The organism is Listeria immobilis (assembly GCF_014322765.1).
In the GTDB taxonomy this organism is placed as follows: domain Bacteria; phylum Bacillota; class Bacilli; order Lactobacillales; family Listeriaceae; genus Listeria; species Listeria immobilis.
The window spans coordinates 1-57,671 of record NZ_JAASTZ010000003.1; the positions used below are offsets into that span (position 1 = coordinate 1).

Here is a 57,671-nt window from a genome sequence, read left to right on the forward strand (position 1 = left end):
GCATCGGCGTCAGCATCGGCATCCGCATCAGCGTCAGCATCCGCATCGGCATCGGCATCCGCATCAGCATCAGCGTCCGCATCAGCGTCAGCATCCGCATCAGCGTCTGCATCGGCATCAGCGTCTGCATCGGCATCAGCGTCCGCATCCGCATCAGCGTCCGCATCCGCATCAGCGTCGGCATCCGCATCCGCATCAGCGTCCCCAACTTCCGTCACAATGGATCCCTTTGCCGCATTACTATTCAATAAATCCACATCTAAAAGTCCATCACCAGTTCTTGCAGCAAAATCCAGTTTTCCATCATCTGCACTTGGAAGAACCGTAACGCCAAGCGCCAGTAAATCAATGGTTAAAGTGAATGTTGAAATGCTACTAATACCTACACCAAGCAAATGATTTACTTTCGCTCCAACTGCATTTCTACTAGAATCGATAAAGAAATTACTATTACTACCATTTACAGTTCCTTGATTGAATAATCCGATATTCCCGATTCCTAAGTAAGCAATTTTATAATCAATTTTTGTATTTGCTCTTATATTTGGATTACTTAGAATAGAAGACAATTCGCTAGGCAACTCAAAATAAGGATAATAAGTAGATACTGCGCTAGCACTAACTAATTGGTTCCCAGAAAGTGTTATGACTAATTTCCCATTGGCATATTGGGTATTCAAACTAGAGTTACCAAGCAAATCAATGGTTGCTGCATCTGCTTGAATACCACTAAGTGCAAATTGATGATTAAAAGAATCATAATTTACAGTGACCGGAGCTACCATCATCGTAGTAGTCGTAATAAGTGCAGCAATTAGTTTTGCTTTTTGCGCTCGCTTCTGGTCTAATCTCTTTTTGTAATCTACACGCTGTTTTTTCATCATTTTTCCCCCTTAAAAATCAATCTTCCATGATTTTGAAAAATAACTGAAAACAGAATAAAGGTATTAAATTGTGTTTTGTGACTAAGCTAACTGTTCACTATCCCGTAGCCCTTTATCCAATATCAGATTCAATCAACGACTTAGTAAGAGTTCCCCCCTTCATTTATTGATAGTTCGAACCTGTCATTCGTTGTAATAACCAGTTTGTTAACTTTACTATATAGTATATTCTTAAAAATCAAAGTAAAAAGTACTAGGTGAAAAAAATACTTTAATTCAATCCCATTAGTCAAAAAGTTATACAAATATGCGCATTTATAGCTTATACATAAACTTTAGAACTGTTTATAACTAGGTATTAAAACCTATACAACACCACTTTACACGAATTGTCTTTCAATTGTATACAAATGTTTCCGGAATAGTTCTTCTTTTATGATTATATTTGAACGCAAAAAAGAGCAACCTACTTCCAGGCTACTCTTTTTACTCTATTTTTAATATAGATACATTTTTTTCAGCTGTTCTTGTTTTGCTTTGGTTAATTCTAACTTATCTTTTAAAAAGTTGTCCATAGATCCATATTTAGAATCAATTTCATCAAAAGCGGCTTTTATATAGGATTCACGTACCTCCATTACAGCTGTCATCCCATCAATAACTTTTTGATTGTCCGTTTTTGCTGCAACTGCTGTGATTGCTTTTTTATTTTCAGCAGCACGGTATTTATTTGACAACATATAATCATCAATAACCGTTTCTTTGTCTACTCCAAGTGCAGATAAAACAAGGGCAGTTCCAAAACCAGCACGATCTTTTCCTGCTGTACAGTGCCAAAGAACAGAACCATCTTGATTGCTTAACAAGACGTTGAAAAAATCTTTATAAGCTTGAATAGAAGTATCGTCTTTTACAAAACTTTTATTTGCTTCAATCAAAAACGTTTCTGGATTGTCCATTGTAGCTAGACTTGCGGTTAAATCTTGTGTACTTGTGGAAGTTCCATTATCCTTCATTACCGAATCATGTGTGTAGTCAACGTTTGTCATTGTTGGATCAGGTTTTGCCTCTACTTCCGAATTGGTTCTAAAATCAACAATATGTGAAAGATCATATGTATTCACGAGTTTCTTTTTATCCGAATCACTTAATGTGGCAAGTTCCGCACTACGAATCAGTTTATGTGGTTTGATTATTAAGCCATCCGTTGTTTTATAGCCACCCAGATCCCGAACATTAACTGCTCCTTCTAGTTTTATTTGACTCCCAGGTTGAAGTATTTTTGCTGTTTTGGCATTAGCCCCTACTTTTTCTTCTGACTGATTTCCGCATCCCCCAAGTAATAATGTTGCGGTTAAGATACCTGCGCCTGTTACTTTTATCCAATTTTTCATTTTATCTCCTCCTTTTGGTTAACTCAAGTTTCATTATAGCAACAAGCTTTATCGATTAAGTGAAGGAAATGTAAAGAAATGACGTTGAATTGTTATCTGATTGGTTAAGCACGACAAAAAAATCCACCACCCGAATTGGATGATGGACTGTTTTTAAAACGGCATTTTGAAATTACCGAATGGATTTTTACCCTTTTTACCTTTGCCGCCGCCAGTCATTTGTTTCATCATTTTTTTCATTTCTGTAAATTGTTTTAAGAGGCGGTTGATTTCTTGAATTGGACGACCACTTCCTCGAGCAATCCGTTTTCTTCTGCTAGCGTTAATAATATCAGGATTGTCTTTCTCATTCTTTGTCATTGATTTAATAATGGCTTCAATGTGACCAAGTTGTTTATCATCTACTTGCATGTTGTCGAGACCTTTCATTTTTCCAGCGCCCGGCATCATTTTAAGCAGTTCGTCTAGTGGTCCCATTTGTTTCACTTGTTGTAATTGATCTAAAAAGTCATCCAGCGTCATGCTGTTGTCTTTCATTTTTTGCTCCATGGCTTTCATTTTCTCTGTATCTACATCGGTTTGCGCTTTTTCAATAAGAGAAAGTACATCTCCCATGCCGAGAATTCTAGATGCCATACGATCTGGATGGAAGGTTTCGAGGGCTTCCATTTTTTCACCTGTTGCGATAAATTTAATTGGTTTGCCAGTTACAGAACGGATGGAAAGTGCTGCCCCACCACGAGTATCACCGTCTAGCTTAGTTAATACAACACCTGTAATTTCTAATTGTTCGTTAAAACTTTCAGCCACATTAACGGCATCTTGCCCTGTCATCGAGTCAACTACAAGTAAAATTTCGGTTGGATTAGCCATCTCTTTCACTTGTTTTAACTCGTCCATGAGTGTTTCATCAATATGCAAACGTCCCGCAGTATCAATGATAACATAGTCTAAATGCTCTTCTTTGGCTTTTTCAATTGCTTGTTTGGCAATTTCTACTGGGCTAACTTGATCTCCTAAAGAGAAAACGGGCATGTCCAGTTGTTTCCCCAGTGTTTCTAATTGTTTAATTGCTGCCGGACGGTATATATCTGCCGCAACAAGTAGTGGTTTACGATTATATTTTTTACGTAATAAATTGGCTAGTTTACCGGAAGTGGTTGTTTTACCAGCCCCTTGTAAACCGACCATCATAATAACTGTTGGCGGGCGATCGGCTGTACCAATTTTGCTTTCCTCTCCGCCCATAAGGTTGGTTAGTTCTTCTTGAACGATTTTAATTACTTGTTGACCTGGTGTTAAACTCTTCATTACATCAGCGCCAACAGCTCTTTCGCTGACGGTTTTGATAAATTGTTTAACAACTTTAAAATTAACGTCTGCTTCAAGTAAAGCAAGGCGTACTTCACGCATCATTTCTTTTACATCGGCTTCGTTTACTTTCCCTTTGCCGCGAATTTTGTTCATTGTTTCTTGGAGTCTTCCAGCTAGTCCTTCAAATGCCATGATTCAGGCCTCCTAATCGATATTTTTAAGCTGTTCGAGCGTTTTAGTTATATGCTCATCCAGATAGTTCTTCGCTTTTAATTGTGCTTCTAACTCACCGAAGAGTTTTTCTCGTTGTTGATATTTTTTTAGCATCCCTAGTTTTTCTTCGTATTTTTCTAGGCTTTCTTCGGTTCTTTTAATATTATCATAAATGGCTTGTCTACTCACTTCAAATTCTTCGGCGATTTCACCAAGCGAGTAATCATCCAAGTAATAAAAAGAAACATAGGCTTTTTGTTTTGTTGTTAGTAATTCTTGATAAAAATCAAATAGCAAATTCATTCGGTTTGTCTTCTCAAACAAGGCATTTCACCTCTCTCCTTTTAAAGGATACGGGGAAATCACGGGAATGTCAAGACGTTAGAAAAAAGAGAAAAAAAGCCGGAATGACAACTATCATTCGGCTTTTCTGATTATTTTTCATTATCAACCATATCAGCAAATAAGCCATAAACATATTCATTTGCATCAAAGGCTTGCAAATCATCCATTTGTTCTCCGAGTCCAACAAACTTCACTGGAATATGAAGTTCATTACGGATAGCAATAACGATACCGCCTTTTGCTGTTCCGTCAAGTTTTGTTAAAATGATACCAGTAACATCGGTTGTTTCTTTAAATTGTTTTGCTTGGACAAAAGCATTTTGACCAGTTGTAGCGTCAAGTACAAGTAATACTTCATGTGGCGCATTTGGAATTTCACGAGTAATTACGCGTTTAACTTTTTCTAGTTCATTCATTAGGTTGACCTTGTTTTGCAGGCGACCAGCTGTGTCACATAGTAAGATATCGGCTTTTCTTGCTTTGGCTGCTTGAACGGCATCAAACATAACGGCTGCCGGGTCGCTTCCTTCTGCTTGTTTGATGACATCTACGCCCGTGCGCTCGCCCCAAACTTCAAGTTGTTCAATGGCTCCAGCACGGAATGTATCTCCAGCAGCAAGCATCACTTTTTTACCTTCTTGTTTAAACTTATGTGCCATTTTTCCAATCGAGGTTGTTTTCCCAACACCGTTTACACCGACGAATAAAATGACAGTCAAACCATCTTTTTCGATATGAAGCGTTTCTTTTTCCTCTTCTTCCCCTTGGTAGATGTCGACTAATTTTTCGACAATAACCTCTTGAACATCTTTTGGATCACTAATATTTCTTAGTTGTACTTCCCGGCGCAAAGTTTCTACAAGTTCCATTACAGTTTCAAAGCCTACATCTGCACCGATTAAAATTTCTTCTAATTCTTCAAAGAAATCTTCGTCTACTTTACGATAACGAGCAACCATTTCATTGATTTTCCCTGAAAAATTACCACGTGTTTTCGATAAGCCGTCTTTAAATTTTCCAGAAACAGAATCAGTTTGCTGGGTTATTTTATCTTTTAATTTTTTAAAAAAGGTCATTTTTTCTACTCCTTTTATTTAATTAACTCTGCTGTTTCTTCTAAACGAACAGAAACTAACTTGGATACACCGGATTCTTGCATGGTAACGCCATAAAGGACATCTGCTTCTTCCATGGTGCCTTTGCGATGTGTAATTACAATAAACTGGGTATCCGCTTCAAATTGTTTTAAATAACGACTAAACCGAGTAACATTAGCTTCGTCTAGTGCTGCTTCTACTTCATCCAGAATACAAAATGGTACTGGACGAACACGAATAATCGCAAATAATAACGCAATCGCAGTAAGGGCTCGCTCTCCACCAGAACGGAGCGATAGGTTTTGCAATTTTTTGCCCGGGGGTTGAACAACAATATCAATCCCGGTTGTTAACAGATTTTCTGGATCAAGTAAAACTAATTCTGCGCTTCCTCCACCAAACAGTTCAGGGAAAACAATCGCAAATTCGGTTTTTATCGCATCAAAGCTCTCGCTAAAACGGATTTTCATTTCTTCATCCATTTCATCCATTACTTTAAATAATGTTTCTTTGGCAGCAAGTAAGTCTTCTTGTTGACCAGTTAGAAAATCAAAGCGTTCTTGAATACGTTCAAATTCTTCAATTGCCCCAATGTTTACAACACCAAGTTCATCTATGGAACGTTTTAATAAACGAACTTTGGAACGGGCTTTTTCTGTGTCAACATCTGGTAAGATTTTCTCTTCAGCTTGTTCAGGGGTAAGTAGATATGCTTCTTGTAATCGTTCAATCCGGTTAGTAATATCTACTTCTAAACGTCCAATACTAATTTCAGCATTATTTTTTTGTTCTACATAAAAGCTTATTTGATTATTTTTTTGTGTTAGTGCGGCTTCCAGTAATTCGATTTTTTCTTGAAGCTCTAGGCGAGTTTGTCTTGCTGTTAGTAATTTTTCATTTGTCTCTGCTTTTTCTTTACGTAATTCTTCAATAGATTTACCAACTGTTTCTTCGCTTGTATGCACACTAGAAAGATTGGTTTTTAAGGATGTTAGCTTTTGTTCTGCGGCTTCTTTTTGCTCGTAGTTTTCATGTAGTGTTGTTGTGACACGTTCTACGGCTTCAATAGCTGATTGTAATTGTTCCCGTTTAGCAGCAATTTGTGCTTTTAAGGAAGATAAACTTTCTAAATCAGCAGAACGTTTGCTTTCCAGTGCTTTACTGGAAGAAGTCATTGTTTGGATTTCTTCATCTGTTGTTTTAATCTGTTTAGCGATTTCACCTTGTTCGTTGATTAAGGCTTCTTTTCTTGAAAGTAATTTCTGTAGTTCATCACTACCGTCTTCTTTTTCAATATCGTATAACTGTAATTGTTTATTAAATCTTTCTAGGTTCTCGGTTTCACGGTCAAGTTTGCCAAGCAGTTCTTTTTCTTGCAACCGTAAATTTTCACCGATAACTCTTGTTTCTTCCAATTCTTCTCGTTTTTTTGTCATGCTATCTTTTGCTACTTGAACAGCTTTTTCCATTTCTCTTGTGGCTTCATTTAATTCGGAAATTTTTTCAGCTAGCTGGCCTAGTTCATGTTTTCTTGTTAGGATAGACGATTTTCCGCCTTTGGTAGCCCCACCTGTCATCGAACCACCAGCGTTGACAACATCTCCATCAAGGGTAACAATTCGATACCTAAAGTTTACTAAGCGGGCAAGTGTGTTTGCACCTTTTAGATCTTTTGCTAAAATCGTTGTTCCAAGTGCATTTAAAATCACTGGAGTTACTTTCTCATCAAACGAAATCACTTCGCTTGCAAGAGCAATAAATGCTGGCTGATTTACTAATGCATTTTTAGTCGCAGCTGGAAGTTCTCTTGGTTGAATCGTTGATAGTGGTAAAAAAGTTGCCCGACCACTTTTATTTTTCTTTAAAAAGCTAATTGCTTCTCTAGCAACTCGATCATCTTCAACGACAACATTCTGTGCACTTGCTCCAAGCGCTGTTTCCATCGCTTGCTGATACTTTGCTGGAATTTCAACGAGTTCAACAAGGGCGCCAAGAATTCCTGGAATTTCTTTTTTCGCCTTTAATACTTCACGAACGCCTTGAAAAAATCCCGCATAATCATCAGCTAGTTCTTCCAATGTTTCTTTTCGTGACTTCATTTGTTGTACTGTTTCGTAGTGCTTATAAAGTCCGCGTTCTTGCGTCTGGAAAACGGCTTCTTGTTTGGCCAAGGTTTGCTGAACTTCTCGGTAAATTTCCATTTGTTCTGTTAGTTCAGCTTGCATTTTCGCCAAGTGTTTTTTAGATGATTCAATTTGGGCAAGCATATCTTTTCTTTCATCCACATGCTGGCTATTTTCGAGATCTAATTTATCAATTCGGCTTGTAATTTGTGCGATTTGACGCTCAATATAGCCTAAATCATTGTTAATAGTCGTTTGTGCATGGCGCAACTCAATATAATCACTTTTCCGATTTTCAATTGCTTCTTCGGATAAATCATCATATTTAGCAAGCGTTTCTTCCAATTCTGTTTTTGCTTTAACGGCAATTTCTAATGCGGTTTCTTTTTCTCGTTTTGTGTTGCTAAGTAGTTCTTTTTGTTCTTCAAGTGCGGTAATTTTTTCTGTGATGGCTGCTAAAGTTTCTTCGTAGACTTGTTCATTTTCAGTGCTATGCTTTTTACGTTCTAGATGTAAATTGCGTTCACCCTCAAGTTGCTCGAGTTTTTCTGTTTCTGCTAATAATTGTTCTTGCAAAGCCTCTAGAGTAATATCTGTTTCACTTAGCGCTTGCTTCTCTTGTGCAATAATTGCCTCTTCACTATGCAACTCTTCCCGCAATTTGATTAAAATTGTTTGGTTTTCACCGAATTCATTTCGGACTCCTGCTAATTTTTCTGTTAGCGAATGGATTTCTGTTGCTAGCAATGTCACTTCGTATTTTTCTAATTCTTCTTGTTGAAATAAGTAATCTTTTGCAATAGAAGCTTGCATTTCTAGTGGCTCTAGTTGTCCTTCTAATTCATATAAAATATCCTGCACCCGGTTTAAATTTTCTTCGGTTTCAAATAATTTATTTTCCGCTTGTTTTTTACGGTGTTTGTATTTTAATACGCCAGCAGCTTCTTCAAAAATCGAGCGGCGTTCTTCTGGTTTACTATTTAGAATTTCATCAATTTTCCCTTGTGAAATTATTGAGAAAGATTCCCTTCCAAGTCCGGAATCCATAAATAAATCGACAATATCTTTTAGTCGACAATTTTCTTTATTTATTAAAAACTCGCTATCGCCATTACGATAAATTCTTCGTGTAACAGCAACTTCACTATAATCAAGTGGTAAAAAATGGTCTTCGTTTTCAAGTATTAATGATACTTCTGCAAAATTAATCGGCTTACGAGTATCACTTCCAGCAAATATAACGTCGCCCATTCGACCACCACGTAAAGACTTAGCAGACTGTTCACCAAGTACCCAACGAATCGCTTCGGTAATATTACTTTTACCACTGCCATTTGGTCCTACAACTGCAGTCATGCCGGGCACGAAATCTATCGCAACTTTGTCAGCAAAGGATTTAAAGCCATTCATTTCTAATCGTTTTAATAACATGTCCGGACACCTCCATTTAGTTTATTATCTGTGTGTCAGTTGATTTATCGCAAATTGTGCTGCATTTTGTTCTGCTTGTTTTTTGGTTCTGCCACTGCCTTTACCAAGCACTTGTCCATTAACAATTACTTGCGCATCAAAGGCTTTACTATGTGCTGGACCTGTTTCTCCGAGGATGTCATATTCAATTAAAACATCTCGGTCACGTTGAACAATTTCTTGTAATTGTGTTTTATAATCCACCGTTTCCAAATATGCCCCTGAATCAATTTTCGGAAAAATAATTCGCTCTAGAAATTTCACTACTTTATCGATACCATTATCTAAATAAAGTGCGCCAATAAAAGACTCAAATACATCTGCTAAAAGTGCTGGTCGGGTTCTACCACCTGCTTTTTCTTCTCCTTTACCAAGACGAATATATTTGGCAAAATGAACGATTTCTGCAAACTCAACTAATGAAGGCTCACAAACGATGGCTGCACGCATTTTCGTCATATGCCCCTCCGCCATGTCTGGATATTTATTAAATAGATAGTTCGATACAGTTAGTTCTAAGACAGCATCTCCTAGAAACTCTAAACGTTCATTATCTTTTACATTTTCCCGGCGATGCTCATTTACATACGAGGAATGTGTGAATGCTTGTTTTAATAACTCCAAATTTTGAAAATCAAAGCCAACACTTTCTTGTAATTCTTCCCATTTATTCATTTCACTTGCTCCTTTCTTAATAAGCAAGTTCATTTTCTAAACAGCTACTTACAAACAGCTGCTTAGAAAATGAACCAACGAATGGCACAACCTTGAAAAAGAGGCTGCCTGTATTCCTTATCCCACTTGCGGAAGTTACCACAGCGAAGATAAGTAACACGGGCACCCTCATTTATCCGGTCACATAAAGTTTTATGCGTTTTCCTCTATGTACTTCACTGCATCACCAACTGAGTTAATGTTCGCAGCGTCGTCATCAGAGATTTCAACTCCGAACTCGTCTTCAAGTTCCATTACTAATTCAACTACATCTAGAGAGTCTGCACCTAGATCGTCTTTGAAGGAAGCTTCTAAAGTTACTTTGGATTCCTCGACGCCTAAACGGTCTACGATGATTTTTGTAACTTTTTCTAATACTTCTGCCATTTTTCACTTCACCTCCCTCCAAGTATTATATAGGATTATTTCTCCTACGTAAACAAAAATATTTAAAGTCATGCGAGCATAGTTTCTTCGCATGGTTTATCCCATTTTACATTACCATTCCGCCATCAACAGATAGTGTTTGTCCGGTAATATACTTGGAGGCATCACTTGCTAAGAAAATAACCGCATTAGCAATGTCTTCTGTTGTTCCGTACTGACCAAGTGGAATTTGTGCTAGCATAGTTTCTTTCGTTTGTTCATCTAATTTATCGGTCATTTCAGTGGTAATAAAGCCAGGTGCAATCGCATTGACATTAATGCCACGTGGAGCTAATTCCCGAGCAGTTGTTTTTGTTAAGCCAATTACGCCTGCTTTACTTGCTACATAATTTGCTTGCCCCGCGTTACCAATTAAACCTACTACTGATGCCATATTAATAATTTTACCTGCACGTTGTTTCATCATGGTTCGTGTTACTGCTTTAGTACATAGGAATGTTCCTTTTAGGTTGATATTAATCACATCATCCCATTCATCTTCTTTCATGCGCATTAATAAATTATCACGAGTAACCCCCGCATTATTCACTAAAATGTCTACACGACCGAAGCGCTCAATAGCTTGTTTAAAAAATGCGTCTACATCTTCTGCAATTGCTACATTTGCTTTCATCGCTTCTACTTCGACACCATGCTCAGCAACTAATTTAGCAGTTTCTTCTGCAGCTTCTGGGCTACCGTTATAATTGAAGAAAATATTAGCTCCTTCTTTGGCAAGGTTGATAGCGATATCGCGACCGATTCCACGCGAACCACCTGTTACTACAGCTACTTTTCCTTGTAATGTCATCAATCATTCTCCTTTCAAAGTTGCGGCAACACTTTTCACTGATTCCACATCACCTGCGGACAGCACTGTTACATCACGATTAATTTTTTTGATTAAACCTGCTAATACTTTTCCAGAACCAATCTCTACAAAAGTATCTACACCATTTTTAATTAATTCTTCCACAATGTCTTCCCATAATACTGGAGAATAGATTTGTTTAATTAGTTTTTCGCTAATTTCAGCTTTATTGATTGTTTGTTTGGCGTCCACATTGTTCACAACTGGTATCTTTCCATCAGCAATGGCTACTTCAGTTAAAACTTCACGGAAATTTTCTGCAGCTGGTTCCATTAAGCTTGAATGGAAAGGACCACTAACGGCAAGTGGTAACACGCGTTTCGCACCATTTTCTTTTGCTTTTTCGCCAGCTTTTTCAACGCCTTCTGTTGTTCCCGAAATAACAATTTGTCCTGGACAGTTTAGATTTGCTAATTGAACCGCATCACCTGCCGCAGTTATTTCATCCGTGATTACTTTTAATGTTTCACGGTCAACACCAAGAACGGCTGCCATTGCTCCTTTGCCATTTGGTACTGCTGCTTCCATTAATTCTCCGCGTTTACGAACGAGGTAAATAGCATCACTTGCCTCTAAAAATCCACCAGCAACTAGCGCACTATACTCCCCAAGGCTATGTCCAGCAACAAAATCAGCTTTCACACCATATGTTTCAAGCGCACGTAGAATCGCTACACTTGTGGAAACCAAGGCTGGTTGTGCATTTTCAGATTTCGTTAATAATTCGATTGGTCCTTCTGCGATAACATTGGTAATTGAAAAGCCAAGTCTTGCATCTGCATCATCATAAACTTTTTTTGCTTCGGGATACGCTGCTGCTACATCTTGCCCCATACCAATTTTTTGTGCTCCTTGACCGGGAAATACGAATGCGATTTTAGTCATTTGCTTCTTGTCCTCCTAAATTTCCTTTATCTACTTCTGCTTTAATTGTTTCAACGACTTGTTTTTCTACCATTTCTCTTACTTGCCGAATGGTTGTAAAAATACCATTTGCATTAGATGAACCGTGTGCTTTTACTACAGGTGCCTGCACTCCAAACAGACAAGCGCCACCATACTCGCTGTAGTCCATTTTTGCTTTTAGTTCCATTAAATCTTTTTTTAGAAAACTTGCTGCTACTTTATTTTTAAAGCCATTTAGCAAGCTCATTTTTAACATGCTTAGGAAAGCCGCGCCTGTTCCTTCAATGGATTTAAGTACCATATTACCAGTGAAGCCATCTGTTACGACTACATCTGCTACGTCCATTAATAAGTCACGTGCTTCGATATTGCCAATAAATTCATATGCTTGTTGATTTTTCATAAGCTCAAATGATTTTTTTGTTAAGTCGTTTCCTTTTGTTTCTTCTGTTCCGATATTCAAAAGTGCCACACGTGGGCGATCAATTTTACGAACTTTTTCTGCATAAACAGAACCCATTAAGCCAAATTGCAGTAAATGTTCTGGTTTTGCTTCTGCATTGGCGCCTAAATCTAACATTACAAATCCTTTTCCAGTAACTGTAGGTAAAGTTGGCGCAAGTGCTGGGCGATCAATTCCTTTAATTCGTCCAATAACGAATAATCCGGTTGACATTAGCGCACCTGTATTACCAGCAGAGATACATGCATCTGCTTCTCCGTCTTTAACGGCTTGTGCTGCTAAAACCATGGATGCTTTTTTCTTCCGTTTTACAGCGCGAACTGGTTCATCATCACTTTCAATTTTTTCATCGGTATGTATAATTTTTATACGTGTTTTATCTGTTAAATATTCATTTATTTTAATTTCGTCTCCAAAAAGAAGAATTTCGATATCTTTATATTGGGCAATAGCTTTCATAACGCCTAAAACAATTTCTTTTGGTGCATGATCTCCACCCATCGCATCTACAGCAATTTTCATAATACGTCAGTCCTTTTTTTCATTTTTGCGTTGCATGATACATTTCAAATTTACCTTTTAGAACAATCTCATCTCCAACATAACTGGTTACATCCACTATAGTAATCGGTCTGTTATCTGTTGCGAGACGTACTTTTGCTTTTGCAATGATGCGTTCACCTTCATTTACAGAGCGAACAAAACGAACGGTGGCTTGTGTTGTTAAAGCAAGATCATTTGGGATGACTGCAGTTGCCAAGGAATTAGCTTGGGCAAATAAGTGATGGCCCCGAGCAATCTTATTTCGTTTAAAAACATGCTCACTTCGCACATCAAAAATAGAAATAGCACTCTTGCTAAGTTGAATATCAATAATTTCACCAATCACTTCATCGATAGGAAGACTTTTAACAGCATCGGCATAATTGACACTTGCAACATGTTTAATTCGTTCCCTAAGTTCTGGAATCGAAAGCGCAACTCGGTCTAGTCGAATGGTTTGCACACTGACTCCAAACTTTTCGGCAAGTTGCTCATCGGTAATAAACGGATTCTCCTCAATTGCAACTTGAAGTTTTAGTTGTCTATCCTTTTTAGAATATTTTTTCATGCATGTTCCTCATCTCTTTTTTGTGAAAGGTATTAATACCAGCTACTAAACACTGGTTAAAAAAAGGAAGCTACCTCTGCCGGATAACCTTCAGAACTTCCGTGTTATTTTATTGGTACTTTAATATGTTATTAAAAATCAAGCGAAGTTGCAAGCTTTTTAAAAGATATTACTTCCGTTTAATCTAATTTTTGCTCTGTAAAGACGCCTTCTTCTTCCAGTAGGGTCACTAATTTTTCGTAATGGTTATTTTCCAGCATATTTTCTTCAAAAATCATATGAACTGCGTCTTGGCGAGCAATTTCGAGTACACGATAATCGTGAACCATATCCGCTACTTTAAACTCGGGAACACCACTTTGTTTTCTACCGAAGAAATCTCCTGGGCCGCGAAGTTCTAAATCACGTTCACTGACAACAAAACCATCATTCGTTTCTGACATAATCATCATTCGTTCTTTACCAACTTCTGTTTTTGGATCTGCGATGAGGATACAGTATGATTGATCTGCGCCTCGACCTACTCTACCGCGAAGTTGATGTAACTGCGCTAGCCCAAAACGATCCGCATCATAGATAACCATCATTGTCGCATTGGGCACATTGACACCCACTTCCACAACGGTAGTTGAAACTAAACAGTCGATTTTTTTATCATTGAAATCACGCATAATTTGTTCTTTGTCTGCCGGAAGTAATTTCCCGTGCATTAAACCTGGTCGATATTTCGTTCCCCACTTATTTTGGAGAATATTAAAAACATCAATCGCATTTTGCACATCAAGCTTTTCAGATTCTTCAATTAGTGGACAGATGATATAGACTTGATGACCTTTATCAATTTCTTTTTCCATAAAACCGATAACGCGCTCTAACATTTGATGTTTGACCCAATAGGTTTCGATTTCTTTTCGCCCTGCTGGAAGCTCATCAATAATTGATACATCCATTTCTCCAAAAGCTGTAATTGCAAGTGTTCTCGGTATTGGAGTTGCAGTCATAAATAGCACATCTGGATATTCCCCTTTTTCCCGCAGAATACGACGCTGCGCTACACCAAATCGATGCTGTTCATCAGTAATAACTAATCCTAGTCGATGATAAATAACTTCATCTTGAATTAGGGCATGGGTGCCAATTAAAACATCTACTGAACCATTTTCAAGCATTGCAAGTAACTCTTTACGTCGTTTTCCTTTGACACTACTTGTAAGTAAGCCTACTGTTACATCAAATGGTTGTAAGAGTTCTACTAAAGAATTGGCATGCTGTTCTGCTAAAATTTCAGTTGGCACCATTAAGGCACTTTGAAAACCACTTTTTGCTGCAGCATACATGGCAATTGATGCAACAACGGTTTTACCCGAACCAACATCTCCTTGAAGCAAACGGTTCATATGAAAATGGGATAACATGTCTCCGCAGATTTCATTGACAACTCGTTTTTGTGCTTGGGTCAGGGCAAAAGGCAGTGAATCAATGTAATGACGCAAATCTTCTACATCATAGTTAATCGAAATTCCACCTGATTTTTCACGTTCTATTTTCCGGAAAAATTGCATCTTTAATTGAAATAGCAAGAATTCCTCGTAAACCATTCGGCGCCGAGCTTGTTTTAGTTCGTCATTATTTTTTGGAAAGTGTAATACACGAACTGCTTCTAGTCGGTCCATTAATTGATACTTTTCTAGCAGATTGGCTGGGATAACTTCTTCAACCGAGCTGCTATAAGTATCAAATGCCGCACGGGTGTATTTTTGCATTGTTTTGTTTCGCAGTGTCCCTTTTAGCCTATATATTCCTTCTAACTCTTCTTCTTTTTCAGCGACACCCATTTTCACTTTGCTTGCGGTGATTTGCGCCCTGCTTTTATCCCATTTGCCTGAAATTGTGACTGTTTCGCCAACGTTAATTTTATTTTTTAAATAGGGCTGATTAAAAAAATCAATTTTAATAACTTGCCCTTCAGTAGACACACGAAAAGAAAGTTTGGATTTTTTTCGACCGTAGAATGCGACTGTAGCTTCTGTTAGCACTTCTCCTTGAATAGTAATCCGTTCTTCGTGGGCTACAAGTGATAAATCCCGCAACCGGTAGTCCTCATAGCGATAAGGAAAATTCCATAACAAATCATGAACTGTTGATAAACCTAATTCTTTTAATGTTTTAGCTGTTTCTTCGCCAATACCTTTGATTTCAGTTGTTGGAATTCTTTTAAGTTCACTCACTCGTATCTTCTGGCGACAAACCAAATATTTTCCGCTGAATCGCACGTCCAGTCGGTGTAGCCGCCAATCCTCCTTCTGCTGTTTCTCTTAATGATTTTGGCATTTGTAGGCCTACACGGTGCATTGCTTCAATGACTTCATCACAGGGAATGCGACTTTTTATTCCTGCTAATGCCATATCTGCAGAAATTATCGCTTGCGAAGATCCAAGTGCATTTCGTTTCACGCAGGGTACTTCGACAAGTCCTGCTACCGGATCACATACGAGTCCAAGCATATTTTTCATGGTCATTGCCATAGCATGAGCTGATTCTTCTGGAGTGCCTCCTGCAGCTGCTACAATTGCGGCAGATGCCATTGCACTTGCTGAGCCTATTTCTGCCTGACAACCACCTGCTGCCCCACTAATAAAAGCATTATTCGCAACAACATAGCCGAAAGCGCCAGCCGTAAATAAAAAATTAACCATATCTTGTCGTGTCATTTGTAGTCTATCTTTTAAAGAAAATAGCACACCGGGTACGACTCCAGCGCTTCCTGCAGTAGGTGTCGCACAAATTACTCCCATTGAAGCATTTACTTCATTGGTTGCAATAGCTTTAGCAACAGAATCTAGTAAAACTTCCCCAGATAAGAAGTTACCTTTTTTGATATAATCCTGCATTAAAACTGCATCTCCACCAGTTAGGCCAGTAGTTGAAGTTACACCCGCTTCTCCTTCATTGATTGCCTCTTCCATAATATCTAAATTTCGTTCCATTGCAGCAATAATTTCCTCCTGCGGCAAACCCGAAATATTCATTTCACGTTTAATCATTATTTCAGCAATAGTTAGATTCTCGCGTTCAGCAATATCTACTAGTTCTGCAACTGTTCTAAACATAGTCTCTACACACTCACTTTCTTTACCCATTACCAACATACCTGATTTACAACTCAAAATAAAGCCAAATGCACGTTTTTGTCGACGTACATTTGGCTTACACAAATCTGGTGAAAGCCACCGATTTACTTTGGATACGATTAAGCGTATTAAATCATGACACTTGCTACTTGGTAAATCCCAGGTAATTCAGCAATTTTTGTAATTAAATCTTGCTCCACTTGCTGATCTACCTCGATTACCATTAAAGCTTCGTCGCCTTTGATTTTACGTGATACTTTCATCTGCCCAATATTAATTTTATGATCTGCAATGACAGAAGATACTGCAGCAATTGCCCCAAATTTGTCTTGATGTAAAATTAGGATAGCCGGAGAAGTTCCAGTAAATTCTAGTTCAAATTCATTTAAGCGGATAATTTCTACTTTCCCTCCACCAATTGATGCTCCAATTAAAGTCATTTGTTGCATACCATGTTTTAGGACTAATTTGACTGTGTTTGGATGAGGGGGCTCTTCCACTTCTTCAATAAACTGAATGCGCATTCCCCATTCTTCTGCAATTTCAGGTGATTCTTTCATTCGCGGATCATCTGGTTCAAAACCAAGTAGACCTCCAATAAGTGCCACATCTGTTCCGTGACCTTTATATGTTTTGGCAAAAGAACCATATAAATGAATATCTACTTGGGATGGTTGTTCATTAAAAACAGCTCGTGCAATGGCGCCAATCCTGCTAGCTCCAGCAGTATGAGAACTTGACGGACCAATCATCACTGGACCAATAATATCAAACACGCTATTAAATTTCACTAAAATCATCCTTTCTGCTATTCATCTAACGCACTTGGAACTATTCTACTGCGAAGATATATGGATAAACTGGTTGATTTCCCTCATGGATTTCTATTTCTAAATCGGGATATGCTGCTGTTATTTTGTCAGCTAGTTTCTCTGTAGCAGCTAAATCAGTATCTTCACCAAAGATAATAGTTACAATCTCACTGTCGTCATCTAGCAATTTCTCTAATGTTTTGTATGCTGCTTCATCTAATGTTTCACAGCTCACTTTTATTTTACCTTCAACCATACCAATAAAGCTGTCTTTTTTAATTTCGATACCTTCGACTGTTGTATCACGTACTGCGGTTGTTACTTGACCGCTAGCAACTTCTTCTATTGCAGCTTTCATTGCATTAGCGTTGGTCGTAAAATCTTGCTCCGGTTGGAATGTCAGTACTGCAGTTAACCCTTGCGGAATCGTTTTAGTTGGAATGATTTGTACGATGCTTTCACCTAAAAGCTGCGATGCTTGTTCAGCTGCCATTTGGATGTTTTTATTATTTGGAAGTACAAAAACTTGCTCAGCATTTGCTAATTCAATTGCTTTAACAATGTCTTCTGTACTAGGATTCATTGTTTGACCACCAGAAAGGACAACGGAAACTCCCATGCTTTCAAAAAGCTTTTTCATTCCTTCGCCAGCTGAAACCGTTACAATACCATAAGGCGCTTTTTCTTTTGTGACTTCTTTTTCATCACTAATAATTTCGCTATGTTGTTCACGCATATTTTCTACTTTCATTTTGAGCAGGCTGCCGTATTGTTGACCATAGTTCAATACTTCTCCTGGATGTTCAACGTGGACATGAACTTTCACAACTTCATCATCAGCGGCAACTAGTAATGAATCTCCTAGTTCACTTAAATCTTGACGAAATTGTTCTTCATCAAAAGGTTTTAATCCTGGTTTATTTTCATTAATTTTTACAATGATTTCTGTACAATAACCAAAATGAATATCTTCCGTAGACATAAAATCTTGTACGTGACGGTGATGTTCAGCGTTGATTAATTCTCCCATTGATGCCATATAATCTGGTGCTTCAGCCATTTTGCCAGTTAAAACACCATAAAATCCTTCATAAATAATGATTAGACCTTGGCCTCCACTATCAACTACGCCAACTTCTTTTAAAACAGGCAGTAAGTCAGGTGTTTTTGCTAAGGCTACTTTTCCTTGTTTTAAAATGGCTTCCATTACTAATTCGATGTCTTGATGTTCACTAGCAGCTTGTACTCCAGCTTTAGCGGCTTCACGAGCAACTGTTAGAATTGTTCCTTCTACTGGTTTCATAACTGCTTTATAGGCTGTTTCAACCCCTCTTACAAAGGCTGCTGCGAATTCTTCTGCATTGAGCGTTTCTTTATTTTCAATTGCTTTTGAAAAGCCTCGGAAAAGTTGCGATAAAATAACTCCAGAATTCCCTCTTGCACCCATTAACAATCCTTTTGCCAGATTAGCACCAACTGCACTTATTGTTTCTTTGTCATTTTTTGCGACTTCTTCTGCACCGCTTGTCATGGATAAATTCATATTTGTTCCCGTGTCACCATCTGGAACCGGGAAAACGTTTAATGAATCTACAAAATCAGCATTTTTCGCTAAATTCTCTGCTCCAAGCGCTATCATTGCTGCAAATTTCTCTGAGTCTAACTGATATATACTCACTTACATAATCCTCCTTATGATTCCTTGATTACTCGGACACCTTGAACATAAATATTCACTGATTCCACTGTAATACCGAGCGTTTTTTCTAATGTGTATTTCACGCGCTCTTGTACGTTATGAGCTACTTCAGAAATTTTAGTTCCAAAGCTAACAATGATATACATATCGATATGAATACCTGCTTCTTCTTGTCTTACAATAACACCTTTTGTATAGTTTTCTCTTCTAAGTATATCTGTTAAACCATCACGAATCTGATGTCTGCTTGCCATTCCAACTATGCCAAAATTTTCTTCAGCAGCGCCGCCAGCTATCGTTGCAATTACATCACTAGTAATATCAATTTTGCCAAGCTTTGTGTCGATTTCGATTGCCATTCCTTATTCCTCCCTGCGGATTATATTTTCATTCAATTATTTTTATTATTGTTTTGTTTGTCAATTACGTATTCCTTACCTATTTTACTATAATCACAGCGCTTTGGAAAGCATATCACAAATTTGACTGGTGAAAGCTAACTTTATACTGTCAAGTAAAAATTCTTTGCACTATTTTCGCTTATCCTCTTGCAAAGTGTAGTTGTTTATGATAAATTATTCTAGTATATGAAAAACAAATGGATAGATTATATTAAATAAATTATCCGAAGAGCTCTGTAAGGAGGGGTAAACTATGGCTAAAGAATGTGTTATTACAGGCCGCAAATCACGTTCCGGTAACAAACGTTCCCATGCAATGAACTCCAGCAAACGTACTTGGAAAGCTAATTTGCAAAAAGTACGGATTCTGGTTAACGGCAAACCTAAAAAAGTTTGGGTATCTGCTCGTGCGCTTAAATCTGGTAAAGTGGAACGCGTTTAATTGAAGGAGAAATCAAGTGCAGCGACAATCATGTCGGTGCATTTTTTCTTTATCAAAAAAATCCAGACGATAACCGCCTAGATTTTTATTAGTCGTTGCTTTGTGTAAGTAAAATCATACCGCTTGCAAAAGAGAATTCTCCTACTTGACCTATAAATTCGTTACTAGAAAGCGCAGAACCAACAGGATATGTCGCATTTTCAAGTGGATATACAAATCCCTTTAATGTAAGACCTGTAACATCTTTCATCGTTGTAAAAGCTACATATTTTTTATCGGGAAGTTTCTCAATGGTGTAAGTGCCTGGTGTATACATTTTAATAAAGTTATAACAATCAATCATTTCTACAACAGGTACAGCGGTTTGAAAGCGTGGTTTCGTAAGCATCATCAAATTAGCAAGTAAATGATCTAACCGACCACCAGTAGCTCCAAAAATACGTATTTTATCTGGATTTTGCTTCATTGCCCAGCTCAAGCCAATTTCCGTGTCTGTTTCATCTTTTTCTGCGGGAAACTCAAGCACATTTTTAACCTTGATTTTTAAATCGGCTAACTCTTCTTTACTAAGAGAATCAAAATCTCCCATCGCAATGGTTGGTGTAATGCCTCTATCTAATAAACGTTTTGCCCCACGATCAACACCAATCCACTCAATCTCACTATTTGTATATGGTTCTAAATCGGGTAGTTCTGAAGCAGGCCCACCAACCATGATATTTATACTTTTCATTTATGCCCCTCTTCTTTCCTAATAAATAGAGCTGGAACATTTGTTACTAAGTCCCAGCCCCACTTTTATTCTCCTACAACCGCACGTAATTTATCAATTGGACTTTGACGGTTTTTATTTCCGTAAATATAACTGCCAGCGACAAAAACATTTGCTCCAGCATCGCGGCAAAGTTTTGCTGTTTCATGATCTACTCCGCCGTCCACTTCTATTTCAATATCTAATCCTTTTTCGTCGATGATTTTTTTGAAAGTAGCTATTTTTTCTAGAACTTCGGGTATAAATTTTTGACCGCCAAATCCTGGATTTACTGTCATAAATAAAACCATATCTAGTTCATTTAAAACGTGTTGTAAAACATCAATGGGTGTAGCTGGATTAAGAACAGCGCCTGCTTTTACCCCGTAAGAACGAATTAATTGTAGTGTTCGGTGAAGGTGCGTACATGCTTCCACATGGACGGTAATATAATCTGCACCAGCTTTTGCGAATTCAGGAATATACATATCCGGATTTTCAATCATTAAGTGAACGTCAAGTGGTAGTTTTGTTTGTGGTCGAATTGCTTTAACCACAGCAGGACCAAATGTGATGTTAGGAACAAAATGTCCATCCATGACATCAATATGGATATAATCCGCGCCGCAATTTTCTACTTCTTTAATATCTCTTGCAAGATTTGCAAAGTCTGCGCTTAAAATCGAAGGAGCTATTTTTCCCATTTTTAATACCTCGGCTTTCTGTTTTTTAATTCTTGTAAAATTTGGATATAGTGTTGGTAACGAAAATCTGCTATTTCGTTTGCTTCAACGGCTGTTTTCACGGCACAGTTAGGTTCATTGTCGTGTAGGCAACCGCGAAATTTACAACCGCTCCGTCTGTCTTCTATTTCTGGAAAGCAAAATTGTAAGGTTTCTGGTTGTAAGTCATCCCATTCAATGGAGCTAAAACCTGGTGTATCAGCTACAAATCCGTCGCCAATTGGCATAAGTTCCACGTGTCTGGTGGTGTGTTTCCCGCGACCAAGTGAGGTGGAAATTTCGGCTGTTTTTAGGGTTAGGTTACTATTTAAACTATTTAATAAAGTAGATTTCCCAACACCTGATTGTCCTGCTATAACAGCCGTTTTGCCACTAATATAATCTTTTATTGCTTCTTTGTCTGGCTCTTGATTTGTTTCAAAAACTTCGTAACCAATTGTTTCATAAATTTCTTTATAAATAGCAATTTGTTCTTTTTCTGATTCCGTTGCCAAATCCATTTTACTAATGCAAATGACCGGTTGGATATCTTCTTTTTCGATTGCTACAAGGAATCGATCTGCTAAATTTGTAGAAAAGTCTGGCTCTACTGCAGAAAAGACTAAAATCGCGACATCAATATTAGCTACGGGTGGTCTGACGAGAGCATTTTCCCGTGACATTACATTTAAAATATAGCCATCTGTTTTATTTTCTATTTGAAATTCTACATCATCACCAACAAGCGGTGAAATATTTCGCTTTCTAAAATTCCCTCTTGCTCGGCATTGGTATACCGTTCCTTCTGCGTATACATAGTAAAATCCGCTTAATGCTTTGATAATTTGTCCTTCCAGCACATTCCCTCCGTTCTCTTAATTAGTTTGGATATGGAACCGTACCTTCATCGATGACTTTATCGTCACTGATGATTTTATAGCCTCCGCTAGTACCTTCTTCAATTTGGAAAGTGACTTCTATAGACGTGTCTTGGCTAATATCCATTTCACGATAAGCACTAGTCATGCTATGCTCTTTATCTTCAATGTAGATTTGAATATGTTGTGGCTCCGGATTTTCTTCATCTAGCGGTGTATAGCTTATATTAAAAGTTTTAGTTACTTCTTTCACTGCTTTTTCTTTTGGTCCAGCAGAAAGGACGATCTCAATTGTATCTCCTGGATTCATTGTTGTGCCAGAGGATGGTGATTGAGATATAACTTGACCTTTTTCAACTGTATTTGAATTTTCTTCCGTGCTAGATACTTTAAGTCCAAGTGGTGAAGCATAATCTTCCACTGCGGTTTTGGTATAACCACGAAGATCTTTTAATGTAACTGGCTCGGTGCCTTTACTAACGACAAATTTGACATCTGTTGACTTCGCTACAACGTTCGTCCCTGCGGAAGGTGTTTGACTAATGATCATTCCTTCGTCAATTTCTGAACTATAGGCCTCTTCATAAGAAATATTTTTAAACCCTTGCTTTTCTAATAATGTCTTTGTATCATCATAACTTCTGCCAGTGTAATCATCCATCGTGATTTTTTTGGAGCCAATGCTTACAAAAAGATTTATTTTTGTGCCTTTTTCTTTCATTTCACCAGCTTCGGGATCTGTATTAATCACTTTTCCTTCTTCTACAGCATCACTATTTTTTTCGGCCGTTTTCCCAATAACAAAACCATCTTTTTGTAGTAGGGCGATGGCTTGATCTTCTGTTTTACCTTCAACATCTGGTACTGCGATTTCTTCAGGTCCTTTACCAAGTAACCAAAGCAATAAGATAGCGATAATGAATACGATAATGACAGAAAAAACAATCCATGCAATTTTCTTTTTCTTGCTCATTTTTTTCTTTTTCTTTCCTTTTTTATCATCTGGTACTGCTTCTTCGGCTGCAACTTTTCCTTCTGGTACAATGGTTTTATCTAAATTTTGCATTGCTTCTTTTGTAGCAATGATTGGAATTGTTTTTGTATCACCATCATCAGTTGGAAAAACATATTTAGGTTCATTTAATCGTTCTTTATTTAAGCATGTTTGCAAGTCTTTTTCCATTTCTTCTGCATTTTGATAACGTAAGAAAGGATCTTTTGCGGTTGCTTTAATAATAATATTTTCTAGACTTTGGGGGATCTCTGGGTTTTGCGCTCTTGCAGAAGGAATCTCAGCTTGTAAGTGTTTAATTGCGATAGAAACAGCTGATTCTCCATCAAATGGCACTTTCCCAGTAAGTAATTCATATAAAACGATTCCAAGTGAATAAATATCTGATTTTTGTGTCGCCATTCCACCACGAGCTTGTTCTGGTGATAAGTAATGGACAGAGCCGAGTAGAGAATTTGTTTGGGTTATTGATGTTTCAGATAGAGCCATCGCAATCCCAAAATCAGTAATCTTCACGACACCATCATGATCAATTAAGATATTTTGCGGTTTTAAGTCACGGTGAATAATATGGTGTTGATGCGCAACTACGACTGCTGAAACGATTTGAAGCATAATATCGACTGCTTTTTCGTAGCTAATTGGATGATTTTCATGGATGTATTGTTTTAAGTCCATGCCATCTACATGCTCCATAACGATATAATGCAAATCGTTTTCTTCGCCAACATCATAAACACTAACAATATTTGGGTGGACTAAACTTGTAGCAGATTGCGCTTCTCGTTGAAATCGGCGTATAAGATTACTTTCATCTGCTAAATCAATTCGCAAAATCTTAACAGCAACATCGCGATCTAGAATAATATCATGAGCAAGATATACATTGGCCATTCCGCCACCGCCAATGGCATGTAAAATCTTATACCGGTCGTTTAGACGTTTACCAATCATCATGAAGCGTTCCTCCCTTTCTGCTTAAGATTTCGTTCCACTAATAATACCGTAATATTATCCTCTCCCCCATAAGAATTAGCTTTTGTAATAAATACATCTGCTTTTTCTGATAAAGTTCGTTTACTTTTCAATATTTCTTCTATTTCATCTTCTGGTACCATATTAGTTAAACCATCGGAACAAAGCATTAAAGTATCACTTGTTTGAAATGGAACGACAAAAGTATCTACTTCCACTTTACCTTCAACACCAAGCGCACGTAATAAAATGTTTTTCCGAGGATGATTCATCGCATCTTCTTTACTGATTTCACCGGTTTTTAGTAATTCGTGTACTAATGAATGATCTTCAGTTAATTGTCGCATTGTATTGTTTTGCATTAAATATCCGCGGCTATCACCAACATTTGCTATAACTACTTGAGATTGTCCCATAATAGCTGTAACAAGCGTGGTCCCCATACCTTTTAAATCCATTTCACTTTCAGCATAAAGAACAATTTGTTTATTTACTTCTTGAATTGCTTGACTTAACCATGTTTCAATTTCTTCCGCAGTTAAGAGCGTGGTTGTTTTTTTCCATGCATCACTAAGTAAGCGTACAGCCATTTCACTTGCTACATCGCCTGCTCGGTGTCCACCCATTCCATCTGCTACAATTACAATTGGCTGCTTATCTTGATTTTCAAAAACGCCACCGTTATCTTCATTATGATTTCTTATTCTGCCTCTATCCGTTCTAAACTCTGCATGCATTTATACGCACCTCACTATTTTTCAGGACTCACTTTTCTTAAACTGGAAACAAAGAAACCATCGCTTCCAATGTCTGTAGGTAATATTTGAACAAAATCGTCCTTTTTGATATGTGCCAATTTTTCAGGAAGTGCTACTGGTTCAAGCATAAATTCTGGGTGTTTTTCCAAGAAGGCATGCAAGACCGTTTCATTTTCTTCCTTATCAATAGTACATGTACTATAAACTAATATACCATTTTCTTTTACTAATTGGCTAACGTCATCTAAAATTGCTAATTGTATTTCTGCTAGTTTATGGATATCTTTTTCTGTTTTCGTGTATTTAATATCTGGTTTTCTACGAAGGACACCAAAGCCAGAGCAAGGCGCATCTACTAAAATTCGGTCAAAAGTATCTGGTTCAAACATAGTACTTGCTGTTCTTGCATCTAAATGAGCGGTACGAATATTTAAAAGTTGTAATCGTTTTGCTGCCTGATCAATTAATTTTGTTTTCTTTTCATGAATATCAAGGGCATGTACCATTCCTGTACCGTGCATTTTTTCGGCAATATGTGTAGTTTTCCCACCAGGTGCAGCACAGGCATCTAATACAGTTAAATTATCTTCTAGTTGAAGTGCGTAGGCCGCAAGCATGGAGCTTTCATCCTGTATACTACATTTGCCATCTTTGTATGCTTTTGTTTCAGCGACAGAGCCTTTTTCAACAAGTAAGGCTTCTTCGATAAACTTATTCTGCGTAACCGTAATACCTTGATCATTTAATTCTTTCACTAATTGTTCTGTTCGAAGTTCCGTTTGGTTTACGCGAATGCTTTGATGAGGAGCGACAAGAAACGCCATACCAATTGCACGTAGTTGTTCTACCCCATATTGTTTTGCCCAGCGTCTTGCTAACCACACTGGCAAACTTGTTTCTATAGCGATTTTTTCGATAGGATCTTGAATTAAATCTATACTTGGGACACCTTTACGGATAATATTTCTAAGAACGCCATTCACAAATTTAGTTACACCTTGATGACCTAATTCTTTCGCAATATCTCCCGCTTCGTTTAAAATAGCATGTTCAGGTATTTTATCTAAAAAGATTAGTTGATAGACGGACATTCGTAGTAAATTTTTTACCCAATTGTCTGGTTCTTTATTTAAAAATGGTGCTAAATAGTAATCTAATGTGATTTTGCGTTGTGTCGTACCGTATACTAATTCTGTTAAAAGACCTTTATCAAGTGGATTTAGTTTTTGTTTTTTTAGGGCATCATTAATTAATAAATGACTGTAAGATTGATTGTTTTCGATTTTAATAATGAGTTCTAAGGCAATTGCACGAACTGTTTTTTGTTTTTTCATTTACTCACCAAACCTTGTCGTCTTACTTAAATTTCTGCCAGCACCAGCCATGAATGAATGTATATCCATTTTTGGTTTTCCAGCTGGTTGAATCACAGTTGGGACAAGAAGCGTGCCGTCACCTGTTATAATTTTAAGCGCTGTTTTATCTGTAAGGATTGCACCGACTTCTCCGTCCACTTTTGTTTCATCATGTGTAGCTTCCCAAATTTTAAAAGGCTTTCCTTCCAGTGTCGTATAGGCAACCGGCCACGGAGAAAGTCCACGAACTTGATTAAAAATTTCTCGACCAGAACGCTTCCAATCAATTTTTTCTTGTTCTCGAGAAATATTTCGTGCAAAAGTAACTTTGTTTGGATCTTGTGCTATAGCAGTGATCTTTCCTGCTATAAAATCTGGCAAAGTATCCATTAACAATTCTGCACCTAATTGACTTAGCTTATCAAACATTGTTCCTGTATTATCTTCATCAGTTATTGGGATTTCGCGTTGACTAATCATATCTCCTGCATCTAGTTTTTCAACCATATACATAATCGTTACTCCTGTTTCAGTCTTCCCATCCAGCAATGCGTAATGAACTGGTGCACCGCCACGATATTCTGGCAATAAAGAAGCATGGACATTGATTGCGCCGTGTTTTGGAGATTCTAATAACGCATTGGGTAATATTTGTCCGTAAGCAGCCGTTACAAGTAAGTCTGCTTGAAGTCCAATTAATTCATCTAATTCGCTTGAAGTTCGTAATTTTTCTGGTTGGTAGACAGGAATTCCAAGCTCTAGCGCGGTTTTCTTCACAGGTGGTGGTGTCAATACTCGTTTACGTCCAACTGGTCGATCTGGTTGTGTTACTACTGCAATGACATCATAGGCTTTGGCTAATTGTTCTAAAACCGGAACAGAAAATGTCGGCGTCCCCATAAAAATAATTTTTGTCATTCGTCTACTCCTTTTCACATTAATACGTAAGGCTGTACATCAATATTAATCGTTAAACCTTTTTGTTGATCTTTTTGATAGTGAGTTATTAAGGTTTTTAATTCTCTTTTTAAATTTGGTTCTATTTTATATTTAATAATACATTGGTAGCGATATTTATTTTTGATGCGTGTAATAGTACTTGGAACTGGACCGAGAATAATGGCATCTGGTCCTAGTTTTCCACGTAAAAAGTTGGCCATTTCTTGGATAGTTCGAATTGCTTTCATTTCGTTTTCATCACTGACGTTAATCATAGTTAAATAATAAAACGGAGGATATGCACCCATTTTTCTAAGCTGCATTTCATGATGATAAAAGCCAATAAAATCATGCTTTTTGGCAAATTCTATACTGTAGTGTTCTGGATTATAGCTTTGAACGACTACTTCCCCAGTTCTTTCGTGTCTACCTGCTCTTCCGCTTACTTGTGTTAGCAATTGGAAAGTTCGTTCAGATGCTCGGAAATCTGGTAAATAAAGCATCGTATCTGCATTTAAAACTCCTACAAGTGTAATATCTGGAAAATCTAATCCTTTGGCAATCATTTGCGTTCCAAGTAAAATATCTGCTTCATGATTTCGAAAGCTTCGAAGTAATTTTTCGTGAGCTCCTTTTGTTCTTGTAGTATCGACATCCATTCGAATTACGCGAGCTTCTGGAACCAATTTCGTCAAGCTTTCTTCTACTTTTTGAGTACCAGTTCCAAAGTAACGAATATGCTCTCCTTCACAACTTGGACATTTTTGCGGAACGGCTTCTTCATGTCCACAGTAATGACATTTCATCTTATTGCTGGCTTGGTGGTAGGTCTCTGAAATATCACAATTAGGGCATTCTACCACGTAACCACAGTCGCGACACATTACAAATGAAGAATAACCACGACGATTAAGCATCAGTACGGTTTGTTCTTTTTTGGCGATGCGTTCTTTGATTTTTTCTAGTAATTCCGTAGAAAATTCTGTGCGATTTTCTTTTCTTAGCTCTTCTCGCATATCTACTACGCTTACTTCTGGCATTGCCCTATCGTTCACGCGGCTTGGTAATTCTATCAGCGTATATACCCCTTTTTTCGCTCTTGCAAAAGACTCGAGGGATGGTGTAGCGCTTCCTAATACTACTGGGCATTGATATTTATTCGCGCGCCAAATCGCAACATCACGTGCATGATAGCGTGGATTATCTTCTTGTTTATAACTTGCTTCGTGTTCTTCATCAATAATAATAATTCCTAAGTTTTCAAATGGGGCAAAAACAGCTGAACGTGCTCCAACTACCACACGAGCTTCTTTTCGTTCAATTTTACGCCATTCATCATATTTTTCTCCGGAAGAGAGCGCGCTATGAAGGACTGCTACTTCACTTCCAAAACGGCTTTTAAATCGTTCTACCATTTGCGGTGTAAGGGAAATTTCTGGAACTAAAACAATTGCTTCTTTGCCTTCTTTTAGTTTGGCTTCAATTGTTTGCAAGTAGATTTCCGTCTTTCCGCTCCCAGTAACTCCGTGAATTAAAAAAGTTTCTTGCTCGGTAGCGCTACTAATTTTTTCGCATGCAATTTGTTGGTCTGGTAAAAGGGTTAATGCTTCACTTTTTTCAAATTGGTGATTTTCATAAGGATCACGTGAAACGACTTTTTCCGAAATCGTAATAATGCCTTGTTCAGCTAGTTTTTTGATAGTTGCTTCGGATGTTTCTGCTTGTTTTTTTAACTCTGTAGCGGGGATTTCTGTACCTTGAAACATTTGGAAAAATGCTAAAACACGTGACTGCGCTTTGGCCTTCTTAGGCATATCTTCTATTATTTCAGCCAATTGAAGAGGTGTTTTAAGGCAATTAATTACACGCACTTTTTTATTTGTAATTTTATTTTTAACTTGATAAACTACTTCGACACTACCGTCTCTAACCCATTTACCAAGTGGTTTCAGTAAATTCCTTGCTTCGGCTACTTTCCAGTCAAGTGTCTCGTAACCTTCAAATAATTGTTCTAATTCTGTATTTTCCTCATCTAATCGCAGAAAATATTTTTCGTATTTCGCCCGTAGAGCAGCTGGCAGCATTGCTTGGTAGGCTGATACTCGAAAACTAAGTGTATCCTCAGCTAACCAATCGCCTAGTTCCATTAGTTCCTCATTTAATACTGGAATTAAATCCATCACGCCTTCAATACCTTTTAACTTTGGGTTTTCTTCTGTTTCACCAAGTTCGGTAACAAATCCTTGTATTTTACGGTTTCCAAATGGGACACTAACTCGCATTCCTGGTCGGATAAGCTCTTCTAAATCTTCGGGAATAAAATAATCAAATGGACGGTCCACTTGCATGGCTGGAACGTCCACAATCACTTTTGCTATGTTAATCATTGGTTCACTTCCTTAAAAGGTTAGCGGCTTCTTGTATAATATGTTCGGCAACTTTTCTTTTATCTAACAATGGTAAAGCTTCACTTGTCCCATCTTTTCGGTAAAACGTTACGATATTAGTATCCGCAGAAAAGCCTGCACCTGCTTGACTAATATTATTTGCAACGATTAAATCTGCATTTTTAGTAGTTAATTTTTTTTGTGCATTTTCTGGTAAATTTTCTGTTTCTGCGGCAAAACCGATAACGACTTGCTGAGCGGTTTTATTTTGACCAATTTCAAGTAAAATATCTTTCGTCCGTTTCATTTCAATTTGAAAATCTCCGGGTTGTTTTTTTATTTTTTGCTTGGAAAATTTGGCTGGTGTATAGTCAGCAACGGCAGCAGTCATTACAAAAATAGATTGGTTCGCTTGATTTTTTTTCACCGCTTGATACATTTCTTCTGCTGATTCCACATATTCTACTTCTACATGAGGCGGAACTGGTAGTGTTTTGCTTGATGTGACTAATGTAACGTTAGCTCCTTGTCTTGCTGCTACTTCCGCAATCGCAAAACCCATCTTTCCTGTAGAATGATTCGTAAAATAACGCACTGGATCCAATTTTTCTTGTGTTGCACCAGCTGTAATTAGAATATTTTCACCTTGTAGTAAGGATTTATCTTCTTGAAAAAATTCTGCTATTCGCAAAACGATTTTTTCCGGTTCTTCTAAACGACCTCGGCCAACATAACCGCATGCCAAGTAGCCTTCTTCTGGTTCTATAAAACGAACACCATCTTGATAAAGACGATTAATATTTCGAACAACTGCTGGGTGCTGAATCATATGGACGTTCATCGCAGGAGCAACCCAGATTGGTGCTTCTGTTGCAAGAATGGTTGTAGTAACCATATCGTCTGCAATTCCGTTTGCCATTTTGCCAATTAGATTCGCCGTTGCGGGTGCGACAATTACTAAATCGGCCCAATCTGCCAAATCAATATGGGCAACAACGCTTGATTTTTTTTCATCAAAGGTATTTGTATATACATCGTTTTTTGATAATACTTGAAATGAAAGCGGTGGTACAAATTCTTGTGCATGATTTGTCATCATTACTTTCACATTTGCACCAGCTTGTGTTAATTTACTTGTAAGTGCGACTGCTTTATAAACAGCAATGCCACCAGACACTGCGAGTAAGATATTTTTTCCTTGCATATTAAGTCACCTCATTTTTATATAAAAACCATTCACTCTATTATACCTTAAATTAAGGTCTGACAAAACTATCAAGAAGTTCGAATTCCACTTACTTTTACGCACCTTAAGAAAAAAGCCCCGCAACGAAGCGGAGCAGTTAATCTTATTTGTCGTCATTTTGTAAAACTAGTTTTCCAGCATGAATTTCTTCAAGTGCTTTCCCAACAAATTTGTCGGACTGATAGCCTGGAAGTACACCCTTATCATTTTCTAGTTGCATATAGCGTGCACGTTTAGCGGCCACTGTAACTAGCGAGTATTTTGAGTCGATTTTTAACAATAAATTATCAATTGATGGATATAACATCATTGTAATCCCTCCAACATTTTTTTGTAGCGATGAATTACTCGCTCAGTTTTTAAGTGTTCTGTTTCGACGATGCCTTTGATTTTTTGAACAGCTTTGTCAACTACATCATTTACAACAGCGTAATCATACGATGCCATCATTTCGATTTCTTTTTTTGCGGTTTCCATACGTTCTTCCACCACATCCATTGATTCTGTTCCCCGACCAATAATCCGGTTTTTTAATTCGGATAAGTCTGGCGGTGTTAAGAAAATGAAAATCCCTTCTGGCATCGCTTTTCGAACTTGCATAGCTCCTTGCACTTCAATTTCGAGAAAAATATCTATTCCTGCTTGTAACTTTTCCTCGACATATTCAAGCGGAGTGCCGTAATAATTACCGACATACTCTGCATATTCTAACATTTTTCCGTCTGAAATAGCTTGTTCGAACACTTCCCGTGAACGAAAATAATAATCGACCCCGTCTTGTTCGCCTTCACGAGGAAGACGTGTTGTCATCGAGATGGAGTAATCAAAACTTGTTTCTGGGTCTTTAAAAACAGCTTCCCGAACAGTTCCTTTACCCACTCCAGATGGACCTGATAGCACAATTAACAGACCTCTTTCTGTCATTCTTTCCCCTCCTCGATATTATTCCACATTTTGCACTTGTTCGCGAATTTTTTCTAGCGTTGTTTTCATTTCCACAACTTGCTCGGTAATTCGGAGTGAACTAGCTTTGGATCCTATAGTATTAATTTCACGGTTCATTTCCTGGATAAGAAAATCTAATTTCCGACCTATTGGCTCGTCCAATAAAATAATACCATAAAACTGTTTCAAATGACTCTTAGTTCGTTCTACTTCTTCATTGATATCTGCTTTTTCTACTAAAAGAGCTACCTCTGTAAGAACTATATTTTGATCAAAATTTTCGCCAACAATAGATTGAAGGCGGTTTTCGATTTTTTCTTGGTAGTATTTTTCTAAAGCGGGAATTTCGTCCTGAATGATGTTTAGACTGTTTTCAAGCGTCGCAAGGTGTTGTTTGAAGTAAAGCAGCAATTCCGCACCTTCCATACTTCTCATCTCATCTAATCGCTTAGTTGCACGTGTGAGCGTTTCTAAGACTATGCCTTCTAATTCACTACTTGCTTCTGGTGCTTCTTCAATGGAAAGAAATGCTTGCTCATGTAGTAAATCACTCATTTTAGGTAAATCTGCTAGTTCGTATCTAGTACTTGCTTGTTTAATAAAACGGTAATAGCTATCTGCAAGGTCCCAATCAATATGTAATTCACGTTTCGCAAGTTCTTCTCCGGTAATGGAAAAGAAACATTCTATTCGACCGCGTTTTATTTGCTTATTAACTATTTTTTTTAGTTTTCCTTCTAAGTAGGCAAGTTGTTTTGGCATCCGAAAAAGATATTCGGAATAGCGATGGTTGACTGCTTTTAATTCAATGGTTACTTTGAACGCCTCTGATTCTTTCGTTGCACGTCCAAATCCCGTCATGCTTTTCACCATTTGGCAAGACACCTCTCATTACTTCAAGTCCTTCATCAGTTCACTTGAAATTTGTTCTGACTTCTTATTATACCAAAGCTACTTCATGCATACAATACATTTTCGGAATGTATGTTAAAATAGATAATAACTAACTCACAAAGGAATGATTAACTAATGGCGTTTGATGCAATGTTTTTAAAAGCAATGACCGAAGAACTTGTTGAACACGGTGAAAGTGGACGTATTATGAAAATTCACCAACCGTTTTCGCATGAACTTGTTTTATATATTCGAAAAAACCGTGAAAATAAACGTTTACTAATTTCTTCACATCCCAGTTACGCAAGAATTCAGTGGACGGATGATATTCCAGAAAACCCTGCCACACCACCTATGTTTTGCATGTTGCTTAGAAAGTATTTAGAAGGGGCAATTATTGAATCAATTACGCAACTTCCAGGGGAACGAATTTTGCAATTTAGTATTCGTGGCAAAGATGACATTGGCGAAAATCGATTTTGTGATTTATTTGTCGAAATTATGGGACGTCATAGTAATATCACGCTTGTTGATCGCGCCAAAAATGTGATTGTTGATTGCATTAAACATATTTCTCCTGCACAAAATAGTTATCGAACCCTACTTCCAGGAGCGACTTATATTTTACCGCCAACAACCGATAAATTAAATCCATTCGAGGTTACTTCCGAGCAAATTTTAAATCGTCTTGATTTTCCGGCAGGGCGAATCGATAAACAGCTTGTCCAAAATTTTGCAGGATTTAGTCCTTTGCTTGCCCGTGAAATTGTTTTTCGTGCAGGAAATTTAACAGCTGACTCGCTTGTTTCTGCCTTTTATGAAGTGATTAAACTCGTAAATGAACATTTAGGAAGAGCTGCTATTCCTAACAAATGGCATATTCAAAATAAGGAAGATTACTATTTTTTCCCGCTTCGACATGTGGATGCAGACCTTACTGAATTCGCTCAGTTAAGCACGTTGCTAGATAATTTTTATATTGGAAAAGCTCGACGTGATCGTGTGCATCAATTCGCCCATGATTTGGAAAAACTATTATCTAATGAACTGGCTAGAAGTAGACTCAAAATCGAAAAATTAGAAAATACCTTACTTGAAACAGAAAAAGCTGATATTTACCGCATCCAAGGCGAACTTTTAACAGCCAATCTGCATTTAATGGAACGTGGTATGGAAGAAATCTCTGTAGAAAATTTTTATGATGATATGAAAAAAATAACGATTTCGCTTAATTCACGGAAAACGCCGTCTGCCAATGCACAAAGTTATTTCAGTCGCTATCAAAAATTGCGAAATGCTGTCGAAGTTGTAAAAGAGCAAATTTTGCTGACTAAAGAGGAAATCACTTATCTAGAGTCAGTCGAATCACAGCTGGAAACGTCTGGTCCGCAAGATGTGGAAGAAATTCGTCAAGAACTTGCTGAACAAGGCTACCTTCGTTATAAACAGAAAAAAGGGAATCGCAAAAAAGTCACCTTGCCAACACCCGAAAAATATACTTCTTCAACTGGATTATCGATTTTAGTTGGAAAAAATAATAAGCAAAATGATTATTTAACGAATAAAATAGCACGAAATAATGATCTTTGGTTCCATGTGAAGGATTTACCTGGTTCACATGTTGTAATTCAATCAAATAATCCTGACGAAACCTCGATTACAGAAGCTGCGATGATTGCCGCCTATTATTCCAAAGCGAGACTATCAGCAACAGTCCCGGTCGATGGAACACTAGTTAAATATGTAAAAAAACCAAATGGTGCAAAACCAGGTTATGTGATTTACGATAACCAAACAACTTATTTTGTAACACCTGATGAAAAATTGGTTTTATCTTTAAAAAATTAATTATCTAAAAAACAGATACCTTAAGTTACATGGTATCTGTTTTTATGTTAATAAGACTCTACATTACTACTTCATTGCAGCCTTCAAATATAGCGGATTGTTATCTTTTTTTAACACAACCGTACAACTCGCCTAGTTCCACTATTGTCCATTATGGAAAAAAACATGTAACTTTACAAAATTAAAATACCGTTTTTTCTTACGTTCTTTAGGGTAAATATACTATTGACTTTACTTTGAACTAGGGAGGATGATAGTGATATGAAAATTTTATTAATTGGTGCTTCTGGTACGCTTGGTTCTGCGGTGAAAGAACGCTTGGAGAAAAAAGCTGATGTGATAACTGCTGGAAGACACAGTGGTGATGTAACGGTTGATATTACAAGTGTCGATAGTATTAAAAACATGTATACGCAAGTTGGTAAAGTGGATGCGATTGTTTCTGCGACTGGTAGCGCCACTTTTTCCCCATTAACTGAATTAACACCTGAAAAAAATGCGGTAACAATTAGTAGTAAATTAGGTGGTCAAATTAATTTGGTTTTACTTGGAATTGACTCGCTAAATGATAATGGTAGTTTTACTTTAACAACAGGAATTATGATGGAAGATCCCATTGTTCAAGGAGCTTCGGCTGCGATGGCAAATGGTGCGGTTACTGCTTTTGCTAAATCTGCCGCGATTGAAATGCCACGTGGAATTCGTATTAATACGGTAAGTCCAAATGTACTAGAAGAATCTTGGGAGAGACTGGAACCTTTTTTCCATGGTTTTGAGCCAGTTCCAGCAAAACGAGTTGCTCGTGCTTTTGAGAAAAGTGTTTTTGGAGCACAAACAGGTGAAAGTTACCGGATTTATTAATACAAAAAGGGAAACACGATAATTTCATGTTTCCCTTTGTTTTATTTACCCCAAGTTTCTGGATTTTGTTTCCATTCTTTTAGGGTTTGCATATCTTCTTTAGATACATAGTTTTTTGTAAGCGCGACTTCAATTAATTCATCATAATTCGTAAGCGTAACTAGTTTTGTATCCGCTTCTGCCAGTAATTTCTTGCCTTTGTCTAATCCATATGTAAAGATGGCTGCAATCCCAAGCACTTCTGTTCCTGCTTCTTCTAGCGCTTCGACTGCTTTTAGTGAGCTGCCTCCTGTAGAAATTAAATCTTCAATTACTACGACTTTTTGCCCTTTTGCAATCGGTCCTTCAATTTGGTTGCCTTTGCCGTGTTCTTTCGCTTTAGAACGAACATAGACCATTGGTAAATCTAACAAATCACTAACCCAAGCAGCATGAGGAATTCCAGCTGTTGCAGTTCCAGCGATTACATCTACATCCCCAAAATTTTCTTTTATTTTTTCTGCAAGAGCTGCCGCAATAAACTGACGAACTTTTGGGAAACCAAGTGTTAGACGGTTATCGCAATAAATCGGTGACTTAATTCCTGATGCCCAAGTAAATGGATCATTTGGTTTTAAAAATACTGCCTTTATTTCTAATAATTGTTCTGCTACTTGCTTTTCTGAACTCATGCATTCCACTCCTTTAATACTTGATTATATGCGGCTACTGGGTTCGCTGCTCGAGTAATCGAACGACCAACAACGATATGAGAAGAACCAATTAAACGCGCTTTTTCAGGGGTTACCACACGGATTTGATCATCTGCTGCATCACTTGCAAGTCGAATTCCTGGTGTAACACGCAAAAAGTCTGCACCATTTCTTAATTTGATTTCTTCTGCTTCAAGCGCCGAGCAAACAACTCCATCTAAGCCGGCTTGTTTCGTTATGTCACTGTAATGAATGACTGATTCTAGCAAACTTGCCTTTATTAATTGTTCCGCATGCATATCTGCTTCACTTGTGCTTGTAAGTTGGGTCACAGCAATCAGTAATGGACGTTTACCACTTTTGGTACCCATTTCTAGTCCTTCACGTGCAGCTTCCATCATTTTTTTCCCACCTGCCGCATGAACATTGACCATATCTACTCCTATTTCCGCCAAAGAAGTCATCGCACTTTTGACAGTGTTAGGAATATCGTGGAGCTTTAAATCTAGAAAAATTTGGTGATTTTGTTGTTTGATTTTTTCAACAATCGCCGGACCATTACCATAAAAAAGTTCCATTCCCACTTTTACTGATAAAGATTCTCCGGAAAATTTAGCTAAAAAGTCATCTACTTCTTGGGTTGTTTGAAAATCCAGTGCGATAATTGGTTTATTCATTGATTTTCTCGCTCCTTTTTGAGTTGTTTTAAAGAAGAAATGTTCAGTTCGTCCATACGCTTGGGTAATTCAGTAATTAATTTTGGACAAATAAATGGGTCTGTAAAATTCATTGTTCCAACGGCTACTGCATCTGCTCCTGCAATCAAGAATTCTAATACATCATCTACCGTTTGCACCCCGCCCATCCCAATAATTGGAATATTACTTACCGCTCGTACTTGGTGGATCATTCGTATCGCTACTGGTTTTATCGCTGGACCAGAAAGCCCGCCGGTTCCATTGGCAATGATTGGTTTTCTTGTTTTTAAATCAATTCTCATGCCAAGTAAGGTGTTTATCATCGTTAGGCCATCCGCACCAGCTGCTTCAATTGCTTGGGCGATGGAAACAATATCTGCCACATTTGGAGATAATTTAACATAAACTGGAACACTCGCTACCGCTTTAACTGCTTTGGTTAAACGATGGGCTACTTCAGGATCTGTTCCAAATGCAATCCCACCGTGCTTTACATTGGGACAGGAAATATTTAATTCAATTGCCTTAACCGCTTTGGATTCGCCAATTCGTGCACAAACCTGAACGTAATCTTCTTCTGTTGCCCCTGCGACATTGGCAATAATTGGTGTATCAAATTGCTCTAAAAATGGTAATTCATGAGCTAAAACGTGTTCTAAACCAGGATTTTGCAAGCCGATTGCATTTAACATCCCACTAGCTGTTTCTGCTACTCGAGGGGTTAAATTCCCTTGTCTTGGCTCTGGTGTAACTGCTTTTGCCATAATGGCTCCTAGTTCGTTTAAATCATAATAGTTACTGTATTCTTGTCCAAAGCCAAAGCAACCTGAAGCAGGCATAATCGGATTTTTCAGGGATAAACCAGGGATTTCTACAGCTAATCGATTCATAATGTCACCTCATCCGCACGAAATACTGGGCCATCCACACATACTTTAAATTGTTCCTCTGCTACTTTTGCTTTGGAACAAACACAAGCATAACACGCACCAATCCCACAAGCCATTCGTTCTTCTAAAGAAAGATAGGTTTTCGTTTCTGGAAAACTGGCTTTTACTGCTTGCAACATTGCTTTTGGTCCGCAGCTAAAAATTACATCTGGTTCTGCCTTGAATTTTTTGGTAATATCTGTGACAAAGCCTTGTGTTCCGGCTGTTCCGTCCACGGTCGCAATATGCACTTTTCCGTATTCCAACATTTCCTTTTGATAAAAACAGTCTTTCGCAGATTGGAACCCGTTTACAAACGTTACTTGTATGCCTTTTTCAGCTAATTCTTTCCCAAGTTGATACATTGGAGGAACGCCGATGCCACCCCCAATTAAAAGGGCTGTTTTTGCAGTTGGAGCCGCATTAATGTCAAATCCTTTACCAAGGGGACCTAAAACATCAACTGTATCTCCTTCAACTAATTCGCTAAAATCTCTCGTCCCGTCACCTTCCACTCGGTATAACAGAATGCAGGTTTTTGCTGTTTTATCGTATGAACAAATACTAATTGGTCGTCTCATAAGCAAATCAGTACGACTTGGCTTAAGCATTAAAAACTGACCTGGTGACATATCTGCCACACATTCTCCTGTTAAAATTAATTCATATACCTTATCGGCAATTTCTGTTTGCTGAATGACTTTCATTTCCGTCTGTAACACGGTTCCACCCCGTTTCTTCTATATTAAATATATGCTTTTGGTTGTTTTACGACACTTGTATTCATCGCTTCAAGTTCAAAAGAGCGTGATTCTAGTACACGTAAGATTGCTTCTGCGGTATCTAGCGAAGTACAAACTGGAATCCCATTTTCAACGGACTCACGGCGAATTTGGAAACCATCTCGCTCAGGACGTTTACCTGTTGTTAAAGTGTTCACTACAAGTGTTACCTGACCACTACGAATGTAATCAATGAGCGTCTCTTGATTTTCACCGATTTTTTTCACTTGTGAAACTGGGATCTTCGCTTCATCCAAAGTGCTTGCAGTTCCTTTAGTTGCCATGATTGTAAAGCCAATTTGGTTAAAGCGTTTTGCCAACTCTACTGCTTCTTCTTTATCACGATCAGCTACTGTTAAAAGCACTGTTCCATAATCATGCATGGTTGTTCCGCTTGCAACAAAACCTTTATAAAGAGCTTTTTCCAGTGTGACATCTTTCCCCATAACTTCCCCTGTTGATTTCATTTCAGGTCCTAATGAAGTATCTACACTACGTAGTTTCGCAAAAGAAAACACGGGTACTTTCACGAAAATTTCTTGTTTTTCTGGTGCAAGCCCTGGTGTGTATCCAAGCTCGGTTAGTTTTTCTCCAAGAATGACTTTAGTTGCCACATTAGCCATTGGAATTTCAGTAATTTTACTTAAAAATGGCGCGGTTCGGCTGGAACGTGGATTCACTTCGATAACGAAAACCTCTTCACCGTCCACCACATATTGGATATTAAGCATCCCGATAATATTTAATCCGGTGGCAAGTCTAGTCGTATAATCAACAATTGTGTTTTTCACATTTTCACTAAGACGTTGCGCTGGATAAACAGCAATGGAGTCTCCTGAATGGACGCCTGCACGTTCAATATGTTCCATAATTCCAGGGATAAGAACGTTTTCTCCATCACTAATGGCATCCACTTCTACTTCTTGTCCGCTAACATAACGATCTACTAAAACTGGGTGTTTAGGATTTACTTTTACAGCGTTTGTCATATAATGTTTCAATGCTTCTTCTGATTCCACGATTTCCATTGCTCGACCGCCAAGTACATAAGATGGACGAACTAGCACTGGGTAACCGATATTTGTTGCTACTTTAATTGCTTCCTCTACAGAAGTGGCTGTTTTCCCAGCTGGTTGCGGGATTTGTAAAATTTCTAGTGCTTTTTCAAAAGCATCTCGGTTTTCGGCACGATCTGTATCTTCTAAGCTTGTTCCCAGAATTTTTACGCCACGTTTGGATAATCCGTCTGCTAAATTAATGGCAGTTTGACCACCGAATTGAACGACAACGCCAATTGGTTGTTCGATTTCAATCACGTGCATAACATCTTCAAGTGTTAATGGTTCAAAATAAAGCTTATCAGAAATACTAAAGTCTGTTGAAACCGTTTCTGGGTTATTATTAATGATAATTGCTTCATAACCAGCTTGTTGAATTGCCCATACTGAATGCACTGTTGCATAGTCGAATTCAACCCCTTGCCCAATTCGGATTGGACCTGATCCAAGCACAATGACACTTTCTTTGGCAGAGCGTGTAGACTCATTCTCTTCTTCATAAGTACTATAAAAATATGGTGTAGTTGATTCAAATTCTGCTGCACAAGTATCAACCATTTTATAAACAGGGAAAATATTTTGTTTTTTACGAATGTCATAAATTTCTTGTTCAGATATGTTCCAACAAGTCGCTAAGTATGCATCAGAAAATCCTGCTCGTTTGGCTTCTGTTAACACTTCTAAATTGTTTGGATTTTCTTTAATACGTGTTTCTAATTCAATTGTCTTGCTTAATTTATAAAGGAAGAATAAATCAATTTTTGTCTTTTCATGGAGTTGTTCGATTGTTTGCCCACGACGAAGTGCTGCTGCTAAGAAAAACAGACGGTCATCTTCTGGGAAACAAATTTTACGTTCCAATGTTTCGGCATCCGCATTCTCTGCTTCTTCTAATAAAAGGTGATTAGCGCCAACTTCTAACGAGCGAACAGCTTTTAAAAGTGCTTCTTCCCATGAGCGACCAATTGCCATTACTTCCCCAGTTGCTTTCATTTGTGTTCCTAAACGACGATCTGCTTGTTCAAATTTATCAAAAGCAAACCGTGGAATCTTAGCAACCACATAATCAAGTGCAGGTTCAAAATGAGCGAAAGTAGTTCCTGTTACAGGGTTTTTCACTTCATCAAGCGTTAATCCAACCGCAATTTTCGCGGCTAGTTTGGCAATTGGATAACCTGTTGCTTTCGATGCTAGAGCAGATGAACGGCTCACACGTGGATTTACTTCAATAACATAGTAATTGTAGCTATCAGGATCGAGCGCAAGTTGTACATTACAACCACCTTCAATTTCTAAAGCACGGATAATTTTTAGTGATACATCGCGAAGTAGTTGGTATTCACGATCAGCTAAGGTTTGACTAGGTGCCACAACAATAGAATCACCAGTGTGGATGCCTACTGGATCAATATTTTCCATGTTACAAACAACCATCGCATTATTATTTGCATCTCGCATCACTTCATATTCCACTTCTTTAAAACCAGCAATACTTTTTTCAAGTAAACATTGCGTCACTGGACTGAGTTTTAAACCACTCGTTACTGTTTCAATTAGTTCTTGTTCATTATGGCAAATCCCACCGCCAGAACCACCAAGCGTATATGCTGGACGAACAATTACTGGATAACCAATTCTTTCTACAAAATTATAAGCTTCGTCCAAATTATGGATAATATCACTTTCTGGTACAGGTTCTCCTAGTTCATTCATTAAATCACGAAATGCTTCCCGGTCTTCTGCTTTTTTAATAGCTGTTAAATCTGTTCCAAGTACTTCAACATTACATTCTGCCAAAATTCCAGCTTCAGAAAGCTCCATTGCCATATTCAATCCTGTTTGTCCACCAAGTGTTGGTAATATTGCATCTGGACGTTCTTTACGAATAATACGTGATACAAAGTCAAGCGTAATTGGCTCGATATAGACTTTATCAGCCATTTCTGCATCGGTCATAATAGTTGCCGGATTAGAGTTAACTAATACCACTCGGTAACCTTCTTCTCTTAAACTTAAACAAGCTTGCGTTCCAGCGTAATCAAATTCGGCAGCTTGACCAATTACAATTGGACCAGAACCGATAACTAAAATCGTTTTTATATCGTCACGTCTAGGCATGTAGTTCACCCTCCTCTTTTACATTCATCATTTCCATAAATTCATCAAACAAATAATTAACATCACTTGGTCCTGGATTTGCTTCTGGATGGTATTGCACTGTATATGCTTGGAATTCTTTATGAGCAAGCCCTTCCACAGTGTCATCATTTATTTCAATATGTGTTATTTTCAAATCAGTATCTAGTAGAGAGTCCTTGTCGACCGCGTAACCATGATTTTGAGCTGTAAAATCAACCCGTCCTGTTGCTAGTTCTTTTACTGGGTGATTTGCGCCGCGATGACCAAATTTCAGTTTAAAAGTATCCGCGCCATTCGCTAGGGCAAATAATTGATGTCCTAAGCAAATTCCAAACAGTGGTAACTTACCTTGAATCCCGCGAATCATTTCTAGCGCTTCCGGAACATCTTTCGGGTCTCCTGGTCCGTTTGAAAGCATCACGCCATCTGGATGCATGGATAAAATTTCTTCTGCCGTCGTATTATAAGGAACTACTGTCACATAACAATTACGTTTATTTAACTCTCGTAAAATCGAACTTTTCACGCCATAATCTACTAATACAACCCGTTTGCCATCTCCAGGGCTTGCGAACGCTTTTGCAGAGGAAACTTCATGTACTTGATCAATTGGTAAGCGCACCGAGCGTAAATGATGTAGTAATTCTTCTTTATTAGCTGTTTCAGCAGCTAGAATTCCTTTTAGAGTGCCTTCTTTACGAATCAATTTGGTTAACTTACGCGTATCAATTCCAGCAATTCCCGGAATACCTTTTTCTTTCAAAAATTCATTTAAAGTAAGTTGGTTGCGCCAGTTGGATGGATATTCAGCTGCTTCTCTAACTACAACGCCTTTCACTGCTGGATTAATCGATTCAAAATCATCGCGGTTCACGCCATAATTTCCAACGAGTGGATAGGTAAATGTAATAATTTGACCATAATAAGAAGGGTCGGTGATTGTTTCTTGATAACCTGTCATTCCTGTATTGAACACCACTTCACCGATTGTTTCTTTTTCACTACCAATCGCATCACCAATAAAGTAATTGCCATCTTCTAGCATTAAAATCCGCTTTTTCATTTTATTTCCCCCTCATTATAAACCAATTTTCCTTCTGCAAAAGTTGCTACCGGCCAGCCAAAACAAGTTTCTCCTGTAAATGGTGTATTTCGACCTTTTGAATAAAATGTTGTTGGATCAATTTTGCTTTCTTTTTCTAAGTCAAGGACAACAATATCTGCTACTGCGCCTTCTTCTAATTTGCCATAAGGAAGTTCAAAACACTCCGCAGGTTTCACGGTCATCCAGTCAATCAACTGTTTTAATGTCCATTCCTTTGTTTTTACAAAATGAGTATAAAGCAATGGGAAAGCTGTCTCTAAACCAACAATGCCAAATGCTGCTTTCTCCATTGGTACATTTTTCTCTTCTGCTGCATGTGGTGCGTGGTCTGTAGCAATAAAATCAATCGTTCCATCTAGTAAACCGGCTAACAGCGCCGCACGATCTTCCTTACTTCTTAGTGGTGGATTCATTTTCCAATTTCCATCATTACCTGGAATATCTTCTTCATCCAAAATTAAGTGATGCGGTGAAACTTCTGCGGTTACGCGAATTCCAGCTCGTTTAGCATCTCGAACAACACGAACAGATTCTTTAGTAGAAATATGGCAGACATGGTAATGACAACCAGCTGCTTCTGCAAGTAACACATCCCGAGCAATTTGAACGGATTCAGCAATATTTGGTATTCCCTTTAGGCCTTCTTTTTTAGCAAAAGCACCATCATGTACAACACCACCATAAATAAGCGAATTATCTTCACAGTGTGCCACAATCGCTTTATCCAGTTTTGCAGCTTGCTTCATTGCTTCATACATTGTACCAGCAAGTTGTACACCAACACCGTCATCTGTAAAAGCAAAGGCTCCCGCTTGTGTTAAAGCTTCCATATCAACTAATTCATCTGTTCCAAGACTTGTTGTAATCGAAGCGTAAGGTAAAACACGAACTTTAGCTGTTTCTTGGATTAATGCTTGTAAACTTTCCATTCTTGCTTTGGAATCAGGGACAGGTTTCGTATTTGGCATGGAACAAATAGTTGTATAACCACCACGTGCGGCCGCTTCTGTTCCAGTCAAAATGGTTTCTTTATGTTCTCCGCCTGGTTCACGAAGATGTACATGAACATCGATAAAGCCTGGTGCAATTACTTTTTCAGATGCATCAAATACTTCTCCACTAGTTACATCAATTGAATCAGCAATTAAGTTCACTTTTCCATTTTGAATCAATATATCTTTACTTTCTAGTTCGCCTGCTTCATTTAGAATTTGTCCATTTTTTAATACGTACATGATTTCGCCCTCATTTCCTGTTCTTTTAAAATCGATTCTAATATCGCCATTCTTATAAAAACGCCATTTGTCATTTGCGTAACAATGCGTGATTTTTCGCATTCCACTAAGCTATCTGCAATTTCGACGTCACGGTTTACAGGACTTGGATGCATAATAATCGCATTTGTTTTTAATTTTTCAGCCCGTTCCGTTGTTAGTCCAAATTTAGTATGATAACTTTCTTTTGTAAATTGTTCTGTTCCACTATGTCGCTCATGCTGTACCCTTAAAAGCATCATAACATCTACTTTTTCAACGATTTCATCTACTGGTAAGTAAGTTCCAAATTTTAAGTAGCTTTCATCAAACCATTCTCTTGGTCCTGAAAAGAATAGCTCTGCACCAAGACGTTTTAAAACTTTCATATTGGAGTTGGCTACTCTACTATGTCGAATATCTCCAGCAATCGCGACTTTCAACCCTTGAAAAGTCCCAAACTGTTCTTTAATCGTGAATAAATCAAGTAAAGACTGACTAGGATGTTCACCACAGCCATCTCCACCATTTACAAGCGCGATATCTAAATTCCTAAGTCCTTCATAGTAATTTTCTTCTGAATGTCGAATAACTGCCACATTCACGCCAACCGCCTGCATCGTAAGAAGTGTATCGTATAATGTTTCTCCTTTAGTCATGCTAGAACTTGCTGCATCGAAGGAAATCACTTCCATACCTAGTTTTTTCTCCGCTACTTCAAAACTAGTAAGCGTTCTTGTGCTCGGTTCAAAAAACATATTAACTGCAAAGGCTTGTTCATTAAAAGTTGCTTTTTTTCCTTGTTTAAACAGTGCCGCCTGTTCTAATAACTGCTCGATTTCAGCGATAGATAAAGCTTCCATTGATACTAAATTTTTCATCCTTGAGCGCCACCTTTTCCGTTTCTTTTTATACAAAAACCTCTGAATCGTACTTTCTGCAGAGGTTTTTTGTTAAGTGTGAGTTATGCTGATTTATGTTTGGCTGGTAAAACTAGATTTAAGATAATCCCAATTACTGCTGCAAGAGCCATACCAGAAAGCTCAAAAGTTCCAGCTTTAATGAATAAACCACCAATTCCAACAACAAGCACAACCGAAGCAATAATCATATTTCGATTGATACTTAAATCAATTTGGTTTTCAATCATCATTCGAAGCCCACTTGTTGCAATAACTCCGAAAAGTAGCAGAGAAATTCCACCTAGAACTGCTGATGGAACAGAAGTAATTACGGCATTAATGTAGCCAATAAAGCCAAACAGGATGGCGAATACTGCCGCTCCCCCGATAACAAACACACTATATACTTTTGTAATTGCCAAGACACCAATGTTTTCGCCGTAAGTAGTTACTGGTGGTCCGCCGACTAGCGATGCGATAATCGAAGCAGTACCATCCCCAAGAAGCGAACGGTGAAGTCCTGGATCTTTAAAGAAATTTTTATTTGTAATTCTGTTTAGTAATAATTGATGTCCCATATGTTCAGCCATTGTGACAAAAGCAAGTGGCGCCATACTTAGAACAACCGAAATCGTAACAACTGGATCAACATTCACAAATGGAATAGTGAAATCGGGAATTTGGAAGAAGGAAGCATTTTTAATTAATGTATAGTCGACCATTCCAAAAGCCATACTTGCTAAGTAACCCACTGTAAAACCGAAAAGAATTGGAATCAAGCCCATAAAACCTTTGAAAAACATCATAGCAATAATCGTTGCAAGTAACGTGATTAACGCAACTCCAAGTGTTTTTAAATCATAAGTCCCATTGTTTGTGCCCATTGCCATCGCTGCGGCACTTGGAGCAAGTGATAAACCGATAACCATAATAACTGGTCCAACTACAATTGGCGGTAACACTTTATGAATCCAGTCAACCCCTGCGTAATAAACAATTAGCGAAACAATCGCATAAACTACTCCGACTGAAAAGGTTCCAACCATTACCGCACCAGGACCTCCACCGGATTTTGCTGCCAAAAGAGCAGTAATTGGTGCAATAAACGCAAACGAGGAGCCAAGATATGCAGGAATCTTCCCACGAGTAATTACTAAATATGCAAGCGTCCCGAGTCCGCTAGATACAAGCGCAACTCCTGGACTTAAACCTGTCACACTTGGTACAAAAATAGTGGAACCAAACATGGTAAACAGATGTTGAATACTAAGGATAATCCATTTATTTAGACTTGGTTTTTCATGGATGTCAAGAACTGGTTTTGTTGTATTTTCGATTGTTTCTGTCATTTTTCCCCTCTCTTCTCATAAAAAATACCCCTTGTCTGCAATGGACAAAGAGTATAGAATAATCCCCTATAGAAATTAATCACTCTTTGTCAGCCTCACAGGACTGCTTTTAAAAAAGTGTTACATTTATTCGTTTTTGTTAATAATTACTGCATCTTCTGCATGATCTACATCCGTTAGCCGAACTTCCACTCGTTCATTCCCAGACGTTGGTATATTTTTCCCAACATAATCTGCTCTGATTGGCAGTTCTCTATGACCACGATCTGCAAGAACAGCTAAATGAATTTGTGCTGGTCTACCCACATCCATTAGCGCGTCCATTGCGGCACGCACTGTTCGACCGGTATAAAGCACATCATCGACAAGTACTACTTTCTTTCCATTGATATCAAAAGGAATATTCGTACCATGGACAGCGGGTTCTCGAGTGGCATCATCTTTGAAAGATAAATCATCTCGGTAAAGGGTAATATCAATATCGCCAACTGGAATATCTATTCCCTCGATTTCAAGAATACGTGTATGAAGTCTTTGCGCTAAATAAATACCTCGTGTTTTAATGCCAACAAGAGCTAAATTTTGAGTACCTTTATTTCGCTCAATAATTTCGTAACTTACACGAGTAAGCGCGCGTTTGATTGCTGCTTCATCCATGACAACTACTTGTTTTTGCATCCGAAATCGCTCCTTTTGTGCAAAAAAATAACCCTCTGCCAGTATAAGCAAGGGAACGTGTACGAGTATATAAATATCCCGTCAATTATCGTCACCTTCTTAGCCTCTCTGGACTATGTTAAAGGACTTTATTTCATTAAACTAATCTTACCTGATTGAACTTTCATTGTCAATAAAAAAATCCAAACTATGTTATACTAATAATATTAAAATAAAGGAGGCCAAACTTATGGCTACATCTAAAGCAAAAAAACAGCGCCAAAAATTAGTCCGCGATGGCCATTTAAATCCAGAAATCAAAAGAAGCCCTTTTGCGCTAATTGATTTAAGCTCCAAACAAACAAAAACAAAAAAAGGGTATCTTTATAGTAAGAAAGAGAAGAATCGCCAAATAGATGATTCTTTTTTTGTGGCTTTTTTTAAGTTTCCCCGTTTTCTCCGCAAAACCATTGAAAATCTCCCTGCCTCTTTTAACTATTCTTCCTTGCAGTAGAGTCTCTCTTCGTTTTATTTGCATTTATAATGATGCCATTATTATTCGCTATAATGAACCACAGATAAATTCAACATCACTAAAACTAACGAAATGTCATTTTAAAAATGCAGGCACATAAAAAGCAGAAATCAATAAATAAAGCCATCTTTTTAAATGGATTATATCAGATTTCTGCTAATTTTTTTTAAAAGCACTTTGCTTCAATTTTTATTATGGTTCTTGACGCAACGCTTTTAATGCGGCTTCAAAAGAGCTTGGTAGCGGTGCTTCAAATGTCATACGTTCCTTAGTTGTTGGGTGGTCGAATCCTAATTTTGCTGCATGAAGAAATTGACCATTACCCTTTATCGTATTTTTAGGACCATATTTAGGATCACCAGCTAGTGGATGTCCAATATACTTTAGATGCACACGGATTTGGTGTGTTCGACCTGTATCCAGTTTACAATTAATAAGTGTATAACCTTCTAATCGTTCAATAACTTCAAAATGAGTTCTTGCTTCCTTGCCATCACGAACTACAGCCATTTTTTGACGATCTTCTTTTGCACGTCCGATTGGAGCCTCAATAGTTCCTTTTTGGTGAACAATGTCACCATGAACCAGTGCTATATATTCTCTATCAGAAGTTTTATCTTTCAATTGTTTAGCAAGCGATTCGTGCGCATGGTCATTTTTAGCCACCATAAGTAATCCAGAAGTATCTTTATCAATACGATGGACAATCCCTGGACGAATTTTGCCATTAATACCCGATAAATCATCACAATGAAAAAGAAGCGCATTAACAAGTGTACCACTCGCATGTCCCGCTGAAGGATGAACCACCATTCCTTCAGGTTTATTTACAACAAGCATATCTTTATCTTCAAAGTAAATATCTAGCGGAATATCTTCTGCTAGTACTTCTAATTCTTCCGGTTCACGAACTTCTAGCAGAATTTCATCACCAACTTGTACTTTATAATTGGGCTTAGCTACTTCTCCGTTTACAGTAATATCTCCACTTTTCAGCATTAATTGAATGGCTGAACGGCTTTTTCCAGTTAATTCAGCAACTGCTTTATCAATCCGTTCACGTGCATGACTCTCTTCTATAATTAATCTTTCATTCTGCATTATTTAATTCCTTTCGTTTTGCGGTCGTCAATAAAAACATACACGAGCATCAGTACGACACCAACTGAAAGCGAGGCATCTGCCACATTGAAAATAGGAAAATAATAATTCCCCCATACAGTTTGGACAAAATCTACTACTTCTTGATGCAAAACCCGGTCGATAAAATTACCAATTGCACCACCTAAAATAAACGCTAAACTAACAGAAAATAGTCGTTTCCCTTTGGCATATTTTTGCATAATATAAATTATAATTCCAATAACAATAACAGTAATAAGATAGAAAAACCACATATGCCCTTCTAAAATACTCCAAGCTGCTCCGTTATTACGGTAACTTGTCCAGTATAGAAAACCAGGGATAACTTCTATTTTTTGACCAATTTCCATGTTTTGAACAACAATCCATTTAGTCAATTGATCTAGCGCAATTACGGCTAGGGTAATTAGATAATAATACATTTTCCGAACCCTCATTTCACATCGGTTAGATAAAAGTATGCGCGCGCAAGTCGAAACAACAAGCGCGCCATACTTCTTTAGTTATTGTATGATAAATTGAAGCAAAAATAAAGCAGCAATTACATACATGACTGGTGAAGTTCGCTCTTTATTTTTCGTAAAAACACGAAGAATTGGATACGCAATAAAACCAGCCGCAATTCCGTCTGCAATACTATACGTTAATGGGATAAGCACAATAATAAGTAATGCTGAAAAAGTCTCTGCCGCACTTGATAAGTCCATTTCTTTAAATTCTTGTAGCATGGACATCCCAATCACAATTAAAACTGGTGCAATCGCGCTATTTGGAATAAAAGATATCACTGGCATTAAGAACAGTGAGGCAATAAAGAAAAGCCCCGTTGTTACACTTGCAAGACCTGTTTTTGCTCCACTAGCTGCCATAGAGCCACTTTCTAATGCGGAAACGGTTGGACTTGTTCCAAATAAGCCAGATAAAAAAACAGTGAAAGAGCTTGCTTTTAAGACTCGTGGTAATTTCTCGGTTTGTTTTAGCTGCCTAACTTGACCATTTGTTAGACCAACTGTTTCAAACACAATAACCATTGTCATCGTAAAAACAGCACTCCAAAAGTTAATACTCGCCATTCCGGAAAAATCGCCTTTAAACAACACATCACTCCATGGTGCTACACTTAATTTCGTCGCACTGGTCGTATTTGTGATGCCAAATAATACACCTACAATCGTTCCTATTATTAAACTCCATAAGAAAGCCCCAGGAACTTTACGAATAATAAGAATCATCGTAAGTAAAAGTGTCACAAGCGTTGCTAAAACAAATGGGTCACCTAAATCTCCAAGCGCGATAATGCTATGCTTTCCGCGTGTGACAATTTCGCCTTTTTCCAGCCCTAGAAAGATTAAAAATAAACCAAGCCCAACGGTAATAGCTTGCTTTAAAATTAGCGGAATGGCTTGATTTAGTTTTCCCGCAAGTGGTGTAAATGCAAGAATCATAAATAGCAATCCACTTATTGTGACGGCTGCAAGCGCTACCTGCCAACTTAGTCCCATTCCACCTACAAGGTTATACGCAAAGAGCGCATTAATCCCCATACCTGGAATTATAATAAGTGGTGCATTAGACCAAAACCCCATAATCAAACAGCCTGCTGCCGAGATAAAAATCGTCGCCAGTATTGCGCCTTGATAAGGAACTCCCGCTTCAGCTAAAATCGAACTATTTACGACAATAATATATGTCACCGTAAAAAAGCCAATCATACCAGCCAAAAACTCTGTCCGGATATTGGTCTTATGTTCGTTCAGCCGAAATACTTTGTTGAAAAATTTCTGCATACTTTTCCCTCATTATGAAATTGTCCCTCTCCCAACCCGCAGAGTAATGCCCCTGCCACAGACCTCCATTATAGCAAAGATAGTAGTTATGGGAAAGTAAAAGTTTTCGTTGCGCCACCAAACGCCAGATTTTATGCTATAATTTGGAGTGATGTTAAAGGAGATGATTATTTGCAACAAACAGCTACTTATCGCGCAAAATGGAAACAGTTTTTAATCATTTTCTCGCCAATTGTGATTACACAACTAACCTTATTTTCAATGACCTTTTTTGATACAACAATGAGCGGGAACTATTCTAACCAGGCGCTTGCTGGTGTGGCAATTGGAAGTTCTTTTTGGTCGCCTATTAATGCAGCCTTTTCAGGATTACTTATGGCGATTACACCGATTGTGGCGCAATTAATTGGAGCAAAAAAAGAAAAAGAAGTGAAAAACACCGTACATAACGGGCTTTATATTGCCATTATTTTAGCTATAATTTTAATACTTGTTAATTTCTTGATTGTCCCAACTATTCTAACGCATATGCCAATTACAGAGGAAGTAGCAACGATTGCTCGCCATTTCTTAAATGGGATTTGTATTGGAATACCTGCTTTTTTTATTTCTGCTATATTACGATCATTTATTGATTCACTTGGACTAACTAGAGTAACAATGTTAATAACGCTTTGTACGGTTCCTTTTAATATCTTTTTAAACTACTGTTTTATTTTTGGAAACTTTGGCTTTCCAGAAATGGGAGGAGCAGGTAGTGGATATGCAACAGGTTTAACGTATTGGCTAGTAGTTTTAGTCAGTGTTATTTTAATTCAATCTCAAGCTAGGTTGCGCAATTTTGGTATCTTTAAAGGATTTACAGCGATTCACTTTTCCAAAATGAAAGAAATTATTGGTATTGGTGTTCCGAATGGCCTCACAATTTTATTTGAAACAAGTATCTTTTCAGCGGTAACGATTTTAATGGGGGCATTTGGGACGGAAACGATTGCGGCTCACCAATCCGCTAATAGTGTTTGTACGCTTCTTTACGCCTTTCCGCTTAGTGTTGCTTCCACTTTAACAATTCTTGGTGGGTACGAAACAGGTGCCAAACGTTTAACCGATGCAAAACAATATCGTCATATTGGAATGACCGCTGCGATTTTAATAGGTTGTTTAAATGGGGCAATATTATTTTTCTTCCGAGAAACGATTGCTGGTTTTTATACCGATGATCCAGCGCTGATTGATTTAATTATGCAATTTCTTGTATACGCGATTTTATTTCAATTTGCTGATGCCGTATTATCCCCTGTTCTTGGGGCGCTGCGAGGTTATAAAGATGTTGCCATTACTTCGGTAGTTGCTTTTATTTCTTACTGGATAATTGGTCTTCCAGTAGGTTATGGGCTATCATTTACGAACTTAGGACCATTCGGCTATTGGATTGGCTTAAGTACTGGTCTATTCGTTGCCGCAATTATTTTGTCCATCCGTGTCCGGAAAACAGAACGAAAACTTGCATTACAATAAAAAGAACAACAGAGAATTTTGCCTCCCCCAAAAATTGGGTTTTGAGGGGAAAAACTGTCTCTGCCTCTCTTTTTAATTTGCGAGGCCATCATGAATTTTATCTAAATTATAACGCATCATCTCTAAGTAAGTGTCTCCAACTTCTCCTTTTTTTGCTGTAGAATCTGTAAAAATTTTGGCGAAAATAGGTACCCCTGTCTCTTTAGAAACACTTTCCATACTTCTTGGATCCACACTAGTTTCCACAAATAAATTCGGAACCTGTTCTTTTTCGACAATGCCTACTATTTGTTTCATTTGTTCTGGCGTCCCTTGGCTTTCTGTGTTAATTTCCCAAATATAGGCTGCTTTTAAACCATATCTAGCTGCAAAATATTTAAAAGCTCCTTCACTTGTTACTAATGTTTTTTGATTTTCTGGCAAGTCAGCAAATTTTTGTTTTGCCTCTTTATCAAGAGTGGCTAGTTTAGTAATATATTTCTCCGCACGTTCCTTATAATAAGTAGCATTATCCGGATCTGCTTTTACTAGTGCATCAAGTACATTTTCTGTATAAATAATCCCGTTATGAAGATCCAACCATGCGTGGGGATCGGTTTCTGATGTCTTTCCTTTCTCGGTTAAATATTTTGGTTTTACACCTTTACTTAACTCCACCACTTGGTCTTTATCGTCTCGAGATTTATTGGCGGTTTCTAGCATCCGGTCAAACCAGCCATTTCCAGTTTCTAAATTCAAACCGTTATAAAAAATTAAATCGGCGTCGGCAGCACTTTGAATATTTGCTGGCAGTGGATCATATTCATGCGGGTCCACCCCAACCGGAACGATACTATGCAATGCAATTTTGTCTCCACCAACATTTTTGACAATATCTGCTAAAATCGAATAAGTTGCAACCACATTTAATTTCCCATCTTTTGCTGTCTGTTTCTCTTCTGATGAACAACCTGCAAGTACAACTATTAATAAAACGAGTGAAATAACAATCATTTTTTTCATTCGACAACCTCCCTCTTTTTTGAAAATAATACGCCTTGTTTTGGTGCAAATAAAAAGGCAATAAAGAATAAAATCGTTGCGACTAAAACCATCGCCGCCCCAGAAGCTAAGTTAAAAATATAACTAAAGTACAAACCTACAATTGCACTCACTGCCCCAAAAGAAGATGCAAGAATAATCATTTTGGATAACTTATTAGTAAGTAAATAAGCAGTTGCTGCTGGTGTAATTAACATTGCCACAACAAGAATAATTCCAACAGTTTGTAAAGCAGATACTGTAACTAATGTTAGTAAAAGCATCAAAAAATAATGCAAAAATTTTACATTTAGTCCGTATGCTTCTGCCATCACTGGATCAAAAGAACTGACTAAAAACTCTTTATAAAATATTGCTACAAATGAGATTACAATAATTGCAATTACAATCGTCATCCACATATCCGAACTACGAACAGCCAGCACATTTCCAAATAATATATGGTACAAATCAGTACTACTTTTTGCAAAAGATATTAAAATGATTCCTAGCGCAAAAAACGCACTAAAAACTATGCCGATTGCCGTATCATTTTTAATTCGACTTTTCTGATTTACAAAACCAATTCCAAGTGCTGCGGCAATTCCAAATGTAGCTGCACCAATAAAGAAATTAATTCCAAGCATATAAGAAATCGCTACACCTGGTAGTACTGCATGGGAAATCGCATCCCCCATTAACGACATTCCTCGCAAAATAATAAAACTTCCAATTACGCCTGAAACAATTCCTACTGTAACCGATGTAATCAACGCCTTTTGTAAAAAACTATACTGCATTAATCCTTCTAAAAAAAGCATCTCTATACCCCCTCTGCAAAGGCGATTGGTGCATCACCATAAGCCGTTTTAATATTATCTTCTGTAAAAGTTTGTTCAACTAGTCCATGAGCAATTAATTTTTTATTGAGTAAAATAATTTCATCAAAATAAGCAGCTACTTTATGAAAATCATGATGAACGACGACTATCGTTTTTCCACTATCCCTCCATTTTTTTAATAATTTCATAATCAACGCTTCGCTCGTCATATCAATTCCGGCAAAAGGTTCATCTAAAAAGAAAATTTCTGCATGTTGCGCTAATGCTCGTGCGATAAAAACCCGTTGTAATTGTCCACCAGAAAGCTCTCCAATTTGTCGTTTTCGAAAGGAGGTCATTTCAACTTGTTCTAGTGCCTCTAATGCAATTTGTTTTTCTTTTTTTCCTGGCCGTTTTACCAGTCCAAGTGTTGGATATGTCCCAAGTAGAACCATATCCAACACAGTAATTGGAAAGGTTAAATCCACCTCACTTCTTTGAGGAACGTAAGCAATCTTTTTCTTCCAAGTAGAAAGTGGTACTCCATCCAATATTATTTGACCATTTTCTCTAGGGATCAGTCCCATCATCCCTTTTAATAAAGTGGATTTCCCGGCACCATTTGGACCAATTATTCCAGTTAGTTTACTTGATGCTATTTGAAGTGATACATTATCTATTGCAACTTTTTGTTTATAGGATATTGTTAGATTTTGAATATTCATATGAACTCTCCTTTTCCCTTAAGACTAAAATTTACTCTTAACTAAAATTGTTTCCCTGGAACAACTTTAAATAGAAGTATAACGAAGATTGCTTTCGTTGTAAAGTAAAAATACATAAAAAAATCCCGTAGCTTATTAAAAACTACGGGAAAAACTATTTTATTGGTTAGCACCATCAGCTAATTTTTTTAGCAACTGACGAAATTCTGCTTGTTCTTGTTCAGAAAAAACAGCAAATCGTTTTACAATCATTTCCTTTTTCTTTTTATCAATTTCTTTTACAAATTTCTCTGCTTCAGGTGTTAGTCGAAGTTCGATTATCCGTCTATCTACTTCCGAACGGTGACGTGTAATGTAGGCTTCTTCCACTAATGTATCTGTAATCGCAGTGATATGACTAGCAGATACATCTAGTGCTTTTGCTAGCTCTGAGGTTTTTGTTAGTCCACTGGAAATCAAACTTAACACGCGGTACTCACTTCCGCTTAATCTTTTATCTAGAACAGCTTCTACTTCATGGCGAAAACTATTAAAAATTCGTTTGATTAATGTTTCAATCTCTAAATAGGTTTCCATTTAGTTACCTCCTGTTTTCAAAAAAGTTGTCGACTTATTTCACCAAGGCTTTTGCTTTTTGTAATTGAGGATCGTTTTCTTTTAAATGTTTTTGGGTTAATTCTACTAATTTATCTGTTGTAACACCTGTCATAATTCCTGTTACGTCCAATTTATTAGCTGCTTGGAATCGTTCGACCGCATATTTAGTATCTAAATCATATAGGCCATCTACTTTACCAACATTATAATCAAGCGCTTTAAGCAATGTTTCTATTGTTTTTACATCATCACCGAAATCATCCACTTGATAAACTTTGGACGAAGAAGGTATAGTCATTGTTGCATAAGCAGGCATTTTAACCACTTCATCTGGGGTGATACCTTTTTCATGAATCCACTCGCCATCTGGTGTTAGCCATTTAGCAATGGTAAGTTTCAGTGTAGACTCATCCGACAAAGTAGTCGCCGTTTGAACAGTTCCTTTTCCAAACGACTTCGCACCAACGAGTTTTATTCCGCCAGATTCTTTTGCAGCGCCGGCAAGAATTTCAGATGCACTAGCACTTCCGCCATCAATTAGCATTGTAGTCGGTACTTTTACTTTATAGCCGTCATGCGAGCTACTATCGGCTTTTATTGCTGATTTTTCACCATCTTTAGTTTCTTCTTGCACAACAACCTTACCATCTGGAACAAATAAACTGGAGATAGAAACAGCTTGATCTAATAGACCGCCTGGATTCCCACGCAAATCAATTACAAGACCTTTCATTCCATCTTTTTCAAGTGCTTTAAGTGCTTTTTCTAATTCATCATAGGTTGTTTCTGAAAAAGTACTAATAGTCACGTGGGCAATTTTATCATTTCCCATTTCTTTATAGACCGTTTCAATTGGAATTTCGTCTCGAGTAATGGTCACGTCAAATGGTTTATCTTCACTGGGACGTTGAATAGTTAGTGTTACTTTTGTTCCTTTTTCACCGCGAATTTTTTGTGTTGCTTCTGTTGCGGTATCACCTTTTAGTGATTTTCCATCAACTTTAGTAATCACATCTTGCGGTTGTAGTCCGGCCTTTTCAGCGGGAGAGTTTTTGATTGGCGAAACAACAGTAATCGCTCCATCTTTTTCTTGAATTTCTGCGCCTATCCCTTCAAAACTAGAAGAAATGGTATCATTAAATTCACTGGATTCTTTTTTTGACATAAAGCTAGAATAGGGGTCCTCTAGTGAATTTACCATTCCAGTTATCGCCCCATCCACCATTTTAGTGGAATCGGTATCTTTGTAATACTTAGATGTAATTTCGTCATAAACGTCGTATAATTTAGTAAATTCTTTTCGTTCTGGAATGGTTACTTTTACTTGTTTATCATCCCCTACTGAAGTAACAATCGTCGTTACTAATGCGGTAATGAATACAAACGCAAATAATAGCATGATAAAAGGAAATAATTTCATTTTCACATAACCATTACCTGGTCCTTGTTTTGGTTCTTTGTCTTTTTCATTTTGTTGTGGGGGTTGTTCCATCCTCTGTTCACCACTTTCTATGTAAAATGCAACTACAACTAACACATTTTATTTAACTCATTTATTTTACCAGTTTTCCCTACATTTTGGTATCTTTTTTTCGGATACTACAAAAAAGAGGGATTCATCACTGAATCCCTCTTGCTTACTAATTAAGCTACTTCATAACCTGCTTCTTCTACCGCGTCGATTAAAGTGTCTTCTGTTACTTTTCCATTTTCAAATTCAACGGTTGCTGTTCCTTCTTCTAGAGATACTTTTACATTAGTGACACCTGCTACTTCTTCCAATGCTTTTGTTACTCTTGCCTCACAGTGTCCACAAGTCATACCTTCAATTTTTAAAGTTAGTTTTTCCATTTTTATTTCCTCCTATGATTTGAATTTATATCTTTTTAGTCGTAAAGCATTAGTTACAACGGAAACGGAACTAAATGCCATTGCAAGTCCAGCAACCCATGGTGCTAACAAGCCAAGTGCCGCGATTGGGATACCCGCACAGTTATAAGCGAGTGCCCAGAAAAAGTTTTGACGAATGTTGCGCATGGTTGCTCTAGAAAGTTCTACTGTTTCAGGGATAAGTGTTAAACGATGACTAACGAGTGTGACATCACCAGTTTCAATCGCAATATCTGTTCCTGTACCAATACTTATCCCAATATCACTTGCTGCAAGCGCTGGAGCATCATTAATCCCATCACCAACGAAGGCAACGATATGTCCTTCTTTTTGTAATTTTTCTACTAGTGTACTTTTATCATTTGGTAACTGCTCTGCAAAAAACATATCTGTACCTAAGTCTTTTGCCATATTTTCTACGACAACAGATTGATCGCCGGAACAAATAGCTATTTTTATTCCTTGTGCTCGTAATTTTTGAATTGCTTCTTTTGCTTCTGGTCGCGGTGTATCTGATAATGCGAGCGCACCAGCATATACACCATCAATTGCCATTGCGACAACTGTTTTACCTGCATGCATCCAACTTTCTATTAATGCATCTTCTTCTTTTGGAATCGTTGTGAGTGAAGAAATATAACGATAAGCTCCGAGTTCTATTTTTTGTTCATTTAGATTCCCGG

At 37.7% G+C, this 57,671-nt stretch carries 53 protein-coding genes and 1 pseudogene (1 of these 54 running past the window's edge); 5 read left to right on the forward strand and 49 right to left on the reverse strand.

Translation table 11 applies throughout. The features are described 5' to 3' along the window. From HCJ50_RS02405 to HCJ50_RS02485, 17 genes are all read right to left on the reverse strand, one after another. On the reverse strand, positions 1 to 881 hold an 881-nt coding region (locus HCJ50_RS02405), incomplete at its 3' end, for an Lmo1799 family Asp-Ala repeat surface protein (RefSeq protein ID WP_390895371.1). A 500-nt stretch (positions 882 to 1,381) separates the two neighbouring features. After that, positions 1,382 to 2,278: a tyrosine/lipid phosphatase LipA gene (gene lipA / locus HCJ50_RS02410; protein WP_185398466.1), complete on the reverse strand. Its 897-nt coding sequence runs from the start codon at positions 2,276 to 2,278 to the stop codon at positions 1,382 to 1,384. 153 nt (positions 2,279 to 2,431) lie between these two features. After that, positions 2,432 to 3,784 (reverse strand): signal recognition particle protein, encoded by a 1,353-nt coding sequence (ffh, locus tag HCJ50_RS02415; protein WP_185345055.1) that lies wholly within the window; start codon positions 3,782 to 3,784, stop codon positions 2,432 to 2,434. 12 nt (positions 3,785 to 3,796) lie between these two features. Then, complete coding sequence (locus HCJ50_RS02420) at positions 3,797 to 4,129, reverse strand: putative DNA-binding protein (protein WP_003720117.1); 333 nt, start codon at positions 4,127 to 4,129, stop codon at positions 3,797 to 3,799. A gap of 110 nt (positions 4,130 to 4,239) precedes the next feature. Beyond that, positions 4,240 to 5,226, reverse strand: coding sequence for a signal recognition particle-docking protein FtsY (gene ftsY / locus HCJ50_RS02425; protein WP_185345057.1), 987 nt, complete (start codon positions 5,224 to 5,226; stop codon positions 4,240 to 4,242). Positions 5,227 to 5,240: 14 nt separating this feature from the next. Continuing rightward, the gene (gene smc / locus HCJ50_RS02430) at positions 5,241 to 8,801 is read right to left on the reverse strand and encodes a chromosome segregation protein SMC (protein ID WP_185345059.1); all 3,561 of its coding nucleotides are present in this window, start codon (positions 8,799 to 8,801) and stop codon (positions 5,241 to 5,243) included. A gap of 24 nt (positions 8,802 to 8,825) precedes the next feature. Beyond that, a complete protein-coding gene (gene rnc / locus HCJ50_RS02435) occupies positions 8,826 to 9,515 on the reverse strand; it encodes a ribonuclease III (RefSeq protein WP_185345061.1) in 690 nt (229 codons plus the stop codon). Between the two features lie 192 nt (positions 9,516 to 9,707). Continuing rightward, positions 9,708 to 9,941: an acyl carrier protein gene (locus HCJ50_RS02440; RefSeq protein WP_012985953.1), complete on the reverse strand. Its 234-nt coding sequence runs from the start codon at positions 9,939 to 9,941 to the stop codon at positions 9,708 to 9,710. Positions 9,942 to 10,047: 106 nt separating this feature from the next. Then, the gene (gene fabG / locus HCJ50_RS02445) at positions 10,048 to 10,791 is read right to left on the reverse strand and encodes a 3-oxoacyl-[acyl-carrier-protein] reductase (protein WP_185345062.1); all 744 of its coding nucleotides are present in this window, start codon (positions 10,789 to 10,791) and stop codon (positions 10,048 to 10,050) included. A 3-nt stretch (positions 10,792 to 10,794) separates the two neighbouring features. Continuing rightward, complete coding sequence (fabD, locus tag HCJ50_RS02450) at positions 10,795 to 11,736, reverse strand: ACP S-malonyltransferase (protein WP_185345064.1); 942 nt, start codon at positions 11,734 to 11,736, stop codon at positions 10,795 to 10,797. Further along, complete coding sequence (gene plsX / locus HCJ50_RS02455; protein ID WP_185345066.1) at positions 11,729 to 12,742, reverse strand: phosphate acyltransferase PlsX; 1,014 nt, start codon at positions 12,740 to 12,742, stop codon at positions 11,729 to 11,731. Before plsX ends, fabD begins: the two co-directional genes overlap by 8 nt. A gap of 19 nt (positions 12,743 to 12,761) precedes the next feature. Beyond that, complete coding sequence (gene fapR / locus HCJ50_RS02460) at positions 12,762 to 13,331, reverse strand: transcription factor FapR (RefSeq protein ID WP_185345068.1); 570 nt, start codon at positions 13,329 to 13,331, stop codon at positions 12,762 to 12,764. A 179-nt stretch (positions 13,332 to 13,510) separates the two neighbouring features. Beyond that, positions 13,511 to 15,559, reverse strand: coding sequence for an ATP-dependent DNA helicase RecG (recG, locus tag HCJ50_RS02465; RefSeq protein WP_185345070.1), 2,049 nt, complete (start codon positions 15,557 to 15,559; stop codon positions 13,511 to 13,513). Next, positions 15,552 to 16,442: an L-serine ammonia-lyase, iron-sulfur-dependent, subunit alpha gene (gene sdaAA / locus HCJ50_RS02470; RefSeq protein ID WP_185345450.1), complete on the reverse strand. Its 891-nt coding sequence runs from the start codon at positions 16,440 to 16,442 to the stop codon at positions 15,552 to 15,554. Before sdaAA ends, recG begins: the two co-directional genes overlap by 8 nt. Before the next feature lie 149 nt (positions 16,443 to 16,591). Then, a complete protein-coding gene (gene sdaAB, locus HCJ50_RS02475) occupies positions 16,592 to 17,254 on the reverse strand; it encodes an L-serine ammonia-lyase, iron-sulfur-dependent subunit beta (protein WP_185345072.1) in 663 nt (220 codons plus the stop codon). A gap of 40 nt (positions 17,255 to 17,294) precedes the next feature. Next, on the reverse strand, positions 17,295 to 18,953 hold the full coding sequence (locus HCJ50_RS02480) for a DAK2 domain-containing protein (RefSeq protein ID WP_185345074.1): 1,659 nt from the start codon (positions 18,951 to 18,953) through the stop codon (positions 17,295 to 17,297). Between the two features lie 14 nt (positions 18,954 to 18,967). Next, positions 18,968 to 19,333, reverse strand: coding sequence for an Asp23/Gls24 family envelope stress response protein (locus HCJ50_RS02485; RefSeq protein ID WP_185345076.1), 366 nt, complete (start codon positions 19,331 to 19,333; stop codon positions 18,968 to 18,970). Positions 19,334 to 19,628: 295 nt separating this feature from the next. Here HCJ50_RS02485 and rpmB point away from each other — a divergent pair, with 295 nt between their 5' ends. Next, complete coding sequence (rpmB, locus tag HCJ50_RS02490) at positions 19,629 to 19,817, forward strand: 50S ribosomal protein L28 (protein ID WP_003720131.1); 189 nt, start codon at positions 19,629 to 19,631, stop codon at positions 19,815 to 19,817. 88 nt (positions 19,818 to 19,905) lie between these two features. Here rpmB and HCJ50_RS02495 read toward each other — a convergent pair whose 3' ends face one another. The 12 genes from HCJ50_RS02495 to HCJ50_RS02550 form a co-directional block, all read right to left on the reverse strand. Continuing rightward, positions 19,906 to 20,550, reverse strand: coding sequence for a thiamine diphosphokinase (locus HCJ50_RS02495; RefSeq protein WP_185345077.1), 645 nt, complete (start codon positions 20,548 to 20,550; stop codon positions 19,906 to 19,908). A 65-nt stretch (positions 20,551 to 20,615) separates the two neighbouring features. Next, positions 20,616 to 21,272 carry a ribulose-phosphate 3-epimerase gene (gene rpe / locus HCJ50_RS02500; RefSeq protein ID WP_185345079.1) on the reverse strand — a complete coding sequence of 219 codons (657 nt, stop codon included), beginning with the start codon at positions 21,270 to 21,272 and terminating at the stop codon, positions 20,616 to 20,618. 2 nt (positions 21,273 to 21,274) lie between these two features. Continuing rightward, positions 21,275 to 22,150, reverse strand: coding sequence for a ribosome small subunit-dependent GTPase A (gene rsgA / locus HCJ50_RS02505; protein ID WP_185345081.1), 876 nt, complete (start codon positions 22,148 to 22,150; stop codon positions 21,275 to 21,277). A gap of 19 nt (positions 22,151 to 22,169) precedes the next feature. After that, entirely contained in the window at positions 22,170 to 24,137 is a 1,968-nt protein-coding gene (gene pknB / locus HCJ50_RS02510; RefSeq protein ID WP_185345083.1) for a Stk1 family PASTA domain-containing Ser/Thr kinase, read from the reverse strand. Then, entirely contained in the window at positions 24,134 to 24,892 is a 759-nt protein-coding gene (locus tag HCJ50_RS02515; RefSeq protein WP_185345085.1) for a Stp1/IreP family PP2C-type Ser/Thr phosphatase, read from the reverse strand. The genes pknB and HCJ50_RS02515 overlap by 4 nt, the downstream gene beginning before the upstream one ends. Before the next feature lie 14 nt (positions 24,893 to 24,906). Next, a complete protein-coding gene (gene rsmB, locus HCJ50_RS02520) occupies positions 24,907 to 26,247 on the reverse strand; it encodes a 16S rRNA (cytosine(967)-C(5))-methyltransferase RsmB (protein WP_185345086.1) in 1,341 nt (446 codons plus the stop codon). Further along, positions 26,248 to 27,186: a methionyl-tRNA formyltransferase gene (fmt, locus tag HCJ50_RS02525; RefSeq protein WP_185345088.1), complete on the reverse strand. Its 939-nt coding sequence runs from the start codon at positions 27,184 to 27,186 to the stop codon at positions 26,248 to 26,250. It lies immediately after the preceding gene. Positions 27,187 to 27,200: 14 nt separating this feature from the next. Beyond that, a complete protein-coding gene (gene priA / locus HCJ50_RS02530) occupies positions 27,201 to 29,594 on the reverse strand; it encodes a primosomal protein N' (protein ID WP_185345090.1) in 2,394 nt (797 codons plus the stop codon). A gap of 4 nt (positions 29,595 to 29,598) precedes the next feature. Continuing rightward, the gene (gene coaBC / locus HCJ50_RS02535; protein WP_185345092.1) at positions 29,599 to 30,798 is read right to left on the reverse strand and encodes a bifunctional phosphopantothenoylcysteine decarboxylase/phosphopantothenate--cysteine ligase CoaBC; all 1,200 of its coding nucleotides are present in this window, start codon (positions 30,796 to 30,798) and stop codon (positions 29,599 to 29,601) included. 145 nt (positions 30,799 to 30,943) lie between these two features. Continuing rightward, complete coding sequence (gene rpoZ, locus HCJ50_RS02540) at positions 30,944 to 31,147, reverse strand: DNA-directed RNA polymerase subunit omega (RefSeq protein ID WP_185345452.1); 204 nt, start codon at positions 31,145 to 31,147, stop codon at positions 30,944 to 30,946. Further along, positions 31,147 to 31,764 (reverse strand): guanylate kinase, encoded by a 618-nt coding sequence (gene gmk, locus HCJ50_RS02545; protein ID WP_012985969.1) that lies wholly within the window; start codon positions 31,762 to 31,764, stop codon positions 31,147 to 31,149. Before gmk ends, rpoZ begins: the two co-directional genes overlap by 1 nt. 18 nt (positions 31,765 to 31,782) lie before the next feature. Further along, a complete protein-coding gene (locus HCJ50_RS02550; protein WP_185345094.1) occupies positions 31,783 to 32,658 on the reverse strand; it encodes a YicC/YloC family endoribonuclease in 876 nt (291 codons plus the stop codon). A gap of 156 nt (positions 32,659 to 32,814) precedes the next feature. Here HCJ50_RS02550 and fbpA point away from each other — a divergent pair, with 156 nt between their 5' ends. Beyond that, a complete protein-coding gene (gene fbpA, locus HCJ50_RS02555) occupies positions 32,815 to 34,527 on the forward strand; it encodes an Rqc2 family fibronectin-binding protein FbpA (protein WP_185345096.1) in 1,713 nt (570 codons plus the stop codon). A gap of 261 nt (positions 34,528 to 34,788) precedes the next feature. Beyond that, positions 34,789 to 35,388, forward strand: a complete 600-nt coding sequence (locus tag HCJ50_RS02560) for a short chain dehydrogenase (protein WP_185345098.1) — start codon at positions 34,789 to 34,791, stop codon at positions 35,386 to 35,388. Positions 35,389 to 35,429: 41 nt separating this feature from the next. On the opposite strand, the gene pyrE is transcribed toward HCJ50_RS02560, so the two are convergent. The 10 genes and pseudogenes from pyrE to pyrR form a co-directional block, all read right to left on the reverse strand. Continuing rightward, positions 35,430 to 36,059: an orotate phosphoribosyltransferase gene (gene pyrE, locus HCJ50_RS02565; protein WP_185345103.1), complete on the reverse strand. Its 630-nt coding sequence runs from the start codon at positions 36,057 to 36,059 to the stop codon at positions 35,430 to 35,432. Further along, positions 36,056 to 36,757: an orotidine-5'-phosphate decarboxylase gene (pyrF, locus tag HCJ50_RS02570; protein WP_185345105.1), complete on the reverse strand. Its 702-nt coding sequence runs from the start codon at positions 36,755 to 36,757 to the stop codon at positions 36,056 to 36,058. Before pyrF ends, pyrE begins: the two co-directional genes overlap by 4 nt. After that, positions 36,754 to 37,668 (reverse strand): dihydroorotate dehydrogenase, encoded by a 915-nt coding sequence (locus HCJ50_RS02575; RefSeq protein WP_185345107.1) that lies wholly within the window; start codon positions 37,666 to 37,668, stop codon positions 36,754 to 36,756. The genes pyrF and HCJ50_RS02575 overlap by 4 nt, the downstream gene beginning before the upstream one ends. Then, positions 37,665 to 38,432, reverse strand: a pseudogene (locus HCJ50_RS02580) (dihydroorotate dehydrogenase electron transfer subunit); the annotation flags it as partial. The gene HCJ50_RS02575 and the pseudogene HCJ50_RS02580, both read right to left, overlap by 4 nt. A gap of 20 nt (positions 38,433 to 38,452) precedes the next feature. Continuing rightward, positions 38,453 to 41,665 carry a carbamoyl-phosphate synthase large subunit gene (gene carB / locus HCJ50_RS02585; protein ID WP_185345111.1) on the reverse strand — a complete coding sequence of 1,071 codons (3,213 nt, stop codon included), beginning with the start codon at positions 41,663 to 41,665 and terminating at the stop codon, positions 38,453 to 38,455. Beyond that, positions 41,658 to 42,749 carry a carbamoyl phosphate synthase small subunit gene (locus HCJ50_RS02590; RefSeq protein WP_038407554.1) on the reverse strand — a complete coding sequence of 364 codons (1,092 nt, stop codon included), beginning with the start codon at positions 42,747 to 42,749 and terminating at the stop codon, positions 41,658 to 41,660. Before HCJ50_RS02590 ends, carB begins: the two co-directional genes overlap by 8 nt. Beyond that, complete coding sequence (locus HCJ50_RS02595; protein WP_185345113.1) at positions 42,746 to 44,026, reverse strand: dihydroorotase; 1,281 nt, start codon at positions 44,024 to 44,026, stop codon at positions 42,746 to 42,748. The genes HCJ50_RS02590 and HCJ50_RS02595 overlap by 4 nt, the downstream gene beginning before the upstream one ends. Then, positions 44,014 to 44,925 carry an aspartate carbamoyltransferase catalytic subunit gene (locus HCJ50_RS02600; protein WP_185345115.1) on the reverse strand — a complete coding sequence of 304 codons (912 nt, stop codon included), beginning with the start codon at positions 44,923 to 44,925 and terminating at the stop codon, positions 44,014 to 44,016. The genes HCJ50_RS02595 and HCJ50_RS02600 overlap by 13 nt, the downstream gene beginning before the upstream one ends. A gap of 83 nt (positions 44,926 to 45,008) precedes the next feature. Beyond that, positions 45,009 to 46,295, reverse strand: coding sequence for a solute carrier family 23 protein (locus tag HCJ50_RS02605; protein WP_185345117.1), 1,287 nt, complete (start codon positions 46,293 to 46,295; stop codon positions 45,009 to 45,011). Positions 46,296 to 46,421: 126 nt separating this feature from the next. Further along, positions 46,422 to 46,973 carry a bifunctional pyr operon transcriptional regulator/uracil phosphoribosyltransferase PyrR gene (gene pyrR / locus HCJ50_RS02610; protein WP_003720158.1) on the reverse strand — a complete coding sequence of 184 codons (552 nt, stop codon included), beginning with the start codon at positions 46,971 to 46,973 and terminating at the stop codon, positions 46,422 to 46,424. A gap of 229 nt (positions 46,974 to 47,202) precedes the next feature. Between pyrR and HCJ50_RS02615 the strand changes: the two genes are divergently transcribed. Then, positions 47,203 to 47,466, forward strand: coding sequence for a hypothetical protein (locus HCJ50_RS02615; protein WP_185345119.1), 264 nt, complete (start codon positions 47,203 to 47,205; stop codon positions 47,464 to 47,466). Positions 47,467 to 47,679: 213 nt separating this feature from the next. Here HCJ50_RS02615 and HCJ50_RS02620 read toward each other — a convergent pair whose 3' ends face one another. From HCJ50_RS02620 to HCJ50_RS02630, 3 genes are all read right to left on the reverse strand, one after another. Continuing rightward, on the reverse strand, positions 47,680 to 48,588 hold the full coding sequence (locus tag HCJ50_RS02620) for an RluA family pseudouridine synthase (protein ID WP_185345121.1): 909 nt from the start codon (positions 48,586 to 48,588) through the stop codon (positions 47,680 to 47,682). Beyond that, positions 48,588 to 49,052: a signal peptidase II gene (gene lspA, locus HCJ50_RS02625; RefSeq protein WP_185345123.1), complete on the reverse strand. Its 465-nt coding sequence runs from the start codon at positions 49,050 to 49,052 to the stop codon at positions 48,588 to 48,590. Before lspA ends, HCJ50_RS02620 begins: the two co-directional genes overlap by 1 nt. A gap of 81 nt (positions 49,053 to 49,133) precedes the next feature. Next, positions 49,134 to 50,417: an NCS2 family permease gene (locus HCJ50_RS02630; protein WP_185345125.1), complete on the reverse strand. Its 1,284-nt coding sequence runs from the start codon at positions 50,415 to 50,417 to the stop codon at positions 49,134 to 49,136. Positions 50,418 to 50,588: 171 nt separating this feature from the next. Between HCJ50_RS02630 and HCJ50_RS02635 the strand changes: the two genes are divergently transcribed. Next, on the forward strand, positions 50,589 to 51,935 hold the full coding sequence (locus HCJ50_RS02635; RefSeq protein ID WP_185345126.1) for an MATE family efflux transporter: 1,347 nt from the start codon (positions 50,589 to 50,591) through the stop codon (positions 51,933 to 51,935). A 72-nt stretch (positions 51,936 to 52,007) separates the two neighbouring features. Here HCJ50_RS02635 and HCJ50_RS02640 read toward each other — a convergent pair whose 3' ends face one another. The 7 genes from HCJ50_RS02640 to HCJ50_RS02670 form a co-directional block, all read right to left on the reverse strand. Continuing rightward, positions 52,008 to 52,937, reverse strand: a complete 930-nt coding sequence (locus tag HCJ50_RS02640; protein ID WP_185345128.1) for a metal ABC transporter substrate-binding protein — start codon at positions 52,935 to 52,937, stop codon at positions 52,008 to 52,010. Continuing rightward, positions 52,934 to 53,776: a metal ABC transporter permease gene (locus HCJ50_RS02645; protein ID WP_185345130.1), complete on the reverse strand. Its 843-nt coding sequence runs from the start codon at positions 53,774 to 53,776 to the stop codon at positions 52,934 to 52,936. The genes HCJ50_RS02640 and HCJ50_RS02645 overlap by 4 nt, the downstream gene beginning before the upstream one ends. 2 nt (positions 53,777 to 53,778) lie before the next feature. Next, complete coding sequence (locus HCJ50_RS02650) at positions 53,779 to 54,501, reverse strand: metal ABC transporter ATP-binding protein (RefSeq protein ID WP_185395467.1); 723 nt, start codon at positions 54,499 to 54,501, stop codon at positions 53,779 to 53,781. A 159-nt stretch (positions 54,502 to 54,660) separates the two neighbouring features. After that, positions 54,661 to 55,077 (reverse strand): MarR family winged helix-turn-helix transcriptional regulator, encoded by a 417-nt coding sequence (locus tag HCJ50_RS02655; RefSeq protein WP_185345134.1) that lies wholly within the window; start codon positions 55,075 to 55,077, stop codon positions 54,661 to 54,663. A 34-nt stretch (positions 55,078 to 55,111) separates the two neighbouring features. After that, positions 55,112 to 56,590 (reverse strand): lmo1851 family serine protease, encoded by a 1,479-nt coding sequence (locus HCJ50_RS02660; RefSeq protein ID WP_185345136.1) that lies wholly within the window; start codon positions 56,588 to 56,590, stop codon positions 55,112 to 55,114. 152 nt (positions 56,591 to 56,742) lie between these two features. Beyond that, positions 56,743 to 56,949 carry a CopZ family metallochaperone gene (locus tag HCJ50_RS02665; protein ID WP_185345138.1) on the reverse strand — a complete coding sequence of 69 codons (207 nt, stop codon included), beginning with the start codon at positions 56,947 to 56,949 and terminating at the stop codon, positions 56,743 to 56,745. Between the two features lie 12 nt (positions 56,950 to 56,961). Then, a protein-coding gene (locus HCJ50_RS02670; protein WP_185345140.1) for a heavy metal translocating P-type ATPase crosses the window boundary here: on the reverse strand, positions 56,962 to 57,671 show its end. The gene runs 1,504 nt beyond the window's last position; the window shows 710 of its 2,214 coding nt (coding positions 1,505–2,214); its start codon lies beyond the right edge, outside the window; it ends in the stop codon at positions 56,962 to 56,964.

What these genes read in the sequence shown, in the direction of transcription:
- lipA (WP_185398466.1), bottom strand. Translation starts at nt 2,278, where the DNA reads ATGAAAAATTGGATAAAAGTAACAGGCGCAGGTATCTTAACCGCAACA.
- ffh (WP_185345055.1), bottom strand. Translation starts at nt 3,784, where the DNA reads ATGGCATTTGAAGGACTAGCTGGAAGACTCCAAGAAACAATGAACAAA.
- ftsY (WP_185345057.1), bottom strand. Translation starts at nt 5,226, where the DNA reads ATGACCTTTTTTAAAAAATTAAAAGATAAAATAACCCAGCAAACTGAT.
- smc (WP_185345059.1), bottom strand. Translation starts at nt 8,801, where the DNA reads ATGTTATTAAAACGATTAGAAATGAATGGCTTTAAATCCTTTGCTGAC.
- rnc (WP_185345061.1), bottom strand. Translation starts at nt 9,515, where the DNA reads ATGAATAAATGGGAAGAATTACAAGAAAGTGTTGGCTTTGATTTTCAA.
- HCJ50_RS02440 (WP_012985953.1), bottom strand. Translation starts at nt 9,941, where the DNA reads ATGGCAGAAGTATTAGAAAAAGTTACAAAAATCATCGTAGACCGTTTA.
- fabG (WP_185345062.1), bottom strand. Translation starts at nt 10,791, where the DNA reads ATGACATTACAAGGAAAAGTAGCTGTAGTAACAGGTGGTTCGCGTGGA.
- fabD (WP_185345064.1), bottom strand. Translation starts at nt 11,736, where the DNA reads ATGACTAAAATCGCATTCGTATTTCCCGGTCAAGGAGCACAAAAAATT.
- plsX (WP_185345066.1), bottom strand. Translation starts at nt 12,742, where the DNA reads ATGAAAATTGCTGTAGATGCGATGGGTGGAGATCATGCACCAAAAGAA.
- fapR (WP_185345068.1), bottom strand. Translation starts at nt 13,331, where the DNA reads ATGAAAAAATATTCTAAAAAGGATAGACAACTAAAACTTCAAGTTGCA.
- sdaAA (WP_185345450.1), bottom strand. Translation starts at nt 16,442, where the DNA reads ATGTTTAGAACAGTTGCAGAACTAGTAGATATTGCTGAACGCGAGAAT.
- HCJ50_RS02485 (WP_185345076.1), bottom strand. Translation starts at nt 19,333, where the DNA reads ATGGCAATCGAAATCGACACAAAGCTTGGCAAAATTGATATTACTAGT.
- rpmB (WP_003720131.1), top strand. Translation starts at nt 19,629, where the DNA reads ATGGCTAAAGAATGTGTTATTACAGGCCGCAAATCACGTTCCGGTAAC.
- HCJ50_RS02495 (WP_185345077.1), bottom strand. Translation starts at nt 20,550, where the DNA reads ATGAAAAGTATAAATATCATGGTTGGTGGGCCTGCTTCAGAACTACCC.
- rpe (WP_185345079.1), bottom strand. Translation starts at nt 21,272, where the DNA reads ATGGGAAAAATAGCTCCTTCGATTTTAAGCGCAGACTTTGCAAATCTT.
- pknB (WP_185345083.1), bottom strand. Translation starts at nt 24,137, where the DNA reads ATGATGATTGGTAAACGTCTAAACGACCGGTATAAGATTTTACATGCC.
- HCJ50_RS02515 (WP_185345085.1), bottom strand. Translation starts at nt 24,892, where the DNA reads ATGCATGCAGAGTTTAGAACGGATAGAGGCAGAATAAGAAATCATAAT.
- rsmB (WP_185345086.1), bottom strand. Translation starts at nt 26,247, where the DNA reads ATGAAAAAACAAAAAACAGTTCGTGCAATTGCCTTAGAACTCATTATT.
- fmt (WP_185345088.1), bottom strand. Translation starts at nt 27,186, where the DNA reads ATGACAAAAATTATTTTTATGGGGACGCCGACATTTTCTGTTCCGGTT.
- priA (WP_185345090.1), bottom strand. Translation starts at nt 29,594, where the DNA reads ATGATTAACATAGCAAAAGTGATTGTGGACGTTCCAGCCATGCAAGTG.
- coaBC (WP_185345092.1), bottom strand. Translation starts at nt 30,798, where the DNA reads ATGCAAGGAAAAAATATCTTACTCGCAGTGTCTGGTGGCATTGCTGTT.
- rpoZ (WP_185345452.1), bottom strand. Translation starts at nt 31,147, where the DNA reads ATGTTATATCCATCAATTGATAATTTATTGTTAAAAATCGACTCAAAA.
- gmk (WP_012985969.1), bottom strand. Translation starts at nt 31,764, where the DNA reads ATGACAGAAAGAGGTCTGTTAATTGTGCTATCAGGTCCATCTGGAGTG.
- HCJ50_RS02550 (WP_185345094.1), bottom strand. Translation starts at nt 32,658, where the DNA reads ATGGTGAAAAGCATGACGGGATTTGGACGTGCAACGAAAGAATCAGAG.
- fbpA (WP_185345096.1), top strand. Translation starts at nt 32,815, where the DNA reads ATGGCGTTTGATGCAATGTTTTTAAAAGCAATGACCGAAGAACTTGTT.
- HCJ50_RS02560 (WP_185345098.1), top strand. Translation starts at nt 34,789, where the DNA reads ATGAAAATTTTATTAATTGGTGCTTCTGGTACGCTTGGTTCTGCGGTG.
- pyrE (WP_185345103.1), bottom strand. Translation starts at nt 36,059, where the DNA reads ATGAGTTCAGAAAAGCAAGTAGCAGAACAATTATTAGAAATAAAGGCA.
- pyrF (WP_185345105.1), bottom strand. Translation starts at nt 36,757, where the DNA reads ATGAATAAACCAATTATCGCACTGGATTTTCAAACAACCCAAGAAGTA.
- HCJ50_RS02575 (WP_185345107.1), bottom strand. Translation starts at nt 37,668, where the DNA reads ATGAATCGATTAGCTGTAGAAATCCCTGGTTTATCCCTGAAAAATCCG.
- carB (WP_185345111.1), bottom strand. Translation starts at nt 41,665, where the DNA reads ATGCCTAGACGTGACGATATAAAAACGATTTTAGTTATCGGTTCTGGT.
- HCJ50_RS02590 (WP_038407554.1), bottom strand. Translation starts at nt 42,749, where the DNA reads ATGAAAAAGCGGATTTTAATGCTAGAAGATGGCAATTACTTTATTGGT.
- HCJ50_RS02595 (WP_185345113.1), bottom strand. Translation starts at nt 44,026, where the DNA reads ATGTACGTATTAAAAAATGGACAAATTCTAAATGAAGCAGGCGAACTA.
- HCJ50_RS02600 (WP_185345115.1), bottom strand. Translation starts at nt 44,925, where the DNA reads ATGAAAAATTTAGTATCAATGGAAGCTTTATCTATCGCTGAAATCGAG.
- HCJ50_RS02605 (WP_185345117.1), bottom strand. Translation starts at nt 46,295, where the DNA reads ATGACAGAAACAATCGAAAATACAACAAAACCAGTTCTTGACATCCAT.
- pyrR (WP_003720158.1), bottom strand. Translation starts at nt 46,973, where the DNA reads ATGCAAAAACAAGTAGTTGTCATGGATGAAGCAGCAATCAAACGCGCG.
- HCJ50_RS02615 (WP_185345119.1), top strand. Translation starts at nt 47,203, where the DNA reads ATGGCTACATCTAAAGCAAAAAAACAGCGCCAAAAATTAGTCCGCGAT.
- HCJ50_RS02620 (WP_185345121.1), bottom strand. Translation starts at nt 48,588, where the DNA reads ATGCAGAATGAAAGATTAATTATAGAAGAGAGTCATGCACGTGAACGG.
- lspA (WP_185345123.1), bottom strand. Translation starts at nt 49,052, where the DNA reads ATGTATTATTATCTAATTACCCTAGCCGTAATTGCGCTAGATCAATTG.
- HCJ50_RS02630 (WP_185345125.1), bottom strand. Translation starts at nt 50,417, where the DNA reads ATGCAGAAATTTTTCAACAAAGTATTTCGGCTGAACGAACATAAGACC.
- HCJ50_RS02640 (WP_185345128.1), bottom strand. Translation starts at nt 52,937, where the DNA reads ATGAAAAAAATGATTGTTATTTCACTCGTTTTATTAATAGTTGTACTT.
- HCJ50_RS02645 (WP_185345130.1), bottom strand. Translation starts at nt 53,776, where the DNA reads ATGCTTTTTTTAGAAGGATTAATGCAGTATAGTTTTTTACAAAAGGCG.
- HCJ50_RS02650 (WP_185395467.1), bottom strand. Translation starts at nt 54,501, where the DNA reads ATGAATATTCAAAATCTAACAATATCCTATAAACAAAAAGTTGCAATA.
- HCJ50_RS02655 (WP_185345134.1), bottom strand. Translation starts at nt 55,077, where the DNA reads ATGGAAACCTATTTAGAGATTGAAACATTAATCAAACGAATTTTTAAT.
- HCJ50_RS02660 (WP_185345136.1), bottom strand. Translation starts at nt 56,590, where the DNA reads ATGGAACAACCCCCACAACAAAATGAAAAAGACAAAGAACCAAAACAA.
- HCJ50_RS02665 (WP_185345138.1), bottom strand. Translation starts at nt 56,949, where the DNA reads ATGGAAAAACTAACTTTAAAAATTGAAGGTATGACTTGTGGACACTGT.